At 61.5% G+C, this 56,613-nt stretch carries 52 protein-coding genes, 2 tRNA genes, 3 pseudogenes and 1 riboswitch (1 of these 58 cut by a window edge); of the genes and pseudogenes, 25 read left to right on the top strand and 32 right to left on the bottom strand.

Annotation, left to right across the window (positions count from 1 at the left end; all coding sequences use genetic code 11):
- Both iolG and ACYASU_RS02255 read right to left on the bottom strand, forming a co-directional pair.
- Positions 1–832, bottom strand: the 5' portion of a protein-coding gene (gene iolG / locus ACYASU_RS02260) for an inositol 2-dehydrogenase (protein WP_463581798.1). The gene continues 167 nt to the left of window position 1, outside the view; only the first 832 of its 999 coding nucleotides appear in the window; its start codon is at positions 830–832; its stop codon lies beyond the left edge, outside the window.
- Positions 833–890: 58 nt separating this feature from the next.
- The gene (locus tag ACYASU_RS02255) at positions 891–1,916 is read right to left on the bottom strand and encodes a LacI family DNA-binding transcriptional regulator (protein WP_463581797.1); all 1,026 of its coding nucleotides are present in this window, start codon (positions 1,914–1,916) and stop codon (positions 891–893) included.
- A 208-nt stretch (positions 1,917–2,124) separates the two neighbouring features.
- Here ACYASU_RS02255 and ACYASU_RS02250 point away from each other — a divergent pair, with 208 nt between their 5' ends.
- On the top strand, positions 2,125–2,976 hold the full coding sequence (locus ACYASU_RS02250) for an urea carboxylase-associated family protein (protein WP_463581796.1): 852 nt from the start codon (positions 2,125–2,127) through the stop codon (positions 2,974–2,976).
- A 54-nt stretch (positions 2,977–3,030) separates the two neighbouring features.
- On the opposite strand, the gene ACYASU_RS02245 is transcribed toward ACYASU_RS02250, so the two are convergent.
- Entirely contained in the window at positions 3,031–3,432 is a 402-nt protein-coding gene (locus ACYASU_RS02245; RefSeq protein ID WP_463581795.1) for a hypothetical protein, read from the bottom strand.
- 301 nt (positions 3,433–3,733) lie between these two features.
- Here ACYASU_RS02245 and ACYASU_RS02240 point away from each other — a divergent pair, with 301 nt between their 5' ends.
- From ACYASU_RS02240 to ACYASU_RS02230, 3 genes are all read left to right on the top strand, one after another.
- On the top strand, positions 3,734–4,744 hold the full coding sequence (locus tag ACYASU_RS02240; RefSeq protein WP_463581794.1) for a zinc-binding alcohol dehydrogenase family protein: 1,011 nt from the start codon (positions 3,734–3,736) through the stop codon (positions 4,742–4,744).
- Positions 4,745–4,755: 11 nt separating this feature from the next.
- Positions 4,756–5,886: a mannitol dehydrogenase family protein gene (locus tag ACYASU_RS02235; RefSeq protein ID WP_463581793.1), complete on the top strand. Its 1,131-nt coding sequence runs from the start codon at positions 4,756–4,758 to the stop codon at positions 5,884–5,886.
- A 351-nt stretch (positions 5,887–6,237) separates the two neighbouring features.
- On the top strand, positions 6,238–6,945 hold the full coding sequence (locus ACYASU_RS02230) for a FadR/GntR family transcriptional regulator (RefSeq protein WP_192173670.1): 708 nt from the start codon (positions 6,238–6,240) through the stop codon (positions 6,943–6,945).
- Between the two features lie 43 nt (positions 6,946–6,988).
- On the opposite strand, the gene uxuA is transcribed toward ACYASU_RS02230, so the two are convergent.
- Complete coding sequence (gene uxuA / locus ACYASU_RS02225; protein WP_192173671.1) at positions 6,989–8,032, bottom strand: mannonate dehydratase; 1,044 nt, start codon at positions 8,030–8,032, stop codon at positions 6,989–6,991.
- Positions 8,033–8,370: 338 nt separating this feature from the next.
- Between uxuA and ACYASU_RS02220 the strand changes: the two genes are divergently transcribed.
- Complete coding sequence (locus tag ACYASU_RS02220) at positions 8,371–9,660, top strand: MFS transporter (RefSeq protein WP_463581792.1); 1,290 nt, start codon at positions 8,371–8,373, stop codon at positions 9,658–9,660.
- Positions 9,661–10,001: 341 nt separating this feature from the next.
- On the opposite strand, the gene ACYASU_RS02215 is transcribed toward ACYASU_RS02220, so the two are convergent.
- The gene (locus ACYASU_RS02215; RefSeq protein WP_463581791.1) at positions 10,002–10,901 is read right to left on the bottom strand and encodes a LysR family transcriptional regulator; all 900 of its coding nucleotides are present in this window, start codon (positions 10,899–10,901) and stop codon (positions 10,002–10,004) included.
- Between the two features lie 238 nt (positions 10,902–11,139).
- Between ACYASU_RS02215 and ACYASU_RS02210 the strand changes: the two genes are divergently transcribed.
- Complete coding sequence (locus ACYASU_RS02210; RefSeq protein ID WP_463581833.1) at positions 11,140–12,426, top strand: MFS transporter; 1,287 nt, start codon at positions 11,140–11,142, stop codon at positions 12,424–12,426.
- Positions 12,427–12,457: 31 nt separating this feature from the next.
- A complete protein-coding gene (locus tag ACYASU_RS02205) occupies positions 12,458–13,732 on the top strand; it encodes a glucarate dehydratase family protein (RefSeq protein ID WP_463581790.1) in 1,275 nt (424 codons plus the stop codon).
- A 508-nt stretch (positions 13,733–14,240) separates the two neighbouring features.
- On the opposite strand, the gene ACYASU_RS02200 is transcribed toward ACYASU_RS02205, so the two are convergent.
- The 5 genes from ACYASU_RS02200 to ACYASU_RS02180 form a co-directional block, all read right to left on the bottom strand.
- Complete coding sequence (locus ACYASU_RS02200) at positions 14,241–15,035, bottom strand: ABC transporter ATP-binding protein (RefSeq protein ID WP_463581789.1); 795 nt, start codon at positions 15,033–15,035, stop codon at positions 14,241–14,243.
- Positions 15,032–16,039 carry a FecCD family ABC transporter permease gene (locus ACYASU_RS02195; RefSeq protein ID WP_463581788.1) on the bottom strand — a complete coding sequence of 336 codons (1,008 nt, stop codon included), beginning with the start codon at positions 16,037–16,039 and terminating at the stop codon, positions 15,032–15,034. Before ACYASU_RS02195 ends, ACYASU_RS02200 begins: the two co-directional genes overlap by 4 nt.
- Before the next feature lie 35 nt (positions 16,040–16,074).
- A complete protein-coding gene (locus ACYASU_RS02190) occupies positions 16,075–17,076 on the bottom strand; it encodes an ABC transporter substrate-binding protein (protein ID WP_463581787.1) in 1,002 nt (333 codons plus the stop codon).
- A gap of 142 nt (positions 17,077–17,218) precedes the next feature.
- A riboswitch (cobalamin riboswitch) is annotated at positions 17,219–17,414 on the bottom strand.
- A 294-nt stretch (positions 17,415–17,708) separates the two neighbouring features.
- The gene (locus tag ACYASU_RS02185; protein WP_463581786.1) at positions 17,709–18,437 is read right to left on the bottom strand and encodes an aspartate/glutamate racemase family protein; all 729 of its coding nucleotides are present in this window, start codon (positions 18,435–18,437) and stop codon (positions 17,709–17,711) included.
- Between the two features lie 60 nt (positions 18,438–18,497).
- Positions 18,498–19,493, bottom strand: a complete 996-nt coding sequence (locus ACYASU_RS02180) for an aldo/keto reductase (protein WP_463581785.1) — start codon at positions 19,491–19,493, stop codon at positions 18,498–18,500.
- A gap of 385 nt (positions 19,494–19,878) precedes the next feature.
- Here ACYASU_RS02180 and ACYASU_RS02175 point away from each other — a divergent pair, with 385 nt between their 5' ends.
- Entirely contained in the window at positions 19,879–20,436 is a 558-nt protein-coding gene (locus ACYASU_RS02175) for an ATP-dependent Clp protease proteolytic subunit (protein ID WP_237254443.1), read from the top strand.
- A 77-nt stretch (positions 20,437–20,513) separates the two neighbouring features.
- The gene (locus ACYASU_RS02170; protein ID WP_192173996.1) at positions 20,514–20,678 is read left to right on the top strand and encodes a hypothetical protein; all 165 of its coding nucleotides are present in this window, start codon (positions 20,514–20,516) and stop codon (positions 20,676–20,678) included.
- Between the two features lie 119 nt (positions 20,679–20,797).
- Here the strand turns inward: ACYASU_RS02170 and ACYASU_RS02165 are convergent, their stop codons facing one another.
- The 8 genes and pseudogenes from ACYASU_RS02165 to ACYASU_RS02130 form a co-directional block, all read right to left on the bottom strand.
- Complete coding sequence (locus ACYASU_RS02165; RefSeq protein ID WP_282373580.1) at positions 20,798–20,980, bottom strand: con-10 family general stress protein; 183 nt, start codon at positions 20,978–20,980, stop codon at positions 20,798–20,800.
- 129 nt (positions 20,981–21,109) lie between these two features.
- On the bottom strand, positions 21,110–21,859 hold the full coding sequence (locus ACYASU_RS02160; protein ID WP_197984053.1) for an endonuclease/exonuclease/phosphatase family protein: 750 nt from the start codon (positions 21,857–21,859) through the stop codon (positions 21,110–21,112).
- Between the two features lie 233 nt (positions 21,860–22,092).
- Positions 22,093–23,319 (bottom strand): MFS transporter, encoded by a 1,227-nt coding sequence (locus ACYASU_RS02155; RefSeq protein WP_463581784.1) that lies wholly within the window; start codon positions 23,317–23,319, stop codon positions 22,093–22,095.
- Positions 23,320–23,521: 202 nt separating this feature from the next.
- Positions 23,522–25,108 (bottom strand): ABC-F family ATPase, encoded by a 1,587-nt coding sequence (locus tag ACYASU_RS02150; protein WP_463581783.1) that lies wholly within the window; start codon positions 25,106–25,108, stop codon positions 23,522–23,524.
- Between the two features lie 333 nt (positions 25,109–25,441).
- Entirely contained in the window at positions 25,442–25,972 is a 531-nt protein-coding gene (locus tag ACYASU_RS02145; RefSeq protein WP_463581782.1) for a GAF domain-containing protein, read from the bottom strand.
- A 150-nt stretch (positions 25,973–26,122) separates the two neighbouring features.
- Positions 26,123–26,554, bottom strand: a pseudogene (locus tag ACYASU_RS02140) (methyl-accepting chemotaxis protein); the annotation flags it as partial.
- 102 nt (positions 26,555–26,656) lie between these two features.
- Positions 26,657–27,343: pseudogene (locus ACYASU_RS02135) on the bottom strand (PAS domain-containing protein); the annotation flags it as partial.
- A gap of 320 nt (positions 27,344–27,663) precedes the next feature.
- Positions 27,664–28,032, bottom strand: a complete 369-nt coding sequence (locus tag ACYASU_RS02130; protein ID WP_192173979.1) for an NUDIX hydrolase — start codon at positions 28,030–28,032, stop codon at positions 27,664–27,666.
- A gap of 583 nt (positions 28,033–28,615) precedes the next feature.
- Here ACYASU_RS02130 and ACYASU_RS02125 point away from each other — a divergent pair.
- From ACYASU_RS02125 to kdgK, 8 genes are all read left to right on the top strand, one after another.
- A complete protein-coding gene (locus ACYASU_RS02125) occupies positions 28,616–29,464 on the top strand; it encodes a transporter substrate-binding domain-containing protein (protein WP_463581781.1) in 849 nt (282 codons plus the stop codon).
- Positions 29,465–29,539: 75 nt separating this feature from the next.
- Complete coding sequence (locus ACYASU_RS02120; protein WP_282372237.1) at positions 29,540–30,202, top strand: amino acid ABC transporter permease; 663 nt, start codon at positions 29,540–29,542, stop codon at positions 30,200–30,202.
- 12 nt (positions 30,203–30,214) lie between these two features.
- Positions 30,215–30,877: an amino acid ABC transporter permease gene (locus ACYASU_RS02115; protein ID WP_192173976.1), complete on the top strand. Its 663-nt coding sequence runs from the start codon at positions 30,215–30,217 to the stop codon at positions 30,875–30,877.
- Positions 30,874–31,665 (top strand): amino acid ABC transporter ATP-binding protein, encoded by a 792-nt coding sequence (locus ACYASU_RS02110; RefSeq protein ID WP_192173975.1) that lies wholly within the window; start codon positions 30,874–30,876, stop codon positions 31,663–31,665. The genes ACYASU_RS02115 and ACYASU_RS02110 overlap by 4 nt, the downstream gene beginning before the upstream one ends.
- A gap of 24 nt (positions 31,666–31,689) precedes the next feature.
- Entirely contained in the window at positions 31,690–32,076 is a 387-nt protein-coding gene (locus tag ACYASU_RS02105) for a RidA family protein (protein WP_074883073.1), read from the top strand.
- A gap of 151 nt (positions 32,077–32,227) precedes the next feature.
- A complete protein-coding gene (locus tag ACYASU_RS02100; protein ID WP_192173974.1) occupies positions 32,228–32,989 on the top strand; it encodes an IclR family transcriptional regulator in 762 nt (253 codons plus the stop codon).
- 45 nt (positions 32,990–33,034) lie between these two features.
- Positions 33,035–34,240, top strand: coding sequence for an amino acid deaminase (locus ACYASU_RS02095; RefSeq protein WP_192173973.1), 1,206 nt, complete (start codon positions 33,035–33,037; stop codon positions 34,238–34,240).
- Between the two features lie 12 nt (positions 34,241–34,252).
- Positions 34,253–35,194 carry a 2-dehydro-3-deoxygluconokinase gene (kdgK, locus tag ACYASU_RS02090; protein ID WP_463581780.1) on the top strand — a complete coding sequence of 314 codons (942 nt, stop codon included), beginning with the start codon at positions 34,253–34,255 and terminating at the stop codon, positions 35,192–35,194.
- 181 nt (positions 35,195–35,375) lie between these two features.
- Here kdgK and ACYASU_RS02085 read toward each other — a convergent pair whose 3' ends face one another.
- Positions 35,376–35,651, bottom strand: coding sequence for a peptidylprolyl isomerase (locus ACYASU_RS02085; protein WP_463581779.1), 276 nt, complete (start codon positions 35,649–35,651; stop codon positions 35,376–35,378).
- A 211-nt stretch (positions 35,652–35,862) separates the two neighbouring features.
- Between ACYASU_RS02085 and ACYASU_RS02080 the strand changes: the two genes are divergently transcribed.
- Positions 35,863–37,029 carry a PilT/PilU family type 4a pilus ATPase gene (locus tag ACYASU_RS02080; RefSeq protein WP_346630450.1) on the top strand — a complete coding sequence of 389 codons (1,167 nt, stop codon included), beginning with the start codon at positions 35,863–35,865 and terminating at the stop codon, positions 37,027–37,029.
- 265 nt (positions 37,030–37,294) lie between these two features.
- Here ACYASU_RS02080 and ACYASU_RS02075 read toward each other — a convergent pair whose 3' ends face one another.
- The 12 genes from ACYASU_RS02075 to ACYASU_RS02020 all read right to left on the bottom strand — a co-directional run bounded on the left by ACYASU_RS02075 (position 37,295) and on the right by ACYASU_RS02020 (position 50,431).
- On the bottom strand, positions 37,295–38,065 hold the full coding sequence (locus ACYASU_RS02075) for a 3-hydroxybutyrate dehydrogenase (protein WP_463581778.1): 771 nt from the start codon (positions 38,063–38,065) through the stop codon (positions 37,295–37,297).
- 10 nt (positions 38,066–38,075) lie between these two features.
- On the bottom strand, positions 38,076–39,467 hold the full coding sequence (locus tag ACYASU_RS02070) for a GntP family permease (RefSeq protein WP_463581777.1): 1,392 nt from the start codon (positions 39,465–39,467) through the stop codon (positions 38,076–38,078).
- 257 nt (positions 39,468–39,724) lie between these two features.
- Positions 39,725–41,140 carry a sigma-54 interaction domain-containing protein gene (locus tag ACYASU_RS02065; RefSeq protein WP_463581776.1) on the bottom strand — a complete coding sequence of 472 codons (1,416 nt, stop codon included), beginning with the start codon at positions 41,138–41,140 and terminating at the stop codon, positions 39,725–39,727.
- A gap of 63 nt (positions 41,141–41,203) precedes the next feature.
- Positions 41,204–42,787, bottom strand: a complete 1,584-nt coding sequence (locus ACYASU_RS02060; protein ID WP_463581775.1) for an ABC transporter ATP-binding protein — start codon at positions 42,785–42,787, stop codon at positions 41,204–41,206.
- Between the two features lies 1 nt (position 42,788).
- Positions 42,789–43,811: an ABC transporter permease gene (locus ACYASU_RS02055; RefSeq protein WP_463581774.1), complete on the bottom strand. Its 1,023-nt coding sequence runs from the start codon at positions 43,809–43,811 to the stop codon at positions 42,789–42,791.
- Positions 43,811–44,875 carry a microcin C ABC transporter permease YejB gene (locus tag ACYASU_RS02050; RefSeq protein WP_192131888.1) on the bottom strand — a complete coding sequence of 355 codons (1,065 nt, stop codon included), beginning with the start codon at positions 44,873–44,875 and terminating at the stop codon, positions 43,811–43,813. The genes ACYASU_RS02055 and ACYASU_RS02050 overlap by 1 nt, the downstream gene beginning before the upstream one ends.
- Complete coding sequence (locus ACYASU_RS02045) at positions 44,875–46,743, bottom strand: extracellular solute-binding protein (protein WP_463581773.1); 1,869 nt, start codon at positions 46,741–46,743, stop codon at positions 44,875–44,877. Before ACYASU_RS02045 ends, ACYASU_RS02050 begins: the two co-directional genes overlap by 1 nt.
- A gap of 212 nt (positions 46,744–46,955) precedes the next feature.
- Positions 46,956–47,237, bottom strand: a complete 282-nt coding sequence (locus ACYASU_RS02040; protein ID WP_122624576.1) for a peptidylprolyl isomerase — start codon at positions 47,235–47,237, stop codon at positions 46,956–46,958.
- Positions 47,238–47,345: 108 nt separating this feature from the next.
- Positions 47,346–48,227 (bottom strand): esterase/lipase family protein, encoded by an 882-nt coding sequence (locus ACYASU_RS02035; RefSeq protein WP_463581772.1) that lies wholly within the window; start codon positions 48,225–48,227, stop codon positions 47,346–47,348.
- Between the two features lie 301 nt (positions 48,228–48,528).
- Positions 48,529–49,614, bottom strand: a complete 1,086-nt coding sequence (locus ACYASU_RS02030) for a 3-deoxy-7-phosphoheptulonate synthase (protein ID WP_463581771.1) — start codon at positions 49,612–49,614, stop codon at positions 48,529–48,531.
- Between the two features lie 38 nt (positions 49,615–49,652).
- Positions 49,653–49,805, bottom strand: a complete 153-nt coding sequence (locus ACYASU_RS02025) for a hypothetical protein (RefSeq protein WP_463581770.1) — start codon at positions 49,803–49,805, stop codon at positions 49,653–49,655.
- 395 nt (positions 49,806–50,200) lie between these two features.
- Positions 50,201–50,431 carry a DNA-binding protein gene (locus ACYASU_RS02020; protein WP_192173961.1) on the bottom strand — a complete coding sequence of 77 codons (231 nt, stop codon included), beginning with the start codon at positions 50,429–50,431 and terminating at the stop codon, positions 50,201–50,203.
- Positions 50,432–50,512: 81 nt separating this feature from the next.
- On the opposite strand from ACYASU_RS02020, the gene ACYASU_RS02015 reads away from it, so the two are divergent.
- The 6 genes from ACYASU_RS02015 to ACYASU_RS01990 all read left to right on the top strand — a co-directional run bounded on the left by ACYASU_RS02015 (position 50,513) and on the right by ACYASU_RS01990 (position 54,372).
- Positions 50,513–50,863, top strand: a complete 351-nt coding sequence (locus ACYASU_RS02015) for a helix-turn-helix domain-containing protein (protein WP_346630441.1) — start codon at positions 50,513–50,515, stop codon at positions 50,861–50,863.
- Positions 50,864–51,054: 191 nt separating this feature from the next.
- Positions 51,055–51,699 (top strand): response regulator transcription factor GacA, encoded by a 645-nt coding sequence (gacA, locus tag ACYASU_RS02010; protein ID WP_065990451.1) that lies wholly within the window; start codon positions 51,055–51,057, stop codon positions 51,697–51,699.
- Positions 51,700–53,523 (top strand): excinuclease ABC subunit UvrC, encoded by a 1,824-nt coding sequence (uvrC, locus tag ACYASU_RS02005; protein ID WP_133774984.1) that lies wholly within the window; start codon positions 51,700–51,702, stop codon positions 53,521–53,523. It begins immediately after the preceding gene.
- A 32-nt stretch (positions 53,524–53,555) separates the two neighbouring features.
- Positions 53,556–54,116, top strand: coding sequence for a CDP-diacylglycerol--glycerol-3-phosphate 3-phosphatidyltransferase (pgsA, locus tag ACYASU_RS02000; RefSeq protein ID WP_065990459.1), 561 nt, complete (start codon positions 53,556–53,558; stop codon positions 54,114–54,116).
- A gap of 61 nt (positions 54,117–54,177) precedes the next feature.
- Positions 54,178–54,253: transfer RNA gene (locus tag ACYASU_RS01995), tRNA-Gly, on the top strand.
- Between the two features lie 45 nt (positions 54,254–54,298).
- Positions 54,299–54,372, top strand: a tRNA-Cys gene (locus tag ACYASU_RS01990).
- Positions 54,373–54,680: 308 nt separating this feature from the next.
- On the opposite strand, the gene ACYASU_RS01985 is transcribed toward ACYASU_RS01990, so the two are convergent.
- The gene (locus ACYASU_RS01985) at positions 54,681–55,526 is read right to left on the bottom strand and encodes a hypothetical protein (protein WP_463581769.1); all 846 of its coding nucleotides are present in this window, start codon (positions 55,524–55,526) and stop codon (positions 54,681–54,683) included.
- A 195-nt stretch (positions 55,527–55,721) separates the two neighbouring features.
- Here ACYASU_RS01985 and ACYASU_RS01980 point away from each other — a divergent pair.
- Positions 55,722–56,303, top strand: a pseudogene (locus ACYASU_RS01980) (DNA adenine methylase); the annotation flags it as partial.
- Positions 56,304–56,613 lie beyond the last annotated feature (310 nt).

Genomic DNA, 56,613 nt, shown 5'->3' with positions numbered 1-56,613 from the left:
CGAGAAAGAAATTCTCCAGCGGCTCACGCACTTCGGTGTGCGTGGCGCTGTAGCTGCGCACGGTGCTCGGGCGATGGTTGTCGTTGAGGATCATCCCCTTGGAGCCGAACACTTCCAGGCGCTGGTCATAGCCGTACACGGCTTCGCGGCAGCAATTGATGTGGCACTGTTTGCCGGACGCGGTGCGCAGCAGCACCATCACGCTGTCGTAGTCGTCGATTTGCGCCAGTGCGGGCTCCACCAGTCGGCTGGCGATGGCGATGACTTCGGTGGGTTCTTCGCCTAGCAGCGTGCGCGCGGTGTCGAAATCATGGATGGTCATGTCGCGGAAGATGCCGCCGGAGTGGGTCAGGTATTCTACCGGCGCCAGACCCGGATCCCGGCTGGTGATGACCACCTGGCGCACCTCGCCGATGTCCCCGCGGGCAATGGACTTGCGCATCTGCAGGGTGTCGGGGTCGAAGCGGCGGTTGAAACCGAGCATCACTTTGCCGTTCAGGCGCTCGATCTCTTCCACCGCGCGGGCGGCTTTGGCGAAATCCAGATCAATGGGTTTCTCGCACAGTACGGGTTTGCCTAGCTTGACCGCCCGCAGCATCAGGTCGATGTGGGTGTCGGTGGGCGTGCCGATGACAATTGCGTCCACATCATCCCGGGCGATGGCTTCGGCACAATCATAGGCCGCTGCGCAACCCAGCTTTCCGGCGAGGGTGTCAACCCCTTCGCGCCAGGGGTCAGCGATCACCGTGAGTTGCACGTTGGGATTGGCGGCCACGTTGGCTGCGTGAATGTTGGCGATACGGCCTGCGCCGAGAACAGCAATGCGTAGCATGGGGGGATCTCCGGGATTGTTGTTATGGGGTGATCGGCGTAACGGGTGCGGCTGCACATCAGTGCGTCAGGTTGAACGGCGTGACCACCTGCACGTGGGAAACGGGAATCGGCAGCGCCTTCCACAAGCGATGAAACTGCAGGATGTGCAGAAACGCGTTGCGGGCGTCGACCTGCAGGTTGTGATCGATGATCGCGGCAATCTTTTCTTCCGCCAGCAGTTGGCGGTTTTCCTGATCGAGGTCGTGGCCGATGAACACCTCAAGGGGGCGATCCAGGGCGGCGAAGGCATCGACGATCGCGCGGTTGCCGCCGCCGACGCTGTAAATGGCCTTGATCGACGGATTGTCCTGCAGCGCTCGGGTCACTTTCTCGAAAGTCGGCTCATGCACCCCGAACCCTCCGGTGACGTCGACGACGCGCAGATGCGCCGCACGGCTGCGCAGCCAAGTGCGGAAACCCATTTCTCGCTCTTCCTCGCCACGAAACAGCTCACTGCTGATCACCACGGCCACGTCCTGGGCGGCATCGTCCAGCCAGCGCGACATCAGGTAAGCCGCGGTTTGCCCGGCAGTGCGATTGTCCATGCCGATGTAACCGATGCGCTCACTCTGGGGCAGATCGGAAACAAAGGTCACCACCGGCACACCCGCCGCCGTGGCCTGATTCACCGCTTCGTTGATCGGCAATTCATCCGCCGCCTTGATGATCAGGCCCTGACTGCCTTTCTCGACGCAACGCAGAATCAGGTCGTGCATCTGCTGCGTGCCGATGGACTGATACAGGTGAAAGCGCGGAAAGATCCGAAACGGCGCCAGACTGCCGAGCTGGGCGAGAATCGCCTCCTGCACCGCGTCGCTGAAGCGCTTGGGCGTGTGCAGGATGACGTCGATATGGAAGGTGCGGCCCACCGCAGGCCCGGATTTTTCCTGGGCTTCGAGTTCCTCGAGGGCTTGATGAATGCGGCGGTGGGTCTGGTAATGCACGCTGCCGCGCTGATGCAGGACGCGATCGACCGTCGCCTTGCTCACGCCGGCCTGGGTTGCGATCTGCTTGATGGAAAAACGTCTGGCGCGGTCGAGCATGTGAATCCCCTGAAGCCTCTCGATGAGGTCTTGTTGAGGTCGATTCGGGGCCTCGGTGAGGCTGTCGCAATGCTAATCGCAGTTCTATTGCTTGTACAGATGGAAATTAAATTCCAAATCAGCTGCGTTCTTTAATCTCTGAAAGCCCTTGGCACGGGCTGTGCTGTGCTCAAATCCTTTAGAAGTCAATCACTCGCCAGGAGCACCCATGTTCAAAGACTATCCCGCTGCTTATCAGGTCAGCAAAGGCTCGGCGCTGCAGGTCGACACGGCGTTTTATCAACGCATCCGTGAGGCGCAGGACAGCCGCACCCTGGTCGAGCAGTTCGAAGTGCCGATCCGCACCGGGCGGGCGTGGAAGGTCAAGGCCGGGCAGGTGTTCCGTGTGACCACACCGGTGGGCCCGCAAGTGGGCGACTTCAATGTCTGGAGCGCCGATGACCCGCGCGAACGCATGTGGGCCGCGCGCACCCGGCAATTGCAGGGCGCCCACGTCACTACACACGACCGTCTGTGGTCGAACCTGCCGTTCCTGCGGCCGATGGTCACCATCACCGACGATAGCCTCGCCAGCTATGGCATCGACGAACATGGCGGTCGGCTGCATGACCTGCTCGGCACCCGCTGCGATCCCTACGTCAACAAGATGCTCACCGGCGAAGACTTTCACCATCACTGCCATTCGAACCTGACCCGCGCCGTGTTGCCCCACGGCCTGACCGAATTCGACGTGCACGACGTGCTGAACATCTTCCAGTGCACCGGCTTGAATCACGACGATCTTTATTTCATGAAAGCCTGCCCGGCCAAACAGGGCGATTACCTTGAGTTCTTCGCCGAAATCGACCTGCTTTGCGCGTTGTCGACGTGCCCCGGCGGCGACCTTTCATTGCCAATGTGGGGCCCGGATGCCCAGGATCCGCTGACCGTGTGCCGGCCGTTGGGCGTAGAAATCTACGACATTGATGCGGCGTTGCTCCAGGGCTGGGAGCAGCCCAAACGCGCGGCCTACAACGGCTTGCACGGGTTGAAGATCGACAAGGCTGACTGGGACAAGTAAGGCGGTTGGGATGCTGGTTTTCCGGTGACTGACCCTGCGGGCCTGTCACCGCGTTCAGGCATCCCGCAACAAGTCGTGGGCGTTGAGCAGGCGCCAGGCGATTTCGGGGTTCTTTTCGAGGCCCCGGCGTATGGCCGCAGGGATCGCGGCGCGGGTCTTGCGGCACATGCCGGGCAATTCGGCAATGTCGATGACCATGCCGCGCATGCTGCGCACTTCATTGAAGCCGGGAGCGATATCCAGGCGGATGCCGAGTTGCTCGAACATCCGCTGTTGCAGGCGCTGCAGATCTTCCAGGCTGGCGATATTTTCCAGTCGGTCGAGCAGGCGTTTCTCTTCCTGCCGGGTCAGGCGAAGGATGCGCACGTCCGCACCCTCCAGCTCCAACAGGCGGTCGCGGTTGCATTGACAGGCGCCGGGCGGGCAGGGCGAGCGGATCGGCAATGGGGAATTCATGGGCTCCGATCATAACCATGGGTGGAGGGGATTTATAGCTGTGGCACGGGCAATCGCGCCGAAAACTTGAAGGGCTAATTTGGTAAGGCCAATAGCTTGATTATCTAATTGGTCTTGCCAATGGTCGGGCGGCTGTGTAGTTTTTTCCTGCAGCGCCGCACTTGTCACCGCCCAAGCCACTGCAACTGCGGCCCGCGCTTCCAGAATCCATTCACCACCTCACAACAACAAGATCACTGCCCGGTAACCTGCGGCTCTGGCCGTTTCAGCGACGCCGGCGTGCCTGGTCTGGAGAGAGAAGATGCTCACCGTCGTCTGCGAAAAACCCGGTTCCCTGCTGGCCCTCGACCGTCCGAAACCCGAACGCGCACCCGGCGAGACGCTGGTTCGCATCAAGCGGGTCGGGGTTTGCGGTACTGATTTGCACATCTTCAACGGCAATCAGCCGTTCCTTGAATACCCCCGGGTCATGGGCCACGAGTTCTCCGGCATCGTCGAGCAAAGCGAGGCGGGCAGTGGCCTTGAGCCCGGCGACGTGGTCTATGTGATGCCGTACCTGTCCTGTGGCGACTGCATCGCCTGTCGCCAGGGCAAGACCAATTGCTGCGTGCGCATTCAAGTGCTGGGCGTCCACCGCGACGGCGCGTTCACTGAATACCTGAGCCTGCCCCACGGCTTCGTACTCAAGGCTGACGGCGTGACGCTGGATCAGGCGGCCATGATCGAGTTTCTGTCCATTGGCGCCCATGCGGTGCGTCGCTCGGACGTGAAATCCGGCCAGCGAGCCCTGGTGGTCGGCACTGGCCCGATCGGCATGGCGGTGGCGATTTTCTCCCGCCTGCGTGGGGCGAAAGTCACTGTGCTCGACACCCGCGAGGACCGCCTGACGTTCTGCAAGCAGCACCTGCAGATCGATTCGGCCGTGCTGATCGGCGCAGACGACAAGCAGCAACTGGAGCAACTGACCCAGGGCGAGTTTTTCGATGTGGTGTACGACGCCACCGGCAACGCCAAGGCCATGGAGCGCGGTTTCGAGTTCATTGCCCACGGCGGCAAATACGTGCTGGTGTCCATCGTTCGCGACACCATCAGCTTCTCCGATCCCGAATTTCACAAGCGCGAAGCGACCCTGATGGGCAGCCGCAACGCCACCGTCGAAGACTTCCGCTACGTCGAGCAATGCCTGCGCGACGGCCTGATCCCCGACGCAGCGCTCAACACCCACCGCATGGCCCTGAGCGAAGTGACCGAACGCTTCACCACGCTGCTCGACCCTGCCCAGCGGGTCGTCAAAGCCATCGTCGAATGCTAGGAGGCGCGGCCATGCACGCGACCCCGTTCACCCCCATTCTGCAGTTCGGCACCAGCCGTTTTCTTCAGGCCCATGCTGACCTGTTCATTTCCCAGGCCCTGGAGAAGGGCGAAGCGCTGGGCAGAATCACCGTCGTGCAAACCACCGGCAGCGCCGACAGCGCCCAGCGGGTTGCGGCGCTGGCCGGTGGCACGGGTTATCCGGTGCGCATTCAGGGCGCGGAAAACGGTCGCACGGTGGATGAGGAGCATTGGTCGACATCGATTGCCGGCGCGCTGCAAGCCGGTCCCGACTGGGCGTTGATTCGTCAGGCGATACGGCACGACGTGCAGGTGGTCATCTCCAACACCGGCGACACAGGCTACGTGCTGGACGCGGCGGACACGGCGTCTTGCCTGGCCGCCGAGGCGCCGACACCCCGCAGTTTTCCGGCCAAATTGCTGGTGTTGCTCCATGACCGCTGGCAGGCGAATCCTGAGGCGCCGTTGTCGCTGTTCCCCTGTGAGTTGGTCTCGCGCAACGGCGATGTTCTGCGCGACCTGATCATTGCGCTGGCGGCGGAGTGGGGCATCGATAGCGGGTTTGCCCACTACCTGCGCGACACCTGTCGCTGGGCGAATTCGTTGGTTGATCGCATCGTCTCGCAGCCGATTCAGCCAGTGGGTGCCATCGCCGAGCCGTACGCGATCTGGGCCATTGAGCGTCAGCCGGGGCTGGTGCTGCCGTGTACGCACCCTTGCGTGGTAGTGACGGATCAGCTTGAGCAGTACGAGCAGTTCAAATTGTTCATGCTCAACCTCGGGCACACCTGGCTGGCCGAGCGTTGGTTGAAAGATGGCAGGCCGTCCGACGAAATCGTGTTTCAGGCGATGAACGACCCGCTGCTGCGCGGGAGCCTGGAGGATCTTTGGGAGCAGGAGGTGCTGCCGGTATTTGCGGCGAAGGGCCAAGGGGATCAGGCGCAGGATTATCTGGCCAGCGTTCGCGATCGTTTTTTGAACCCGTTTTTGCAGCACAGGATTGCCGACATCGCGCAGAATCACGATGAGAAGAAACGCCGCAGGTTCTTGCCGGTGGTGGAGATGGGGCGGGGGATTGCAGATTTGGAACAGCCGAAGCTCAAGGGTGCGCTGGCGGATTGATTCCCACCTGACACCCCGAGATTCCATAGTGGGACCGGCTTCAGCCGGGAAGGCGTCAATTGGCACAACGCAAAATTGAGGGTGAACGCACTGGCCTCTTCCCGGCTAAAGCCGGTCCCACTAAAGCTCGCCTCCGTGGCGGTGACGCAGAGCGTCATGGGGTGTGTTCCCACGCGGAGCGTGGGAACAATCAACTATCATGCCGCGCACTAAACAGTGGGACCGGCTTTAGCCGGGAAAGCGTCGGTAGCCACACCGCAAAATTGAAGTGGCTCACCGCCCGCAAGGCCACCTGACAAGGCGCCCCAACGCCTGTGATATCCTCCGGCGCATCCTGATGGAACGTGATTGATGACCGCGCCAAGCCCAGCCCCCGAACGCCGCCTTTACCAGATCACCGCCGACCGATTGCGCGAGCACATTCGCAAGCATGGCATCGCCCCCGGCGCGCGTCTGCCGCCGGAGCGCGATCTGGCGCAGTTGCTCGGGGTCTCTCGGCCGTCCTTGCGCGAAGCCCTGATTGCCCTGGAAATCGAAGGCAGCGTCGAGATTCGCATGGGTTCCGGCATCTACGTCTGTGAGCACCTGCTGGGCGTCAAAGGCAAAACCCGCACCCTGGGCGAGAGCCCGTCGGAGCTGATGCAGGCCCGGGCGTTGATCGAAGGCGAGAGCGTGATGCTGGCCTGTCTGCACGGCAGCAAGGCTGACTTTCGCTACCTGCAGGGGTGCATCGACAAGATGCGCGAGGGTGCGCTCAAAGGCGTGCCGGCGCTGGACGACGACCGCAAATTCCATCAGCGCCTGGCGAAAATGAGCGGCAACTCGACCTTGGTGCGCATCATCACGTCCCTGTTCGAAGAGCGGTACAGCCCGCTTACCGCCCACGTCAGCGAACACTCCGAAACCCGCGAAACCTGGGCCATGGCGGTGGCTGAGCACGAAGCCATCCTGCACGCCGTGCAGACCCGCGACCTGATCGGCGCCCAGACCGCCATGCGCGAACACCTGCGCCGGTCCGAAGCGCGCTGGCTGGACGGGATGGACGCGGAGTTGCGTTAACAGTCGCCCGCCGCAAGGCGGTGCTGTTCAAAGGTCCTCAGCCTCACGCCATGGTCTTGCGAATCCCTTCCCACAAGCCATTCAGGTACACCGCGCCCAGCGCCCGGTCGTACAGGCCGTAGCCCGGTTTGCCGGTTTCACCCCAGATCATCCGCCCGTGGTCGGGGCGGTAATAACCCTCGAAGCCGGTCTCGACGTAGGCCTTGACGATCTCCGCCATGTCCAGCGAGCCGTCTTCCGAGCGGTGGGCGGTCTCGTAGAAATCACCGGCTTCGTTGACCTTCACATTGCGCAGATGGGCGAAGTGAATGCGTCCCTGACCGCCGAATTCCCGGACCAGCGACGGGATGTCATTGCCCAGATCGGCGCCGAGGGAGCCTGAACACAGCGTCAGGCCATTGGCCGGGTCATCGACCATCGCCAGAATGTGCGCCAGGTCCTCGCGGTTCTTCACCACCCGTGGCATGCCGAACATTGAGCGCGGCGGGTCGTCCGGGTGCAGGGCCATCTTGATGCCCGCGTCTTTCGCCACCGGAATGATCCGCTCGAGAAAATACGCCAGTCGCTCGCGCAAAGTGGCCTCGTCGACCTGCGCGTATTCGTTGATCAGCGCGCGCAGGACTTCCGGCTCGTAGCTGACGTCCCAGCCGGGCAGGCTGATGCCGTTGTCGAGATTCGCCTGCTCGATCACCGCCACGTCGAACGCCAGGGTGGTCGAACCGTCCGGCAGCTCCATGGCCAGGGTCGAGCGGGTCCAGTCGAACACCGGCATGAAGTTGTAGCAGACCACCTTGATTCCGCAGGCGGCCAGGTTGCGCAGGGTCTGGCCGTAGTTGTCGATCAACTGATCGCGGGAAGGCAAGCCACGCTTGATGTCTTCGTGGACCGGCACGCTCTCGATGACCTCCAGCTCAAGGCCGTGGGCATTCACCGTGGCTTTCAGGGCGGCGATTTTCTCCAGCGGCCAGACCTCGCCCACCGGGATGTCGTAGATGGCGGAGACCACGCCGGTCATGCCGGGGATCTGACGAATATAGGGCAGGGTGACGGGATCGCTGTCGCCGTACCAACGGAAGGTCATCTTCATTGCGCAGTCCTTGTTGTTATGGGGAGCGGGCCGCTCAAGACCGCCTGTGCTTCATTGAAGCCGGCCGGAGCGTGGCGTGCGCAGCAGCATAGATTGGTCAGGCCAAATTATGCAAATCCCGACCGTCGAGCCATAAATCGGCAAATAAATCGCCTTTTCGATTTCCATAACCCGGATTGCGGGTCTAGTATCGGCTGCATTCGGATATTTGGTCAGGCCAATTCTGCGATTCCCGAAGGATGCTTTATCCCTCGGTAAACAGCGTGTGAATCAGGGCCCGGGCGCTAGACGAAGCTCTAACGACGTCTTACTCATAAAAATAATTAGGAGGACTCGCCATGCAGAAAGGGCGCTGGTTGGTAATTTTTCTGTGCTTCCTCGCGGTGGCCATCAACTACATCGACAGGGCCAACCTCGCGGTTGCCGCCCCCTACATCCAGAAAGAGCTCGATTTGGGCTCAGGGCAAATGGGCCTGCTGCTCAGCGGCTTCTTCTGGACCTACGCACTCATGCAAATGCCGTTTGGCTGGTTCGTCGACAAGATCGGCGCGCGCATCGCGCTGCCCCTCGCAGTGGCCTGGTGGTCGCTGTTCACGGCGGCCACGGCGGCGGCCGGGAGCCTGGCGGCGATGTTCGGTTGCCGGCTGATGCTCGGCGTGGGGGAGGCGGGGGCGTATCCGTCCTGCGCGAAAATCGTCAGCCAGTGGTTCGACGTCAAGGAACGCGGCTTTGCCACCAGCATCTTCGACAGCGGCTCGCGGGTCGGCTCGGCGCTGTCCATCCCGCTGGTGGCGCTGATCATCGAGCTGTGGGGCTGGCGCGCGTCGTTCATCATCACCGGCGCAGTGGGTTTGATCTGGGTCGTGGGCTGGTTCCTGATCTACAAGGAGCCCCAGGCCGTTGCGGCCATCGAGCAGCATGAGGCGGGCAAGGCGGCGACTCTCGCCGCACGGCCGAAAGTGAAATGGGCGTCGCTGTTTCGTCACCGCACCCTGTGGGGGATGATGCTGGGCTTCTTCTGCCTGAACTTCGTGATCTATTTCTTCATCACCTGGTTCCCCACCTACCTGGTCACCGAACGCGGTTTCTCGCTGAAATCCCTCGGAACGCTCGGCACCATTCCGGCAATCGCATCCATCGTCGGCGGCTGGATCGGCGGACTCACCTCCGACGCGCTGTACCGTCGTGGCTGGAGCCTGACCGCTGCGCGCAAGACCTGCATCGTCGGCGGCATGCTGATGTCGTCGAGCATTTCCCTGTCGGTGTTCGTCGATGGCACCTACGCGATGCTCGGCTTTTTCAGCCTGGCCTATGCGAGCCTGGCGTTTGCCGGCGCGAGCATCTGGTGCCTGCCGGCTGACGTCGCGCCGACCCCGGCCCATGTGGCGTCGATTGGCGGCATTCAGAACTTTGCGTCGAACACCGCCGGCATCTTCATCACCACCTTCACCGGCTTCATGCTGGTGATCGGCAACGGCTCGTTCACCGCGCCGCTGCTCACCGCCGGGGCGTTTGCGCTGCTGGGGGCGTTCAGCTACCTGTTCATCGTCGGCAAGATCGAGCCGTTTTCCACGACGCCGGAGGATGCCGCGCCGCTGGATGCATCTGCAGTCGCCCAGCGCACCTGAGTGTTAGGCCGGATGTGGGCATTACTATTGCGGTGTGACCACTAACGCATTCCCGGCTAAAGCCGGTCCCACAAGTCGGCGTTCCAGCCAGTCCCATTGAATGCACGCGGTGGTTTAGTGGGACCGGCTTTAGCCGGGAAGAGGCCAGTGCAGGCACCGCCACCTTTGCGGTGTAACCACCGACGCTTTCCCGGCTGAAGCCGGTCCCACAAGTCGTCGTTCCAGCAAGTCCCATTGAATGCACGCGGATGGTTTAGTGGGGCCGGCTTTAGCCGGGAAGAGGCCGGCGCAGGCACCCTCACGTTCGCGGTGTGATTGACGCGTTCCCGGCCGCATCCGCTTCACACCCCTTCGGCTTTCACCGCCGCGCGAATCGCCTCCAACAGCATCTGGCACGCCGGGTTGTCGTTGTCCGAGCGCCAGACCAGGTGCAGCTCGCTCTGCACCCCCTCGCCGAGATCGATGTCGCGGAACGTCACACCCTTGAACACCACATTGGCGGCGCAGCGGGGCACCAGCGCCAGGCCCATGCCGGCATTCACCAGCGCCAGAATGGTCAGCGACGAACCCAGCCACTGCACGTACTCCGGCGCCACTTGCGCCGAGCGAAACATGCCGGTGAGCAGTTCGTTGAACGGCGGGTACGCCGAGTGGGAGTACATCAGGAAGGGCTGGGCATCGAGGTCCTGCACGCTGATGCTCCGGGCGTTGGCCAGCGGATGACAGCTGGGCACCGCCAGCACGAATGGCTCGCGGACCAGGCATTCAGTCTCATAACCGGGCTGCAGCAGCGGCGCCCGCACGATGCCCAGATCGATGCGCCGGGCGCGCAGGGCTTCGTGTTGCTGGTAGGTGTTGAGCTCGGTCAGGGAGATTTTCACGTGGGGCTGGTTCTGCCGCGCTTCGGCGATCACCCGTGGCAGAAACTCGTACACCGCGCTGCCGACGAAGCTGATGGTCACCGAGCCGATGTCGCCCTCGGCAAAGCGCCGCGCCGCGATGGCCGCCTGATGCGCACGTTCCAGCAGCGTCTGGGCTTCGATGAAAAATGCCCGGCCCGCCGCGGTCAAGGCGACGCTGCGGGTGTTGCGGTTGAACAGCTGAACCCCCAGCGAATGCTCAAGCAGCTGGATCTGCCGGCTCAGCGGCGGCTGGGTCATGTTCAGCCGTTCGGCAGCCCGCCGGAAATTGAGTTCGGTGGCGACGGTGGTGAAGCAGCGTAGCTGGGCAAGCTCGAACATTGATCTATTCCGGGTATCAATCAACAGTCAATCTAGATTAGACGGGAACAATGCGGCGGTCCATGATCGGCTCATCACCTGCATTTCCCACGCTCATCCCAAAAAAAATACAAAGACCGGGAGTCGCACCTTGAACCGCACCGTTCCCATTAGTGAACCCACTCATAACGCCGATCCCACTGTTCTGGCCCGCGCGGCCGCGAAAGTGAAGCGTCATGTGTTGCCGTTGTTCGTGATCATGTTCATCGTCAACTACATCGACCGGGTCAACATCGGCTTCGTCCGCAGCCACATGGAAACCGACCTGGGCATCGGCGCCGCTGCCTACGGGCTCGGCGCCGGGCTGTTTTTCGTCGGCTACGCGCTGTTCGAAGTCCCGTCGAACATGCTTCTGCAACGCTTCGGCGCCCGCGCCTGGCTGACGCGCATCATGTTCACCTGGGGCGCAGCGGCGATGGCCATGGCCTTCGTGCGCGGCGAAACCAGTTTCTATGTGCTGCGCTTCATCCTCGGCGCGGCGGAAGCGGGGTTCTTCCCCGGCATTATTTATTACTTCACCCAGTGGCTGCCTTCCAGCGAACGCGGCAAGGCCATGGCCATCTTCCTCAGCGGCTCGGCCATTGCCTCGGTGATTTCCGGGCCGGTGTCCGGGGCGTTGCTCGGCGTCAGCGGCATGAACCTGCACGGCTGGCAGTGGATGTTCATCATCGAAGGCTTCGCCTCCATCGCCCTGTGCGGCTTTGTCTGGTTCTGGCTGCAGTCCCATCCCCGCGAGGCGAAATGGCTGAGCGAAGAAGAGAAGGGCGCACTGATCAGCGCCATCGACGCGGAACAGCGCGCCCGTGAAGCGGCGCAAGTGATCAAGCCGTCGATCTTCAAGCTGCTCGCCGACCGGCAGATCATGCTCTTTTGCTTCATCTACTTTTCCGTGGCCCTGACCATCTACGGCGCGACCTTCTGGCTGCCGAGCATGATCAAGAAGATGGGCAGCCTCAGCGATTTCGAAGTCGGCCTGTTCAACTCGATTCCGTGGATCATCTCGATCATCGCCATGTACGGCTTCGCCGCGCTGGCGGCCCGCTTCAAGCACCAACAGGCGTGGGTCGCGGTCACCCTCGTGATTGCCGCGTGCGGGATGTTCATGTCCACCGTCGGCGGGCCGATCTTCGCCTTCGTCGCCATCTGCTTCGCGGCCATCGGTTTCAAGGCGGCTTCGGCGCTGTTCTGGCCGATTCCCCAAGGCTATCTGGACGCGCGCATCGCAGCGGCGGTGATCGCGCTGATCAACTCGATCGGCAACCTCGGCGGCTTCGTGGCGCCCACCGCGTTCGGCTTTCTGGAGCAGAAAACCGGCTCCATTCAAGGCGGCATGTACGGCCTGGCACTCACCTCATTGGTGGCGGCCGTGGTGATCTTTTTCGCCCGTACCACACCGAAAGGCGACCCACACCGCCCAAAGCTTGAAGACGCTGCGCCACTGCAAGCAGCCGCGTCGCTCAGCTCACCGTCCAGCGTCAAACCCTAGCCTCACACCCTGATTGACCGGGAGAAGTCATTTGAAAATCACACGCGTCACCGTCACCCCGATTGCCTTCCGCGATCCGCCGTTGCTCAACGCCAGCGGCATCCACGAGCCCTTCGCCCTGCGCTCGATCATCGAAGTCGAAACCGACAACGGCTACCTCGGCCTGGGAGAAAGCTACGGCGATGCCCCGGCCCTGGCGATCCAGCAGCAGTTGCAGAGCCAGTTGATCGGCATGGACCCGTTCAACCTCAACCAGCTGCGGGCGGTGGTCAAAGCGACGGTGGCGGCGAACAAACCCACTTCGGTAGCGGGTGCCGAATTGGCGCCGGGTTCCCATGCCAGCAAAGCGGTGAGCAATGCCTATTCGGCGTTTGAAGTGGCGTTTCTGGATGTGCAGGCACGTTCCATGAATCTGCCATTGGTTGACCTGCTGGGCGGTGCCGTTCGCGACCGCGTGCCGTTCAGTGCGTACCTGTTCTTCAAATACGCCCAGCACGCCGATTCGCCCTACGCGCCCGACAGCTGGGGTGAAGCGCTGAGCGAAGAGCAGATCGTCGCCCAGGCGCGGCGGATGATCGAAGCCTACGGCTTCAAAAGCATCAAACTCAAAGCCGGCGCCCTGGACCCGGAACACGAAGTGTCCTGCATCAAAGCGTTGAAAAAGGCCTTCCCGGGCTACCCACTGCGCATCGACCCCAACGGCAACTGGTCGCTGGAAACCTCGATCCGCATGGCCGAACTGCTCGGCGATGACCTGCAATACTACGAAGACCCGACGCCGGGGCTGGAAGGCATGGCCGAACTGCATACACGCACCGGCATGCCGCTGGCGACCAACATGGTCGTCACCGACTTCGACGAATTCCGCCGCAGCGTCGCGCTGAACAGCGTGCAGATCGTCCTCGCCGACCACCATTACTGGGGTGGCCTGCGCGACACCCAGGCGCTGGCAAAAATGTGCGACACCTTCGGCCTCGGCGTCTCCATGCACTCCAACTCCCACCTGGGCATCAGCCTCATGGCCATGACCCACGTCGCCGCCGCCGTCCCCAACCTCGACTTCGCCTGCGACACCCACTACCCGTGGCAAGAACCGGACGAAGAAGTCATCAAAGGCGGCAAACTGCCCATCATCGACGGGTGCGTCCACCTCACCCGCGAACCTGGGTTGGGGCTTGAACTGGACTACGACCAGCTGGGCAAACTCAATGACCAATTCCTGACGTGCGGAATTCGCCAGCGGGATGATGTGCGGCAAATGCAGAAATACAAACCGGAGTGGAAGGCGGTGAAGCCGAGGTATTGAGGTTGGGGGGTGGGGCTGCACGAACGGCGCCGTTTGGGATACCGCATTCGCGAGCAAGCTCGCTCCCACAAATACCATTCAGTCCGAAGATCCTTCAGCGCCTGAACTGGCCTCTTCCCGGCTAAAGCCAGTCCTACGAGACCGCGTCCAGCCAGTGAGGGACGCGTGACCTCACTGTAGGACCGGCTTCAGCCGGGAAGCCTTTGATCTGCTCTTGATCTTCATACCCAAAAGGCTCAAACACCGCAAAACGCGACTTGGGTGCAGGCTGAACGGAGGTCTCGCGGAGTGGGCCGAGCCGCATGGATGCGGCAAGAGCGCCGTCAGGACATGGATGTCCGTTCGGCGCGGGCCCACGGAGCGAGACCGGAGTGAAGGAACCCTGAGGAACGAAGGGCCCAACCAGGAGCAGGCACCCTTGGTTACTTGGGGTGCTTTTCCAAGTAACTCGCCGAAGGCGAAACAGTCCGCCCCAGGCGGACGCCCTTGATCTCAAGTATCTTGATCTTTAAGGGGAACCCGCCCGCAACCGCAATAGACGAGCCCCGTCAAACGGATCAACCAACCAATGCCCCCGCACCCCGAAAACCTCACCCAATAACTCCGGCGACAACACATCAAAGGGCGAACCCAACGCCACCAACCGCCCGCCGTCCATCACCGCCAGACGATCACACCCCAGCGCCTGATTCAAATCATGCAACGCCACCACCGTCGTCACCGGCAAATCCTGCACCAACCGCAAAATCGACAACTGCTGCTGAATATCCAGATGATTCGTTGGCTCATCCAGCAACAACACCTGCGGCCGCTGCGCCAAAGCCCGCGCAATATGACCCCGCTGCTGCTCCCCACCCGACAACGTATGCCACGCCCGATGCCCCAAGTGCTGCAAACTCACATCCGCCAGCGCCTGCGCCACAATCCGGTCATCGTCCGCGCCCCACGGCGCCAGCGCCGACAGCCACGGCGTACGGCCCAACTCAACCGCCTGCAACAGACTGATCGAATCCCCCGTCTGCGCGTGCTGCTCCACCACCGCCACCTGCCGCGCAATGTCCCGCCGGCTCAGCGACGACAAGCGCCTCCCGCCCAAGTGAACGTCGCCCCGAGACGGCTTTTGAATCCCCGCCAGCAGCTTCAGCAGCGTCGACTTCCCCGAGCCATTCGGCCCGACGATCCCCAGGTTTTCCCCCGGCCGAATCGCCAGGCTCACCCCACTGAGCAGTTGCGCGCCCTTGACCGAATAACTCAGGTCACTCCCTTCCAGCATGGTGCCGGGCACCTCCTCACGGGCGTTCATCGAGGACGATTCCCGCGGACCAGAATCATGGCAAAAACCGGCGCGCCCACCAGCGCCGTGATGACCCCGATCGGCAACACCTGACCCTTGATCAAGGTGCGCGACAGCACATCGGCGGCAATCATGAACAGCGCGCCAATCAGGGCGCTCAAGGGCAACAAGCGGGCATGACGTACCCCGGCCATCAGGCGCACCGCGTGGGGAATCACCAGACCGACGAAGCCGATGGACCCGACGATCGACACCATCACCGCCGTCATCAGCGCGGCGGTGAGAATCAGCACGGCCTGCACCCGGCGCACCGGAATGCCCAGGGACGCCGCTGAATCGCTGCCGAACGTGAACGCATCCAGCGCGCGCCGATGCCACAGGCACACCAGCAAGCCGAGCACCACGACCGGCACCGACAGCGCCACCGACGACCAGCGCACGCCGCTGAGATTGCCCAGCAACCAGAACATAATCCCGCGGGCCTGCTCGGCATTGGCCGACTTGGTGATCAGGAAGGAGGTCAGGGCGTTGAACAGCTGGGACCCGGCAATGCCCGCCAGGATGATCTGGCCGGCAGCGGTCTGGCCCCGAGAGGAGCGGGCGAGCAGGGCGACCAGCGCGAAGGCGGCGATTGCGCCGGCAAACGCGCCGGTGGACAGGGAAATCGTCCCGGCACCGATGCCGATGATCGCCACCAGCACTGCGCCGGTCGAAGCCCCGGCGGAAATGCCCAGCAAGTAGGGATCGGCCAGCGGGTTGCGCAGTAGCGATTGCAAGACCAAGCCCGACACCGCCAGCCCTGCGCCGCAAGTGGCGGCCACGATGGCCCGGGTCAGGCGGTAATTCCAGACGATGCCCTCGTCGATGGGGTCGAGGGGATAGCCCGCGGCCCACAGCTTGTTCGCCAGCACCTGAACGATCACCGGCAGGCCGATCGACGTCTCGCCGATCGCCACGCCCGCCAGCACCGCCAGCGCCAGCAACGCGGTCGCCCAAGCGCCGTGGCCGAACATTCGGACGATGCTTGAGCGAGGAATACGGAGCGGCATCATTGCGGATGAGTGGCCTGAGCCAGTTGTTCGATGCCGTCAAACAGCCGCACGCTGGACTCCATGGCGCTGGCGTCCATGACTACGATGCGATTGTTTTTCACCGCATCCATATTCCGTGTGACCGGGTCCGAGCGGAGGAAGGCCAGCTTCTTCTCGTGATCGTCGGCCGGGAAGCGGCGGCGGTCCATCCGCGCGATGACCAGCACCGTCGGGTTGGCCTTGGCGATGGTTTCCCAGCCCACGGTCGGCCATTCCTCGTCGGAGTCGATGACGTTACGCATGCCGAGGGTGTCGAGCATGAAGTTGGGAATGCCCTTGCGTCCGGCGACGTAGGGGTCGACGTTGATGTCCGGGCTGGAAAACCAGAACACCGCCGAGACGGGCGGGTTGGCATGGGCGTTCGCCTGTGCAACGGCCCGGGCCAGCCGCGCCTGGTAATCCGCGATCAGCCGTTCGCCACGGTCCTGCACGTCGAAAATCTGCGCCAGCTGCCGCAGGCTTTTGTACAGCGTGTCGATGCGGAAGGCTTCGAGGCGCGTGCCGTCGGCGCCGACCCGGTTGTTCTTGCCCTCGCAATCGGACGGCAGGATGTAGGTCGGGATGCCCAGGTCGCGAAACTGCTCGCGGGTGCCAACGGCGCCCTGTGGCCCGACCATCCACTCGAACTGCACCGGAACGAAATCCGGGCGTTTGCCGATCACCGATTCAAAACTCGGCGCGTTATCCGCGAGCCGAGCGATGCCGTTGTTGAGGGTTTGGTACTGGGCCAGGACGGGGTTGAACCACAGCGACGTGCCGACGACGTTCGGGCCCAGTCCGAGGGCATAGAGCATCTCGGTGGCCGCCTGGCCGATGGTCACGGTTTTCTGCGGGGCGTGGGTGAAGGTCAGCGCTTGGCCGCAGTTGTCCACGGTCAAGGGGTAAACCGTCGACGCCGCGAGGGCGGCAGTGGGCAAGGTCAGGGTGACGAGCAGGGCGGCGAGGCGGCGCAGCGGCATGAAAGCGATCTCCAGATAGCCTGAATGCTTGGCGAAGCAGGCACTGGAAAGTCCATCCCGACAGGCGCTCCTACGATGAGGGCGAGCACAGCGCGCGCGAACGACGCACGAACGGGAGTCCTTCCCCGGACACCCCGCCGGTGAATGAATATGCTGGCCGGCAGGTCTCCTGACTGGCGCTTCATCGCCGTGCTTCGGCCTTCCCGGGGTCACCCAGTGGCAAACAGGAAGCAGGGCTCAGCGCCTACAGTTGCGGGGACAGTTCCCTTTCAGCGCGCAGCACGCGCCTGGGGATTCCCTATTAATTCCGAGCGGAAACCGGCGGCGGGGATACTAAACGATTCGGCGGGTGGAGGCTAATGCGGAGGCCGTGCGCCGGAGCGCGGCTAAACACCTTGCAGTAGCGGCAGCAGCACTAAACCTGCGGGAGATGCAAAAGCTGAAGGAGATGCAGCGCCTGAAGCAGATGCAAAACCTGTGGGAGTGAGCTTGCTCACGAAGATGCCCGAACTTTCGCTAAATCTTCGGCGGCTGGAATTCAGTCTTCGCGAGCAAGCTCACTCCTACAGGGGTTTTGCGTTGGCCGCACGGGCGTCGTTGGTCCAGCGGCTTGAACGGCCAACCAACGATCTTCAGACCAGCGGCTTAAACGGCCAACCCACGATCTTCTTCGGCCGTGGCGTCGCATAGGTCCGCACTTTCGAGGTCTTCAACCCCAGACGCACCAGTGATTCCGCCAGTGCCACCGCAGCGGTCACGCCATCCACCACGGGCACGCCGGCGCGGTCACGGATGAGTTGATCCAGGCCGGCCATGCCGCCGCAGCCCAGGCAAATCACCTCGGCCTTGTCCCGACTCACCGCTTCCATGGCCTGCTCGACGATGGCCTCGACCGCACGCTCCGGCGATTCCTCCAGCTCCAGTACGCTCATGCCGCTGGCCCGCACCGAGGCGCAGCGTTCGTACACGCCGGCCAGCTTTAGACGGTCTTCAATCAGCGGCACGGTGCGGTCCAGCGTGGTGACCACCGCGTATTTATGCCCCAGCAGCATCGCCAGGCTGGCCGCCGCTTCGGTGATGTCCACCACCGGCACCTCGAGCAACTCCTGCAAACCCTCGCGGCCGTGTTCGCCGTAACCCGCTTGAATCACGGCGTCATAGGGCCCTTCGTAGGACATCACCCGGTCCATCACCGCGATGGCCGCGAGGTAACTTTCGAAATTGCCTTCCACCGACTCGGCGCCGAAGCGCGGGGTCAGGCCGATGATCTCGGTGCCAGGCGAGGCCACGCTGCGGGCCTGCTCGGCAATGGTCTCGGTCATGGATTCGGTGGTGTTGACGTTGACGATCAGAATTCGCATGGACAGATCTCGCGCAGAAAACAAGGCCGGGCGTCTGGCCCGGCGTCGTTGCCCACGATATCAGTCTTTCATCGGCACGGGCGCCTGCAGGGCGATGAAGCCCTGATCGCGCATGGCCTGCCAGAAACCATCCGGCACCTGTGCGTTAAGCGCGGTGACGTCCTCGATGATCCGCGACGGGCGGCTGGCACCCGGAATCACCGCCGCCACCAGGGGGTTGGCAAGGACAAATTGCAGCGCTGCGGACTTGATGTCCACTTGGTACTGACGGGCGATCTCCTGGATGTGCGCCACCTTGTCCAGCATCGCTGGCGACGCCTCCTGATACTCGAAATGCTTGCCGCCCACCAACACGCCGGAGCTGTAAGGCCCGCCGACGACGAACTCGGCGTTGTGCTGACGGGCCTTGTCGAACAGCCGTTGCAGCGGTTGGTCGTGATCGAGCAGCGAATAGCGGCCGGCGAGCAGGAAACCATCGGGCTGGGCTTCTTCCAGATCCAGCGTCAGTTCGCACGGCTCGACGCGGTTGACGCCCAGGCCCCAGGCCTTGATCACGCCTTCTTCGCGCAGGCGGGTGAGGGCACGGAAAGCGCCGGTGCGGGCGATGTTGAAATGCTCGGTCCAGGCATCGCCGTGGGCGTCCTGCGCGACGTCGTGGACAAACACGATATCCAGACGATCAGTGTTCAACCGCTCCAGGCTCGCTTCAATGGAACGCAGCGTGGCGTCGGCGGAATAGTCGGTGACGATCTTGTTTTTCAGGCCCTCGGCGAACGGGCCGCTGCGGGTCTCGGTGTCGATCTCGTCGGAAATCAGCCGGCCGACTTTGGTGCTCAGGGTGTACTGGTCGCGGGGGACGCCGGCGAGGGCCCTGCCCAGGCGCTGCTCGGACAAGCCGGCGCCGTAGATGGGCGCGGTGTCGAAATAGCGAATGCCCTGGTCCCAGGCGGATTGAACGGTGGCCGCTGCTTCCTCTTCGTCGATGGTGCGGAACATGTTGCCCAGCGGCGCGGAGCCGAAGCCGAGGCGGCCGATGATCTTGTCGTGCAGACTCATTGGGGGGGTGTCCTGTGCGGTGGGGCGTGTTGGATGGCGCGCGGTTCATGGCCCGGATCGAGCACGATGAAACCGGCGAAGCTTCTTTACTGACTGTTGATTGCCGCAGGGGTTCTTCGGAATGGGCGAGCGTGTGCTTTCACATGCTCGGCGAGCGGCTATCCTCATCCCATGCGACTTTAGCCACGCGTGCGAATTTCAACATTTCAGATAGATCCGTCGACGGCACAGATTTGAGGATTGCCCATAGCCTGTATTTGCGGAGTGGCGTCCGACGCCTTCCCGGCTGAAGCCGGTCCTACGAAGGCGCCGGGATTCTTGGTAGGACCGGCTTTAGCCGGGAAGAGGCCCGTGAGTACGCCATCCATGACCAGCGAGGCCGCCGATGAGCGAGCACATCATTCATTTCCACTGCGGTGTCGATCAGGCCAGCACCGAGCATTTTCGCGATCGCTGCCTCGAAGCCCTCGGCAAGGGCGCGACCGGATTGCTGCTGAATCTGTCGACCGCCGGCGGCAGCACCGCACTGGGATTCACGCTGTACAACTTCCTGAAATCCCTGAAAGTGCCGATCCGTGCGTTGAACAGCGGCAACATCGAATCCATGGGCATCGTCATCTACCTGGCGGCTCAGGAGCGGATCGTCTGCCCCCACTCGCGGTTTCTGATCCACCCCATGAGCTGGTACTTCAACCAGAGCTCGGTGGACCACTCACGCATGCGCGAATACCTGCGCAGCCTGGACAACGACCTGCAGCGCTACGTAAATATCTATCAGAGCGAGACCGTGAGCGCCGTGCACCCGCTGGACATCGGGCGCTGCCTGTCAGCGGAGGAGAAGGTGATCCGCGCCGAAGATTCGCTGGCGTGCGGCATTGCCCATCGTGTCGAGCAATTGCAGTTTGCCGAAGACGCCGTGCACTGGACCGTCAGCGCCAGCTAAGCTCGATCCATTGAACCCGGTCGTTGTCGAGCCCTCTGACTCTATTATTGGCCACATTGAAATGAGAGGTGACTGCCATGCAATCCCATACACCTGACGCTGCACCCGTTCCGCCGCGCCCCGCTCCCCAGCCGGGTGACGAAGAGACAGGATTTGACGCCGACATGGATCCGGGCAACGAAGACCCGGGTTCACAGTTTGATCGGGACGCGACGGTGCCGCTGATCGATCCGGATAAATGAGGGAGGAGGGTGCCGCTGACACGTGTGCTTGCTATGAGGCGTACATTGCTTTTTTGACTGATGCTCAAACAAAAGAGCGAGAGCCTTGGCCCTCGCTCGCTTCACTCACCCGCACGTCGTTACGACTTGCCGCCTGAGCCGCCTTTCTTGCCGGTGCCGCTCGCGCCTGCACCCGATTCTTTCTTCATATCGCTTCCGGCATTGCCGCTGCCTGAAGCCTGTCCGCCTTTCTTGCCGGCTTCGGACGCTTTCTCTTTATCGTTCGCAAAATTGCCAGGGTTCGACTTTCCGGTGTTAGCCATGATCGCAGACCTCTTGTTATTGAGAAGGCGAGACAAGTACCTCGCCTTAGCTGTGAGGGGGCGTTCACGCAATGGTTTAACCCGTCGCTTGACTGGCAGACCAACGGCGGTGACGAGTAATGCCCGCTGTTACATGTGCACTTCGACGGTCAGCGGCAGGTGATCGGACAGATGGGTCCACGGCCGCGTGCCGAGGATTTTCGGCTGGTGGCTGGTGGCGTTGCGCAGGTAGATGCGGTCCAGACGCAGCATCGGGAAGCGAGCCGGGTAGGTCTTCGCCAGCCGCCCCTGACTGCGCTCGAAGGCCTCATGCAGGTAGCCGCAGCGCTGCAGGCGCTTGTTGCCCTGCAGCTGCCAGTCGTTGAAGTCGCCGGCGATCACCACCGGTGCATCCTCGGGCAGGGAGTCGAGCAGGTCGCAGAGCAGGTTCAGCTGCAACTGGCGATGGCTTTCCAGCAGGCTGAGGTGCACGCAAATCGCGTGTACCTCGGCATGCCCTGGCACTTGCAGCACGCAATGCAGCAAGCCGCGGCGTTCCGGCCCGGTGATCGAGATGTCCAGATTGCGGTAATGCAGGATCGGGTATTTGGACAGCAGCGCGTTGCCGTGATGGCCGTCCGGGTAGACCGCGTTGCGGCCGTAGGCGAAGTCCGTCCACATACTGTCGGCGAGGAATTCGTAGTGCGGCGTGTCGGGCCAGTCTTCGTACTTGGCGGCGTGGCGGTCATGGCCGCCGAGGACTTCCTGGAGAAACACCAGGTCGGCACCGGTGCTGCGCACGGCTTCACGCAACTCCGGCAGTATGAAACGCCGGTTCAGGGCGGTGAAGCCCTTGTGGGTGTTCACGGTCAGCACGCGCAGTTTGTGGACTTCGCGCAACGTGGCCGGGTCCGGAGGGGTAGCGTTCGAGCCAGCGGGATCGGGGGTCACGCCCTCACTCCTGTTCGGGGGATGTGCTATTCGGACCGGGACGCGAGGCGGCAGTTCAGCTTTTAGGTGGGACGGGCTGTGGCCGGGGGATTTCAACAGCGAGTGAGCGCTGTTGCAGAGTCGCCGGCCTCTTCCCTCTGTAGGACCGGCTTCAGCCGGGAAGCTTTGAGACGCTGCGCTCGCTACACCCGCGTGTCGACCGGCGCCCTGCGCGACAGCACCACTGCCAGCGTCAACGCCGCCACCGACAACAACGCCGCGAAGAAGAAAATCCAGCCGTAGCCCATGCCCAGCGCCACCGCGCCCATCAGCGGTCCGGCAATGGCCAGGGCCAGGTCGAAGAACACCGCATAGGCGCTGAGCCCCGCGCCGCGACTGCTGTTGGGCACCTGCTTGATGGCTTCCACGCCCAGTGCCGGGTACACCAGCGACAAACCAAAACCGGTCAGCCCCGCGCCGATCAGGGCGAAAGTGGTATCGGGTGCCAGCCACAGCAGCAACAGCCCCAGGGTTTCCACCGAGATGCAGACGATCGCCGAGCGAAAGCCGCCGAAGCGGTTGATCGCATTGATGAACAGCAACCGCGCCAAGATGAAGCAGACGCCGAACACGGTCAGGCACCAGGCCGCGCCTTCCCAGCCACGGGCCAGGTAAAACAGGGTGATGAACGTGGTCAGTGTGCCGTAGCCGATAGAGGACAGGGTCAGGCTCAGGCCGAACGGCGCCACCCGGCCGAACACCGAGAAGAACGGCAGGCGCTCGCCGCGCACCACAGGGATCGCCGGCTTGTTGCGGATCAACAACAGTGCCCCGGCGGCCAGCACGAACAGCACCACGCCCAGGCTGGCAAAGCCCAGCGCGCCGACCATCACCACCCCCAGCGGCGCGCCGATCGCAATGGCGCCGTAGGACGCGATGCCGTTCCACGAGATAGAGCGGGCGGTGTGCTCCGAACCGACCTGGCCGATGCACCAGCTGATGGTGCCGACGCCGATCAAGCCCTGGGACGCACCGAGGAACAAGCGAGCGATGATCAGGATGGTCAGACTGACTCCGGCGAAACGCTCCAGAAGGATTGCTGCCAACGTCAGCACGCCGCTCAACGCGATGCCCGACAGCCCGTAAACGATGGCGCGCTTGGTGCCGATGGTGTCGCAGATGCGTCCGGCCACTGGACGACTCAACAGCGTCGCCAGGTACTGGGCGCCGATCACCAGCCCCGCGACCACCGCGCTGAAGCCCAGCTGGTTGTGCACGTAGCCAGGCATCACCGCGATGGGCAAACCAATGCACAGGAAGGCGATGAAGGTGTAGACGACGATGGAGACGATTTGCAGCGTGATCGCCATCGAACTGGCGTCATGGGTGGGGGAATGGGCAGGCGCATCGGGCGGCAGGGCGGCAGGCATGGGGACTCTTCGCTGGAGCGGTGGGAGTGCCGCATCATCGCCCGTGGTGTCAGGAAATGAAAGCTGGCTAACGGTTTTTCTCCGGAATCAGAGGACACCCGGACTCGCCCTTTCCCGGCCGGTCCTGCTGTCACAAAAAAGCCCCGTCACGATGGACGGGGCTTCTTGTTTTCAGCATGGCTCTGTCAGTGCATGACCCTGATCAGAACGCGACGCCCTGGCTGCGCAGGTAATCGTCGTAGGTGCCGCTGAAGTCGGTCACGCCACTTGGGCTCAGCTCGATGATGCGGGTGGCCAGGGACGAGACGAACTCGCGGTCGTGGCTGACGAAGATCAGCGTGCCCGGGTAGTTCTCCAGCGCCAGGTTCAGCGCCTCGATCGACTCCATGTCCAGGTGGTTGGTCGGTTCGTCCATGATCAGCACGTTCGGCTTCTGCAGGATCAGCTTGCCGAACAGCATGCGGCCTTGCTCACCACCTGAAATCACCTTGACCGACTTGAGGATCTCGTCGTTGGAGAACAGCATCCGGCCCAGGGTGCCACGAATGACTTGCTCACCTTGAGTCCATTGCCCCATCCAGTCGAACAGGGTGACATCGTCTTCGAAGTCGTGGGCGTGGTCCTGGGCGTAGTAACCCAGCTCCGCCGCATCGGTCCACTTGATCGTGCCGGCATCCGGGGTCAGCTCATTGACCAGGGTGCGCAGCAGAGTGGTTTTACCGATACCGTTCGGGCCGATGATCGCAACGCGCTCGCCGGCTTCAACCTGGAAGCTGAAGTTCTTGAACAGCGTCTTGCCGTCGAAGCCTTTGGCCATTTGGTCAATGATGACCGCCTGACGGTGCAGCTTCTTGTTCTGATCGAAGCGGATGAACGGGCTGACGCGGCTCGACGGCTTGACCTCGGCCAGCTGGATCTTGTCGATCGCCTTGGCGCGGGACGTGGCCTGCTTGGCTTTCGAGGCGTTGGCCGAGAAGCGGCTGACGAACGACTGCAACTCGGAGATCTGGGCTTTCTTCTTGGCGTTGTCCGACAGCAACTGCTCGCGGGACTGGGTCGCCACGGTCATGTACTCGTCGTAGTTGCCCGGGAACAGGCGCAGCTCGCCGTAATCCAGGTCAGCCATGTGGGTGCACACGCTGTTGAGGAAGTGACGGTCGTGAGAAATGATGATCATCAGGCTGGAACGCTGGGTCAGGATGTTTTCCAGCCAGCGAATGGTGTTGATGTCCAGGTGGTTGGTCGGTTCGTCGAGCAACAGCACTTCAGGATCGGAGAACAGCGCCTGGGCCAGCAACACGCGCAGCTTCCAGCCCGGCGACACTTCGCTCATCGGCCCGTTGTGCTGCTCGATGCCAATGCCCAGACCGAGCAACAGCTCACCGGCACGGGATTCGGCGGTGTAGCCGTCCATTTCAGCGAATTCGGTTTCCAGCTCGGCGACAGCCATGCCGTCTTCTTCGGTCATTTCCGGCAGGGAGTAGATGCGATCGCGCTCGGCCTTGACCTTCCACAGCTCTTCGTGGCCCATGATCACGGTGTCGATAACGGTGAAGTCTTCGTAGGCGAACTGGTCCTGGCGCAATTTACCCAGACGCACGTTCGGCTCAAGCATCACCTGGCCGCCAGACGGCTCCAGATCGCCGCCGAGGATCTTCATGAAGGTGGACTTGCCACAGCCATTGGCGCCGATGAGGCCATAGCGATTGCCACCGCCGAATTTGACCGAAACGTTCTCGAACAGCGGCTTGGCGCCAAACTGCATGGTGATGTTAGCTGTGGAAATCAATTGCTTATCCTGGATTGTTTACAAGGGGGCTGATTGGCGATGGCCTTCGACGCCTGGTGGCGATTGCTCGTGATCCAACCAGCAGCCTGCACGTCACCCGTGTCGGGGACATGACCTGATGAAGATGGGTGAACGGGAGCAGCGTCCGATACGGGTTCAGCGGGGGACCGACATGCATCGGCCACGCTTGCTGTACGGCAGCAGACGCACAGGTTCGGGCAGTGCGCTGAGACCCCGCGATAGGCTCAGGCGGCGCATGCGAATTCAAGGCGCGGCAGTGTAACACCGTCTTGGTTATCCACCTACCGCCGCTCGCCGGTGAGGATCACCTGATCAAGCGTGCTCGACCTGCGTTCTGACTTTGTTCACCGTGGAGTAATGGGAAAACACGATGCAGCCGATCAGACGGGAGAAGAGGCCCAGGGTTTCGACGAGGTCGGGGTTCTCGAAGGTGCTGGCCTTGGAGTCGAGCAGGCAAAGCGCGCCGAAGAGTTGGCCGTCGGGCAGGGAGATCGGTACGCCGATGTAGCTTTCGATGGCGTAACGCTTGACCACCGGGCGACCGGCATAGCGCTCGCTTTTGCTGATGCTGGGGATGATCAGCGCCTTCGGGTTTTCGATCAGCTCGTTACACAGGGTCGTTTCCAGCTCCAGGACTTCGCCTTCCTGGATACCGATGTGAATCTCGTCATAGACCGCGCAGGCGACCCACTCGGCGTCGGTGAACTTGGCGATGCCCGCAAAACGCATGCCGGTCAGCCGGGTCACGAGTCTGAGGATGTTCGTCGTGGCCTCAACCTCGGCGATCGCCGAACGCTCGGCAATGGTCAGCAAATCCGGGCAGAGCAGGGAATCCAAAGCCATTGTAGGCTCCATATCGATGTGTAGTGGCGTACCGGCCGGGGCATGTACGTCGCGCAGATTAGCATCTTGTGCTGCACCCGTATCCTCCCCCTCGGCTCTCTGCGACCATTTGCCATGGGGCCGATCGTCGAAAAGATGCAGCCGAGTCCGTCAGAGCTGGTGGGTAAATCGCTGCACCGCCCCCACGACCTGCCGCGCGCCCTCCTGAATTTCCACGATCACGCTGCCCGCCTGGTTGGCCAGCGACAGGCCCTGTTCGGCCTGAACCCGCGTGCTGCCCATGTCCTTGACCACGTCATCCACCAGTTTCTGGTTCTGTTGCACCACCGCGACAATTTCCTCGGTGGCCGTGCTGGTGCGCCCGGCCAACTGACGCACTTCATCCGCCACGACGGCAAAGCCACGCCCTTGTTCACCGGCGCGGGCCGCTTCGATGGCGGCATTGAGGGCCAGCAAGTTGGTCTGCTGGGCGATGCCACCGATGGTTTGCACGATGGTGCTGATCAGCAGCGATTGCTTGCCCAGCGCTTCCATGCCATGGGAGGCGGAAAGCATCTGGTCGGCAATGCCGTTCATGGTTTCCACAGTGTTGTTGATCACCGCTGCTCCACGCTGGGCCGAGACATCGGTGCGCTGGGAGATTTCGAAGGCAGTGCCCGCCGCGACGCTGATTTCCGCTTCGCGATGTACCTGATCAGTAATGACAGTGGCGAATTTCACCACTTTGTAAAGTTTGCCCTGGGTGTCGTGGACCGGGTTGTACGTCGCTTCCAGCCAGACTTCATCGCCACGGCTGTTCAAGCGTTTGAACCGGTCTGCCACGAACTCACCGTTGTTCAGGCGTTTCCAGAAGGTTTTGTAATCTTCGGTGGCGGCGAATTTCGGGTCACAGAACAGGCTGTGGTGCTTGCCGAGAATCTGATCCTGGCTGTAGCCCATTTCCTGGAGGAAGGACTGGTTAGCCTTCAGCACGTGGCCGCCGAGGTCGAATTCGATGACCGCTGTCGACCGCAGCAGGGCATTGATGAACGACTCGTTTTCCCGGGCCTTGTTGACTTCGGCGGTGACGTTGGTGGCCAGACATTTGAAGGCGACGAGGCGACCTTGCTCATCTTTCAATGGCGACCAGGTGGCGTGAAGCCAGATCAGCGAACCGCCTTTGCTGACGAAGCGGTAGTCGTCGGTCACTGCCGTGCCGCTGGTGGCTGCGGCCTTGAAGTTGCGAAAGCATGGCATGGTCGCCACGTAGGAAGGGATAAATGCCGCCATGGGGTTGCCGACCAGTTCATCGTGGGAGTAACCGATTGCTGCGCAGAACTTGCTGTTGGCGTCCGTGATGCGCAGGTCGGAATCCACCGTCAGCGACAGCATCTCCTGCATGAGGGCGTCATGAAAATTTTTGAGCGTGACCAGCTCCGAGCTTAGTGTGGCCACCTGCTTTTTGACTTTGGAATTAAACATCTGCCGCTCCTTGGATATCCTCTGCTTGATGTCGGCGTTCGTATGCCGAAATTAAGCCCGGTCGTCAGAATGTGTATAGATCATGCGTGGATAAAAGGAGGGCGCTGACAAGGAATTCCGGACAAGAAAAAGCCCGCGATGGGGGGTGCGGGCTTAAAGTCAGTCTTGGAGGAGCAATTGAAGACTACCGCCCTCGATGTGAAAAACCTGTGAACAGCTCTCAACAACAGTTAATAAATAGCGTTGGTCAGAAAAGCTTTCACGATGGACTTCGCAGAAGGCCTGACTTTCTGGCTGCCCAGCTCTTCAGTGGTAAACCACTTGCAGTCGGCAATTTCATTATGGGGGGCAGGGGTGGCGATCATCGTCACCGACACTTCGAACACGTGGTGCAACACAGTGCCACCTTCAAACCGGGTGATGTACGCCAGGTCTTCCAGGATCAGTCCGGTCTCTTCACGTAGTTCTCGCGCAGCCGCCTGCGCGGGCGATTCATCGGCTTCGACCTTGCCGCCCGGCAGGTTCCAGCGAGCTTTGGATTTGCGCACGTAGAGGATCTGATTGTCCCTGCGGCAAATGACTGTGGCTCGTTCTTTCATTGGCGTTCCTCCACCGTACAACCCGTAAAAGCGCCTGCCGTCCGTGCATGTTCACGCGGTTGTCATAAAAGCTTCATAAAGACGTTTGAAGCAGTAACGGTGCCAATGTTCCCTTGACCTCCACATAAATCGGCCGGTCACAGCAAAACCATAGCTAGAGTGGGGGGAGTTTTTCGTCAACCCGCCCGGCGGCGTGTTGTAGCGGCCTGGGCTGGACCCAGCACAGCCCAAAGTGCCACTACTGAAGTGGCGCGATGTTTAGGGGTCACACCAAGGCGATCGTGCCCTTGGCGCGATGAACGGTCGGCGGAGGTAAGAGGTGATGCCCGTTTCTGGCGCGGGGCGCACACCGATGGGGCCCAATGCTCACTGCGTGGGGTAATCCGTAGCGCTGAATTCTCTCGGCCCGCGCCAGGTTTCGATCTGCACGCGCCTGCCTCTGCACCCATGTGATTGAAAACACCGATGATTCTTGCGCCTTCTTCTAGCGCCCAGGTCTGTGGCACAATTTCTGCTGTCTATTCCGTTGTGGCAAACAGTGTTCCGCTATAGCGGAATAAATACAACCGGCGGAGTTTCTCTCATGTGGCGCGGATCCCTTTCTTTGAAAGCTTGTGCACTGGCCCTGATAACAGCAGCGACGTTTGCGACGACGGCATACGCCGCTGACAGCAAGCTCGACAGCGTTCTGCAACGTGGCCATCTGATCGTGGGTACGGGGAGCACCAATGCCCCTTGGCACTTCCAGGGTGCAGACGGCAAGTTGCAGGGTTTTGATATCGACATCGCGCGGATCGTCGCCAAGGGCCTGTTCAATGACCCGAGCAAAGTCGAGTTCGTCGTGCAGTCTTCCGACGCGCGCATCCCGAACCTGCTGACCGACAAAGTCGACATGAGCTGCCAGTTCATCACCGTCACCGCCAGCCGCGCCCAGCAGGTGGCCTTCACCCTGCCTTACTACCGCGAAGGCGTCGCGCTGTTGCTGCCGACCAACAGCAAGTACAAGGAAATCGATGACCTGAAAGGCGCCGGCGATGGCGTCACCGTTGCCGTGCTGCAAAACGTCTATGCCGAAGAGCTGGTGCATCAGGCGCTGCCCAAGGCGAAGGTTGATCAGTACGACAGCGTCGACCTGATGTACCAGGCCATCAACTCCGGTCGTGCCGATGCGGCGGCCACCGATCAGTCGTCGGTGAAATACCTGATGGTGCAGAACCCCGGTCGCTATCGCTCGCCCGCGTTCGCCTGGAGCCCGCAGACCTACGCCTGCGCCGTGAAGCGTGGTGATCAGGACTGGCTGAACTTCGTCAACACCGCCCTGCATGAAGCCATGACCGGGGTCGAGTTCCCGACGTATGCCGAGTCGTTCAAGAAGTGGTTCGGCGTGGACCTGCCGACCCCTGCGATCGGTTTCCCGATGGAATACAAATAACCCGCGCCGCTTGCGTCGCCCACTGAAGCGGGCGAGGACGGCCGTGGTGCCGTCCCGCCCCAGGTACTGCTGACCATGAATTATCAGCTGAATTTTGCAGCGGTCTGGCGGGATTTCCCCAGTCTGCTGGCGGGGCTGGGGCTCGGCCTGGAACTGGCCCTGATCTCCATCGCCATCGGGTGCGTGATCGGCATGATGGCCGCGTTTGCGATGCTGTCGCGCTATCGGGCCCTGCGCATCGTGGCGTCGGTTTACGTCACCGTGGTGCGCAACACGCCGATTCTGGTGCTGATCCTGTTGATCTACTTCGCCTTGCCCGGGCTCGGTATTCGTCTGGACAAGATCCCGTCGTTCATCATCACCCTGTCGCTGTATGCCGGGGCGTACCTGACCGAAGTGTTCCGCGCAGGGCTGCTGAGCATTCACAAGGGCCAGCGTGAAGCGGGGCTGGCGATCGGCCTCGGCGAATGGCAGGTGCGCGCTTACATCGTCGTCCCGGTGATGCTGCGCAATGTGCTGCCGGCACTGTCGAACAACTTCATTTCGCTGTTCAAGGACACGTCCCTGGCCGCCGCCATCGCGGTGCCGGAACTGACCTATTACGCGCGCAAGATCAACGTCGAGAGCTACCGGGTGATTGAAACCTGGCTGGTGACCACGGCGCTGTACGTCGCGGCCTGTTACCTCATTGCCATGCTGCTGCGTTACCTCGAGCAGCGTCTGGCGATTCGCCGCTAGGAGGCCCGGACCATGTACGAACAACCCAGTTGGTTGCATGAATTGTGGATTGCCCGGGAGGCGTTGTGGGCAGGGTTTCTCACCAGCGTGCAGTGCGCGGGACTGGCGATCGTGTTCGGCACGGTGATCGGCGTGTTCGCCGGGCTGATCCTGACCTACGGGAAATGGTGGGCGCGCCTGCCGTTTCGCGCCTACGTCGATCTGATTCGCGGCACGCCCGTGTTTGTCCTGGTGCTGGCCTGCTTCTACATGGCACCGGCGCTGGGCTGGCAGATCGGCGCGTTCCAGGCCGGTGCGCTGGGCCTGACGCTGTTTTGCGGCTCCCATGTCGCCGAGATCGCGCGCGGTGCCTTGCAGGCCATCCCGCGCGGGCAACTGGAAGCGGGCAAGGCCATCGGCCTGACGTTCGGTCAGTCCCTCAGTTATGTGCTGTTGCCTCAAGCGCTGCGGCAGATATTGCCGACCTGGGTCAATTCGTCTACCGAGATCGTCAAGGCCTCGACCCTGCTCTCGGTGATCGGCGTGGCCGAGCTGCTTCTCAGCACCCAGCAGGTCATCGCGCGCAACTTCATGACCCTCGAGTTTTACCTGTTCGCCGGCTTTCTCTTCTTCGTCATCAACTACGCCATCGAGCTTCTTGGGCGGCAAATCGAAAAACGGGTGGCCTTGCCATGACACAGACTCAAACCGCACCTGCCGCTCCGGCTCTATTGAGCATCGAAGGGCTGCACAAATCCTATGGCCCGGTTGAAGTGCTCAAGGGCGTCGACCTGAAGATGAACAAAGGCAACGTGGTGACGCTGATCGGCTCCAGCGGCTCGGGCAAAACCACGCTGTTGCGTTGCGTCAATCTGCTGGAAGAATTTCAGGGCGGGCACATTCGTCTCGAAGGTCAGGACATCGGCTACAGCGACGTCAGTGGCAAGCGCGTGCGTCATCCGGAAAAACTCATCGCGCAGCACCGGGCGATGACCGGCATGGCGTTTCAGCAGTTCAACCTGTTCCCGCACTTGACCGCGCTGCAGAACGTTACCCTCGGCCTGCTCAAAGTAAAAAAGCTGCCCAAGGACCAGGCCGTTGCGCTGGCCGAAAAGTGGCTGGAGCGCGTGGGCCTGCTGGAGCGGCGCAATCACTTTCCCGGTCAGTTGTCCGGCGGTCAGCAGCAGCGCGTGGCGATTGCCCGCGCCATTGCCATGAACCCGAGCCTGATGTTGTTCGACGAGGTCACGTCGGCGCTGGACCCGGAGCTGGTGGGCGAGGTGCTCAGCGTGATCAAGGGCCTGGCGGAAGAGGGCATGACCATGTTGCTGGTGACCCACGAGATGCGCTTCGCCTACGAGGTGTCCGATCAGATCGTGTTCATGAACCAGGGCCGTATCGAAGAGCAGGGCCCGCCCAAGGCATTATTCGAACAACCCAAGTCAGCGCGTCTGGCTGAATTCCTCAAGAACATTCGTTTTTAAGACGCTCAATCAAAGGAGATTTTCATGAGCATTACTCGTTACGGTGCCGGCAGTACCGCAGGTGGCGGCCAGCCACGTCCATTCGCCCGCGCCGTCGAAGCCGATGGCTGGCTGCATGTGTCGGGGCAGGTGCCGGCCGAAAACGGTGAGATCATCAACGGCGGGATCGTCGAGCAGACCCATAAAACCATGCAGAACCTGGTGGCCATCCTGACCGAGGCCGGTTACGGCCTGGAAGACGTGGTGCGCGTTGGCGTGTGGCTGGAAGACCCCCGTGATTTCTGGAGCTTTAACAAGGTTTTCGGCGAGTATTTTTCCCCGGAACATGCCCCGGCCCGCGCCTGCGTGCAGGCCAACATGATGGTCGACTGCAAGGTCGAGATCGATTGCATTGCCTACAAGAAAAAGTAAGGAGCAGCGGCAAGCTTTAAGCTGCAAGCTGCAAGTCGGTAGAGCGCTGATGCAACACGTGCCGCTTGAAGCTTGCAGCCCAATTGCCTACCCCATTTTTAAAGGCTAAAGGCGTTTTTGCATCCGCGCCCTTTAGCCTGGAGCTGCTCTTATGACCGAAGACATCAAACGCCGGGCCCGTGGTTTAGACCGAGCGTTCGATATTCTCGATTTTCTCAAGGAAACCGGCACGCCGATGCGGCCCAACGAGATCGCCAGTGGCATCGGCAGCCCGAAATCGACGGTGTATGAGCTGGTCAGTTCGCTGCTGGAGCGGCGCGTCCTCGAGACCGTCGGCAAGGATGGCCATGTGTACCTGGGCCGGCAGTTGTACTTCCTTGGGCAGGCGCATCTGCGTCACTTCGACTTCACTCGCGAGGCCGAAGTCAGCTTGGGTGAAATCGTCGAGCAGACCCGGGAAACCGCGCAGATGTGCCTGCTCAACGGCCGCAAATACACCGTCGCGCTGATGAAAGAAGGCGCGCGGCATTTTCGTATTTCGTCGGACATCGGCGAGGACGCGCCGATCCCGTGGACCGCCTCGGGGCGGCTGCTGCTCGGGCACCTCACCGATCAGGCGATCATCGACCTGATCGACGACGAGGACTTCATCCTGCCGGACGGCCAGCGCCTGCCGATCGAGACGTTTCTCGCCGAGATCCGCAAGGCCCACGACGACGGCTTCTTTTCCTTCGACAGCATCGCCGACACCTTCACCCATTGCTTCGCCGCGCCGGTGCGGGACAAACAGGGCATCTGCATCGCGACCCTGTGCATCGTCGCCCCGCGCGCAGACGCCACCGCCCATTACGATCATTACCGGCGCGTGCTGATTGACACCGCCAACGGTCTGGCCCGGCGCGTCATCGAATAGCGTCGGCCTTACGTACACTCGAACAAAAAATTCAGGAGAACAGAGATGAGCATTGCCGCGATTGAAAAAGGCGCCACGCAACCCGGCGACCACCTGGTGCGCGACGTCAGCCTGCCCGCGCTGGTGATCCACGACACGGCGCTGGAGCACAACCTGCGCTGGATGCAGAAGTTCGTGAGTGACAGCGGCGCCGAGCTCGCGCCCCACGGCAAGACCAGCATGGTCCCGGCGCTGTTTCTGCGGCAGTTGCAGCACGGCGCGTGGGGCATGACCCTCGCCACGGCGGTGCAGACCCGCGCGGCCTACGCTCATGGCGTGCGTCGCGTGCTGATGGCCAATCAACTGGTCGGCGCGCCGAACATGGCGATCATCGCCGAGATGCTCACCGACGGGATGTTCGACTTTCACTGCATGGTCGATCACCCGGACAACGTCAAGGCGCTGGGCGAGTTCTTCGCCGCCAAGGGCCTGAACTTGAATGTGATGATCGAGTACGGCGTGGTCGGTGGACGTTGCGGTTGCCGCAGTGAAGCCGAGGTCATGGCCCTGGCCGACGCCATCGCCGCGCAACCGGCGCTGAAGCTGACCGGCATCGAAGGCTACGAGGGCGTGATCCATGGCGACCAAGCCGTGAGCGGCATTCGCGCGTTCGCCACGTCGCTGGTGCGGCTGGCCGTGACGCTGCAGGACAAGGGCGCGTTTGCGCTGGATCGCCCGATCGTCACGGCGTCGGGGTCGGCCTGGTACGACTTGATCGCCGAAGAATTCGACAAACAGCAGGTGCGCGAGCGTTTCCTGAGCGTGTTGCGCCCCGGCAGTTACGTGGTCCACGACCACGGCATTTACAAAGACGCGCAGTGCTGCGTGCTCGATCGACGTCACGACCTGAGCGAGGGTTTGCAGCCAGCGATGGAGGTCTGGGCCCACGTGCAGTCGATGCCGGAGCCGGGTTTTGCGGTGATCGCCATGGGCAAACGCGACGTGGCGTTCGATGCCGGCATGCCCAACCCGATCAAGCGCTATGCGCCGGGGGCGGTGCCGGCGATTGGCGAGGACGTCAGCGCGTGCAAAGTCACTGCTGTGATGGACCAGCACGCGTTCATGACCGTCGCGCCCGGTTGCGAATTGAAAGTGGGCGATATCATTTCGTTCGGCACCTCGCACCCGTGCCTGACCTTCGACAAATGGCGCACGGGTTGCCTGGTGGGTGATGATCTGTGCGTCATCGAATCCTTCGATACCTGCTTCTGACAGGAGTTTGCGATGAGTGAAATGGTCAGTCACAGCTATCCGCGCGTCGCGCTGATCGGCGAATGCATGATCGAGTTGCAACAGCACGCCAACGGCACGCTCAAGCAGAGCTTCGGCGGCGACACGCTGAACACCGCGGTGTACCTGTCGCGCCTGCTGGGTTCGGCGGCGCAGGTGGATTACGTCACGGCGCTGGGCGACGACAGTTTCAGCGACGCCATGTGCCAGGTCTGGACAGATGAGGGCATTGGTCTGAGTCGGGTGCAGCGTCTGCCGGGGAGGCTGCCGGGGCTGTATTGCATTCAGACCGACGCCAACGGGGAGCGACGTTTTCTCTACTGGCGCAACGAGGCGGCGGTGCGTGAATGCTTCACCACCCCGGCGGCCGAGCCGGTGCTGGCCGCGCTGCCGGATTACGACGTGCTGTATTTCAGCGGCATCACCCTGGCGGTGCTGGGTGAAACGGGCAGGGCGCGGCTGCTCTCGACCCTTGGCGATGCCCGGGACCGAGGGGCGAGGGTGGTGTTCGACAACAATTACCGCCCGCGCTTGTGGCGCAGCGTCGAACAGGCGCGGCAGGCGTATCGCGCAGTCATGCACGAAGTCGATCTGGCGCTGCTGACCGAGGAGGATGAGCAGGCGCTGTTCGACTACAGCGACGGCGAGGAGATTCTGCAGACCTATCGGGCCATGGGTGTCAGCGAGGTGGTGGTGAAACGCGGGGCCCAGAGCTGTCTCGTCAGTGTCGACGACCGGCGTTATGAAGTGCCGGCGCACACCGTGCAGAAGGTCATCGACACCACGGCGGCGGGGGATTCGTTCAGCGCTGCCTATCTGGCTCGGCGTTTGCGGGGTGGCGGTCCAAAAGATGCGGCCAACGCCGGGCATCAGTTGGCGAGCCTGGTGATTCAGCACCCGGGGGCATTGATACCGCGCAGCGTGATGCCGGTCTGAATGGGAAATAGATGGTGTGGCCACCGGTCTCTTCCCGGCTAAAGCCGGTCCCACTAAAGAGTCGCGCGCGTGCAGCTGGTCCTCACCACCCATCCCGCTGAATGCACGCCATGCTTTAGTGGGACCGGCTTCAGCCGGGAAGGGGCCAGTCTGATCACCACAAAATTGCAGAGACAGCCCCTCAATCCCGATAAAACACCTGCACCAGGTGATACCCGAATTTGCTTTTGACCGGACCATGCACGGTCCGCAACGGCTTTTTGAAGATCACCTGGTCAATCGCGCCGACCATCTGGCCTGGCCGCACCTCACCCAGATCGCCGCCGCGCTTGCCGCTCGGGCACGTCGAACACTTCTTCGCCAGCACGTCGAACGCCTCGCCCTTGGCAATGCGCTGCTTCAGTTGCTCGGCTTCTTCAGCGGTCTTGACCAGAATGTGGCGGGCTTGGGCTTTCATGATGGTCCGGACGTCTCGATAAAAAAGCCGCGCATTATGCCTTTGCTGCGCGATTTCGGGTAATTTCCCACACCTTGACCGGACGAACGTGTAAATCGGACCTGAGACACGCCCGACCCGGCCAGTCAAACAGCCCGAACGTTGAAACCGGCCGAAGGTCGACACACTGTAGGCCTGCAGTCTCCTCAAACCTCTAGTGCGGTGTTGCCTTATGGATTTTCCGGCGTTGTTGAAGGTGCTTGCCACCCAGGATGGATCGGACCTTTACCTGTCCACCGGCGCGCCCCCTTGCGCCAAGTTCAACGGCGTGCTCAAGCCGCTGGGCACGGAAGCGTTCAAACCCGGCGACGTCGGCCTGATCGCCAACGGCATCATGGACGCCGAGCAGCGCGTGGATTTCGAACGGGATCTGGAAATGAACCTGGCGTTTTCCCTGTCCGGCGTCGGGCGTTTCCGGATCAACATCTTCAAGCAGCGCAATGAAGTGTCGATCGTGGCGCGCAACATCAAGCTCGACATCCCCAAATTCGAAGACCTGCACCTGCCGCCGATCCTGCTCGATGTGATCATGGAAAAGCACGGCCTGGTGCTCTTTGTCGGCGCCACCGGTTCGGGTAAATCGACCTCCCTGGCGGCACTGATCGATCACCGCAACCGCCACGCCAGCGGCCACATCATCACCATCGAAGACCCGGTGGAGTTCATTCACAAACACAAGCGCTCGATCATCAATCAGCGCGAAGTGGGCGTCGATACGCGTAGCTTCCACGCGGCGCTGAAGAACACCCTGCGTCAGGCGCCGGACGTGATCCTGATCGGCGAAATCCGCGACCGCGAGACCATGGAGCATGCCCTGGCGTTTGCCGACACCGGCCACCTAGCGATCTCGACGTTGCACGCCAACAACGCCAACCAGGCGCTGGACCGCATTATCAATTTCTTCCCCGAAGAGCGCCGCCCTCAGCTGCTCCATGATCTGGGCAATAACCTCAAGGCGTTCGTCTCCCAGCGGCTGGTCAAGACCACCGACGGTAAACGCCGTGCGGCAGTGGAGGTGATGCTGGGCACGCCGACCATTCGAGACCTGATCCACCGCAACGAGCTGACCGAGCTCAAGGGCATCATGGAGAAATCCACCAACCTCGGCATGCAAACCTTCGACAACGCGCTGTATGACTTGGCGGTGGAGGGTGCGATCACGGAAGACGAGGCCCTGAAGAATGCGGATTCCGCCAACAACGTGCGCCTGCGGTTGAAATTGCACAGTGAGGACGGGCCATCCACCATCGCCACCGCGCCCCGTGCGCCCCAGCCCGCTGCGCAGGTGAATGTGAAGGATTGGGGGCTGGTGGATGAGCGGGATGAGCCGGGGAGTTGAGGTTTCCTCGTCTATGATTTTGCGGTGTCATCACCGACGCGTACCCTTGTAGGACCGGCTTCAGCCGGGAAGAGGCCGGTTTGAGCACTACACATTTCGAGGTGTAGCGACCGACGCTTTCCCGGCTAAAGCCAGTCCCACTGATGTCCGCGTACCCTTGTGGGACCGGCTTCAGCCGGGAATGGGCCGGTTTGAGCAACACACATTTCGAGGTGTAGCGACCGACGCTTTCCCGGCTAAAGCAGTCCTACTGGTCTTGCCCCGGCTATCGCGCCAGCCACCCGCCATCGATATTCCACGCCGCGCCACGCACCTGCGCGCCCGCTTCGCTGCACAGAAACAACGTCAACTCCCCCAGCTGCGAAGGGGTCACGAATTCCAGCGACGGCTGCTTCTCCGCCAGCAGGTCATGCTTCGCCTGTTCCAGGTCACCGGTCTGCGCAGCGCGATCATCGATCTGCTTCTGCACCAGTGGCGTCAGCACCCACCCGGGGCAGATGGCGTTGCAGGTGACATTGCTTGCAGCGGTTTCCAGCCCGACCACCTTGGTCAACCCGATGACGCCGTGCTTGGCTGCCACGTACGCCGCCTTGCCCGTCGAACCCACCAGGCCATGCACCGACGCAATGTTCACGATTCGCCCCCAGCCCTTGGCACGCATGCCCGGCAGGCACAGCCGCGTGCTGTGAAACACCGACGACAGGTTGATGGCAATGATCTTGTCCCAGCTCTCCACCGGGAAATCCTCCACCGCGTCGACGTGCTGAATCCCTGCGTTGTTGACCAGAATGTCGACGCCGCCAAACTCCCGCTCGGCGTAGGCAATCATGTCGGCGATCTGCGCGACATCGCTGACGTCCGCCGGGTGGTGGCCGACTTTCCCGCCGTACTGCTTGACCTGGTCGATCACCGCCGACGCATCGCCGAAGCCATTGAGCACCAGATTTGCGCCAGCCTTGGCCAGCGTCAGCGCGATGCCCAGGCCGATGCCGCTGGTGGAGCCGGTGACCAGTGCGGTTTTGCCTTGCAGACTCATGTTCAATTCCTCATACGATGCCGGTTGCATAGAAAACGCCGATCACCACGAACACCGCCAGTGTCTTGATGAGGGTGATGCCGAAGATGTCCTTGTATGCCTCGCGGTGGGTCAGGCCGGTGACCGCCAGCAGGGTGATGACCGCGCCGTTGTGCGGCAGCGTGTCCATCCCGCCGCTGGCCATGGCCGCGACGCGGTGCAACACCTCCAGCGGAATGTTCGCCGCGTGGGCCGCCGCGATAAAGCTATCGGACATCGCCGCCAGCGCAATGCTCATGCCCCCGGACGCCGAACCGGTGATCCCCGCCAGCAAGGTCACGGTAATCGCTTCGTTGACCAGCGGATTGGGAATGCTCTTCAGTCCATCGGCCAGCACCAGGAATCCGGGCAACGAAGCAATCACAGCGCCAAAACCGTATTCCGACGCCGTGTTCATGGCCGCCAGCAGTGCACCGCTGACCGCACCCTTGCTGCCTTCGGCCAGCTTCGATTTCACTGTCCTAAAAGCGAACAGCAGCACAAAGACAATCCCCACCAGCAACGCTGCTTCCACGGCCCAGATCGCGGTGATCTTGGCGATGTCGGTCTGCACCGGCGTCGCCATACCCGGGAGCGCGAGGGTGTGAGTCTTGCCGTACCACCGGGGAATCCACTGGGTGAACAGCAGGTTCATGATCCCCACCAGCAACAGCGGCGCCAGTGCGATCCACGGGTTGGGCAGGGCGATGTCGTCCGGGGTGTCCGGCTCGTTGCGCAACTCAGTGCCGTAGCCTTCGCCGGCACGCTGGGCCTTGTTGCGCTGGCGCTGCAGAAACAGCATGCCGGCGCTGAACACGAACGCCGTGCCAATCAGGCCCAGCCACGGCGCCGCCCACGCCGTGGTGTTGAAGAAGGTCGAGGGGATGATGTTCTGGATCTGCGGGGTGCCGGGCAGGGCGTCCATGGTGAACGAAAACGCACCGAGGGCGATGGTCGCCGGAATCAGCCGTTTGGGAATGTTGCTCTGGCGGAACATCTCGGCGGCGAACGGGTAGACCGCAAACACCACCACAAACAGCGACACACCGCCATAGGTCAGCAGCGCGCAGACCAGCACGATCACCAGCATCGCCTGGCGGGTGCCGAGCAGGCGTATGGCTGCCGCCACGATAGAGCGCGAAAAACCCGACAGCTCGATCAGCTTGCCGAACACGGCACCAAGCAAAAACACCGGGAAGTAGAGTTTGACGAAGCCGACCATCTTGTCCATGAACACGCCGGTGAAGGCGGGCGCCACGGCAGAGGGGTCGGTGAGCAGCACGGCACCGAGGGCCGCGATGGGGGCAAAGAGGATGACGCTGTAACCCCGGTAGGCAGCCAGCATCAGCAGCGTAAGGGCCGCTAAAGCGATGATCACACTCATCGAGTGTCTCCTGTTGTTTTTGTTTTGGGTGCGGCGAGGCCGCGCAACAGGAGGTATAGCTACTTTCATGCCAGTGCGCTAACTGGCTGATTCCTAAGAGATTTGCTCGGTGGCGTCAGGGCAGGGGGTCGGATTCGTCCAGGAAATGAGACCAGGATTGTGGAATTCGGCATGTGACCCACCCGTTGCCCTGGGTGGCGAAAGCTCTGTATCAAGGCTTCCATCGATCAGTCCAGCATCATGGACAGCCAGTCTCTCTATTGAGACTCGGCGATCCCCAGCGCTGCCATTTTCTTGTACAGCGTCGAACGCCCCAGTCCCAGCTGCCGGGCCGCGAGAATCACGTTCCCCGCACACTGCGCCAGCTTCGCCTGAATCAGCTCCCGGTCGAAATGCTGCCGCGCCTCGCTGTACGTCTGATCATTGGACGCCAACGAGGCCGTTGCCAGCGGACTGGTCACGGGAACCAGCGTGCCGATGGCCGCGCGGATGTCGCCGGGATTGAGCTGCAGATCGTCGCTGAGCAATGCCGCACGTTCGAGCACGTTGCGCAGCTCGCGAATGTTGCCCGGCCAGGCATGCTGTGCGAGGGCGGTCATGGCTGCAGGCGCCAGTTCGTGCTGGCTGCGCAGGTCCTCGAGAATCGCTTCGGTCAACGCCGGAATATCATCCAGACGCTCGCGCAACGGCGGCACCTGGATGGGCAACACGCTCAACCGGTAATACAGGTCAGCACGAAACTCCCCACGCTTGATCGCCGCTTCGAGATCCGTAGAGGTCGCCGCGATCAGGCGCACATCGCTTTTGATCATTTCGTTGGAGCCCACCGGTTCGTACTCTTTTTCCTGCAGTACGCGCAGCAGCTTGCTCTGCAGCGGCAGGGGCATGTCGCCGATCTCATCAAGAAATAGCGTGCCGCCCTCGGCCAGGTGCAATTTGCCCTGGCGCCCCTTGCGGTCGGCGCCGGTGAATGCGCCGGGGGCGGTGCCGAAGAACTCCGCCTCAAGCAACGCTTCGGGGATGGCCGCGCTGTTGATGCTGATGAAGGGTTTGTGCGCCCGTGGCGAGCTATTGTGCACGGCGTGGGCCAGCAACTCCTTGCCGGTTCCGGTTTCACCCAGCAGCAACACCGGCGAATCGGTGCTGGCGCTGCGCCGGGCGCGGCGTTTGACTTCCAGGCTGGCGGCACTGGTGCCGATGAAGTGGGCAAAACTGTATTTGGCCTGACGGGCGCGCAGGAGGGAGCGGGTCGAGGCCAGCTCCTGCTGCATGCTCGAATAGCGCTTGAGCAGCGGCGACAGCGCGTGCAGCTCATCGAACAGCGCAAAACCGATGGCGCCGATCACCGCGCCGCCGTCGTCATGAATCGGCAGGCGCATGACCACCAGCGGATCCTTCGCCGTGTCCATCATGTCCAGCAGAATCGGCTGACCGTTGCTCGCCACCTGACGCAGCAGGCTGCCGGGAATCACCTGTTCGCAGGGCTGACCCACCGCGCGGCTGGGGTCTTCGAGGCCAAAGCGGCGTGCGTAGCGCTCATTGATCCAGACGATGCGCGCGTCGCGGTCGACGATGACCGTGCCTTCGCTGGACTGCTCGATGATCTCGAAGAGCGAACGAATCGCCAGTCGCCGAACGCGTCGGTAATCCTTCAGGCTCTCACTGTCTTTCATGTGCGGTTCCGTCCTTACTGTTCCTCGGCATCTGGCCGCACAGACTACAGATTCAAAATGGCTTCAGTTGAAACCGGGGTGTGCTGCCGCCAGCAATTCCCGGGTGTAGGGGTGCTGTGGCGCATCGAACACATCATGGCTCGCGCCGCGCTCGACCACCTTGCCGTCCTTGACCACGATCAGGTCATGGGCCAGCGCCTTGACCACCGCCAGGTCGTGACTGATGAACAGGTAAGTCAGGCCATGCCGTTCCTGCAACTGACGCAACAACGCGACGACCTGCTTCTGCACGGTGCGATCCAGCGCAGAGGTCGGTTCGTCGAGCAATATCAAGGCAGGTTTGAGCACAAGGGCGCGTGCAATCGCGATACGTTGCCGCTGCCCACCGGAAAACTCGTGGGGGTAGCGGTGCCGGCTCGACGGGTCGATGCCGACTTCCTCCAGCGCGCGAATCACTTCGGCCTCACAGCTGACCTTGTCCAGGTCGCTGTGAACTTCCAGGCCCTCGCTGATGATCTGTGCCACCGACATGCGCGGGCTGAGGCTGCCGTAAGGGTCCTGAAACACCACCTGCATCTGCTTGCGCCATGGGCGCATCTGCTTCTGATTCAGGCTGTCCAGCCCATGACCCTTGAAGCGGATACTGCCACGGGATTCCAGCAAGCGCAGGATGGCCTGACCAAGTGTCGACTTGCCCGAGCCGGATTCGCCGACGATGCCCAGGGTTTTGCCGCGCTCGATGCTCAGGCTGATGTCATCGACGGCTTTCAGGTACTCGTGGTGCCGGTTGAAAATCCCGCCGCCGAGGGAGAACCAGACGCGCAGGTTGTCGACCTCCAGCACCTTCTCGCGGGTGTCCCGGGGCAACGGCTCGCCCGCCGGTTCCGCGTCCAGCAGCAAGCGGCTGTAAGGGTGTTGCGGGTTCTTGAACAACAGCTGGCAATTGGACTCCTCGACGATTTCCCCGGCGCGCATGACGCACACCCGCTGGGCGATGCTGTGCACCAGATTCAGGTCGTGGCTGATCAGCAACAGCGACATGTTCAGCCGTTGCTGCAGCTGTTTGAGCAGCAGCAGGATCTTGCGCTGCACCGTCACGTCCAGCGCCGTGGTCGGCTCATCGGCAATCAGCAGTTCCGGCTCGCAGGCCAGCGCCATGGCGATCATCACTCGCTGGCGTTGACCGCCGGACAACTCATGGGGGTAGGCCTTCAGGCGCTTCTTCGGGTGCTGAATGCCGACCAGCTCCAGCAGCTCGATAATCCGCGCCTGGGCTGCCTTGCCCGCCATCCCCTTATGCAGCAACAAGGTTTCGCCGATCTGGCGGGACACGGTGTGCAAGGGGTTCAGCGATGTCATCGGCTCCTGAAAGATCATCGCGATCTGATTGCCCCGCAGCTCGCGCATGACGTTGCCATCGGCGCCGAGCAGCTCCTTGCCGCGATAACGAATGCTGCCGGTGCTCAGCGTGCCGGCCTGGGGCAGCAGTTGCAGGATCGAGTGGGCCGTCACCGATTTGCCCGAGCCCGACTCTCCGACCAATGCCAGGCACTCGCCGGCCGGGATGTCCAGGCTGAGGTGCTTGACCACCGTGTGGCCGTTGAACGACACCGAGAGGTCGCGGATTTCGATCAGGTTTTCGGACATCTCAGGACCTCGGGTCGAAGGCATCCCGCAGGGCCTCGCCAATGAACACCAGCAGCGACAGTATCAGCGCCAGTGTGAAAAATGCCGTGAAGCCCAGCCATGGCGCCTGCAGGTTCTGTTTGCCCTGGGCGATCAGCTCGCCCAGGGACGCGCTGCCGGCGGGCATACCGAAGCCGAGGAAATCCAGCGCGGTCAGCGTGGAGATCGCCCCGGTCAGAATGAACGGCAGATAGCTCAGGGTCGCGTTCATCGCGTTGGGCAGGATGTGCCGCAGGATCACCTTGCGATCACTCAATCCCAGCGCGCGCGCCGCTTTGACGTATTCCAGATTGCGCCCGCGCAGGAACTCGGCGCGCACCACGTCCACCAGCGCCAGCCACGAAAAGAGCGCCATGATCCCCAGCAGCCACCAGAAATTCGGCTCGACGAAGCCCGACAGAATGATCAGCAGGTACAGCACCGGCAGGCCGGACCAGACTTCCAGCAGGCGCTGGCCGAGCAAATCCACCCAGCCGCCGTAATAGCCCTGCAATGCGCCGGCAGTGATGCCAATCAGCGCACTGATGAAGGTCAGCGCCAAGGCAAACAGAATCGAGACCCGCGCGCCGAAAATCACCCGGGCCAGCACGTCCCGGGCCTGATCGTCGGTGCCCAGCCAGTTGATCGAGGAAGGCGGGCTCGGCGCGGGCTTGTTCAGGTCATAGTTGGGGGTGTCATCGCTGAACGGGATCGGCGGAAACAGCATCCAGCCGTCGCCCTTGCTGATCAGCTGGCGCACGTAATCGCTGCGGTAGTCCGGCTGAAACGGCAGCTGGCCGCCGAACTCCTGCTCGGTGTGGCGCTTGAAGGCGGGGAAGTACAGTTCGTGCTGATAACTCAGCACCAGGGGTTTATCGTTGGCGATGAGTTCGCCGCACAGGCTGAGCACAAACAGCCCGCAGAACAGCCACAGCGACCACCAGCCGCGGCGGTTATTGCGAAAACGCTCGAAGCGACGGCGAGCCACCGGAGACAGTATGCGCATCACGCATTCCTCGCGCTGAAGTCGATTCGGGGGTCGACCAGGGTGTAGCAGATGTCCCCGACCAGCTTTATCAGCAACCCGAACAGCGTGAAGATGAACAGCGAACCGAACACCACCGGGTAGTCCCGCGACACCGCGGCTTCGTAACTCATGCGGCCGAGGCCGTCGAGGGAAAAGATCACTTCGATCATCAACGAACCGGCAAAGAACACGCTGATGAACGCCTGGGGAATGCCGGCCACGATCAGCAACATGGCGTTGCGGAACACATGGCCGTAAAGCACCCGCCGCTCGCTCAGGCCTTTGGCCCGGGCGGTCACCACATACTGGCGGGTGACTTCGTTGAGGAAGGAGTTCTTGGTCAGGATGGTCAGCGTCGCGAAGCCGCCAATCACCAGTGACGTCACAGGCAATACCAAGTGCCAGAAGTAGTCGGCGATCTTGCCGAGGGTGCTCAATTGATCGAAGTTTTCGGACACCAGGCCGCGCACCGGGAACCAGCTCAGCGACGTGCCGCCGGCAAACAGCACCACCAGCAGCATGGCGAACAGAAAGGCCGGCATCGCGTAGCCGATGATGATGGCCGTGCTGCTCCAGATGTCGAAGTGGCTGCCGTGCTTGACCGCCTTGCGGATGCCCAGGGGGATCGACACCAGGTAGGTAATCAATGTTGCCCACAGCCCCAGTGAGATAGAGACGGGCATTTTCTGCAGGATCAGGTCCGTCACCTTGGCGCCGCGAAAGAAGCTGTTGCCGAAATCCAGCTGCGCGTAGTTCTTCAGCATCAGCCACAAGCGCTCATGCAAGGGTTTGTCGAAGCCGTATTGATGCTCGATTTCCTTGATCAGCTTGGGGTCAAGCCCGCGACTGGCCCGGGATTGGCCGGCGTTCATGGTTTCGGTGTGGCCTGCGCCAATGGTGCCGCCCGCGACGCCTTGCAGCTTGGCGATGGCTTGCTCGACCGGTCCGCCGGGCGCGGCCTGCACGATGAAGAAGTTGACCAGCAGGATGCACAGCAGCGTCGGAATGATCAGCAGCAGGCGCCTCATCAGGTAGCCGAGCATTACTTGACCTCCGAGGGAATGGCCGAAGCGCCCCGTTGTCGGGCGAACTCTTCGTTGGTCAGTGCCTGGGGGCTGACTTCCCACCAGGTGTCGATGGCCTCACTGTTGCTGGCCTGCACCTTGGGAATGCCGAATCGGTTCCACCACACCGTGGACGAGCCGGGCGGGTAATAGTTGGGAATCCAGTAGAAGCCCCACTGCAGCACCCGGTCCAGGGCATGGGCGTAATCGATCATCGCGGGCTTGCTGTCGGCCTTGGCCAGGCCCTCGATCAGTGTGTCGACGGCCGGGTCGCGCAGGACCATGTAGTTGCTGGAGCCGGAATCGGTGGCGACTTTCGAGCCGAAGTTGTTGTACAGCTCCATTCCGGGGGAGGTCGAGACGCCGTAGCCGGTGACGATCATGTCGTAATCCCGGGCCATGACCCGGTTCAGGTACTGTGCCGAGTCGATGCGGCGGATTTCGAAATCGATGCCGATCTGCGCCAGATTGCGCTTGTAGGGCAGCAGGATTTTCTCGAAGCCGCTCTGGCCGTTGAGAAAAGTAAAACTCAACGGTTCGCCCTGGGCGTTGACCAGCTTGTCACCCTGGGGCATCCAGCCTGCTTCTTCGAGCAACGCCAAGGCTTGCAGCTGTTTGTCGCGAATGAAGCCGCTGCCATCGGTTTTCGGCGTCTGGAACACCGTGGTGAAGACTTCCGGAGGCACCTGACCGCGCAGCGGCTCAAGAATCTTCAGCTCGGACTCGGTGGGCAGCGCTGTCGCCGCCAGATCACTGTTGGAGAAGTAACTGTTCTGGCGCACATAGACGTTGCGCATCATCTGTTTGTTGGTCCACTCGAAATCCCACAGCATCGCCAGCGCCTGGCGCACGCGACGGTCCTGAAACTTCGGACGGTCCAGATTGAAGATAAAACCCTGGGAGCTCTGCACCGCACCCTTGGCCAGGTGCGCCCGCTGCAGACGGCCCTCGGTCAAGGCCGGGCTGTCATAACCGATCGAATAACCGGTGGCGGAATATTCGCGGTTGTAGTCGTAACCGCCACCGCGCAACACCTGACGGGCGACGTCGGTGTCGCCGAAATACTCGACGCTGAAATGATCGAAGTTGTACTGGCCGCGATTGACCGGCAGGTCCTTGCCCCACCAGTCGGGGTTGCGTTCGAAGGTGACGCTGCGACCCGGGTCGACCTTGCCGATGCGATACGGGCCGCTGCCCACCGGGATCTCGAAGCCGCCGCCGTTGGCAAAATCGCGGTCCTTCCACCAATGTTCGGGAAACACTGGCAGCGAGGCCAGATCCAGCGGCAGGGTGCGGCTTTCGCTGCTTTTGAAATCAAACCTAATTTGCGTCGGCGACTCGACTTCCACGCCTTTGACGTCCTGAAACTCGGTGCGGTACGACAGGCTGCCCTGGGTCATCAGCAGGTTGTAGGTGTAGCGCACGTCTTCGGCGGTGATGGGCGAGCCGTCGGAGAATTTCGCTTTAGGGCTCAGGTAGAAACGCAATGACATGCCGTCGGGAGCGCGCTCCATTTTCTCTGCGATCAGGCCATACACGGTGTAGGGCTCGTCCAGCGACTTGACTGCCAGGGGCGAGTAAAGCAAGCCGTTGACCTGGGAGACGCCGGTGCCTTTGTCGAGGTACGGCATGATGTGATCGAACTGGCCGATTTCCTGCGCCGAGCGGCGCATGCTCCCGCCTTTCGGAGCGGCGGCATTCACGTAATCGAAGTGTTCGAAATTCGCCGGATAGCGTGGCGCCTCGCCGTAAACGGTCAACGCGTGTTGAGGGGCGGCGGACAGAACCTGAAAACCTGAAACGAGGACGAGTGTTGCAACCATCAGCGATGACAAAACAAAACGCATTGCACGAATCCTGACTGACATTGGTGACCAATATCAGGGTTGAAGGTCATGACGGCGCGGCTGGCCGTTCCGGTTTTTTTATTGGTTACCCCGGTGGCAAGGTACCGCAAAGCCGAAGCCTTTGTAACCGGACAATACAGCGTTGGAGCAGGGATCCGATAAACAAACGGCCCGCTTTCAAGGGCGGGCCGTTCGTGCAGCAGCGCGGCGGATCAGTCCTGGCGGCTGGTCACTTCCAGCAGGTGATAACCGAACTGGGTTTTCACCGGGCCCTGGACGACGTTCACCGGTGCGCTGAACACCACGGTGTCGAATTCCTTGACCATTTGACCCGGCCCGAAGGAGCCGAGGTCGCCGCCTTGACGGCTGGACGGGCAGCTGGAGTTCTCTTTGGCGACTTCGGCGAAATCAGCGCCGCCTTCGATCTGAGCTTTGAGTTCGTTGCACTTCTCTTCGCTGGATACGAGGATGTGGCGGGCAGTGGCTTTGGCCATTTTGATGACTCCTGTGAAAAAAAAAGAAACGAGCGTACCGGAATAAGGGCCGCGTTTCCCGAGAAAGTTCAGGCGCCTTTGTCTTGCCGTGACAGACGACATCGTCGCTCAAAGACCTCTGCTGAACAGCAGACCGGCATGGTCCACGTACAGCTTTACCGGATCGACCTGCTTGCGGACCAGACCGGCGCTCTGATTGATCGAGTCCACATGGTCCATCGGGTAGTCGGAGCGGATCACCTTGCCCAGGTGGGAGCTGAAGCGGCCAACCAAGCCGTCATTGGACGCGGCTTCCTTCTCGAACAGCAGCGCGTAACTGCGCAATGCCAGGTGCAGCGGGTCCATGGCATTGCGGCCTTCGGAAAACAGTGAGCCGTCGATGCAGCCGCTCCACGAGTAATAGTGAACGCCGTTGACCCGTTCGGCGCCTTCACCGCCCCACGTCGATGGCAGCGCTTGGGAATACTTGCTGTTGAACGCTGCTACGCCCTCGGTGGTCAGCGCATCCAGCGCCTGAATCGGGTCCTGGGGCAAGTCCGCGTTGCCGCTCAACAGCGCAAGAAAATGCGCGAAACCTGCGGTCATCCGTGATGCGACCGCTTCAGGCATTTGCCCGCGTGTCAGCGCCCGACGTACTCGATCGGCTACTTCCGAGCCGTGATTGGGCCCGCTCACCGAGGTGACCGACGCCACGATATCCGGACGCAACGCAGCGGCATAGCGGGAGGTCAGCGCGCCCTGGCTGTGCCCGATCAGGTTGACTTTCAGGTAGCCGGTGCGGCGCAGGAAGCGTTCGATCTGGTCAATCAACTGCTCGCCGCGGGTTTCGTTGTCGTGGACGCCGGACAGCGCCGGCACATGAACCCTGCAGCCGGCTTTCTCCAGCGCCTCGGGGATGCCATGGAACATGTCCACCTTGCCTATCCGGTCGAAACCGAACAAGCCGTGGACCAGCAAAAGTGGGTACTTGGTGGTGACTTCCCTGTACATGTCGATCATTCCTTGTATGGCGGAGAGGGATCGAGCGTAACCAGCGGAAGTGATAGGGGAAGGGCGCGGCGGTGCATGGCAATGCGCCGGCTGATGCAGGTTGTGGCGAGCCTTTGATCGCTACAGGCCTTGGTTGCCGGGGAGGCTGGAAAAGGCGCAGGCGTTGCGGCCCAAATCCGCCGGGTGGGTGGGGCGCTTTCCCACGATCGGCGCCTTAGCTGTGACGGGCGGTGGCTGACAACGACGACGCCGCGGAGGGAAGCCGGACGCATGGCTGGCACCGGCTTCCCGTTTGCAAATGTTACCTGTAGCGCAGTCTGTTCACGCCATCGCGCAGCAGGCGCTCGGTGGACTCCCAGCCCAGGCACGCGTCCGTCACTGACACGCCGTATTTGAGTGAAGCACTCAAGGGCTGGCAGCCTTCGAACAAGTGACTTTCCAGCATCATGCCGATCAGTGTTCGGTCGCCGGCCAGTCGTTGCTGCAGCACATCGTTGAATACGGCCGGCTGACGCAGCGGATCCTTGCCGCTGTTGGCGTGACTGCAATCGACCATGATGCGCGCGGCCATGCGGTGCTTCGCCAGGCTGGCATTCACCGCGGCGACACTGGCCGCGTCATAGTTGGGACCGCCGTGACCGCCGCGCAGCACGATGTGAGTGTCGGGATTGCCCGACGTCTCGATAATCGCCGGGTGGCCCTGGGAATCCATGCCGAAATGCCGGTGCGCGTGGGCCGCCGAGCGAATGGCGTCGCAGGCCACGGAAATGCCGCCGTCGGTGCCGTTCTTGAAGCCCGTGGGCACGCCGAGGCCGCTGGCCATTTCCCGGTGGATCTGCGATTCGGTCGTTCTTGCGCCAATCGCCACCCAACTCAGGAGGTCATCGAAGTAACCCGCCGCCATCGGCTGCAGCAGCTCTGTGGCGATAGGCAGGCCGAGGCGGACCATTTCACACATCAACTGCCGTGACAGGACCAGGCCCTCGGCCATGTCGTCACTGCCATCCAGCGAGGGATCGTACGCCAGGCCTTTCCAGCCCACCGTGGTGCGGGGCTTCTCGACGTAGGCGCGCATCACCAGCAGCATCTGGTCGCTGACTTCGGCAGCCAGACGGGCCAGGCGCTCGGCGTATTCAAGGGCGGCATGGGGATCGTGGATCGAGCACGGGCCGACCACGACCAGCAGGCGCGAATCTTCACCATTGAGAATGGCGCGAATCGACTGACGGTGAGCGGCGACCTGTGCGGTCATGGCAGCGTCCAGCGGCAGCTGATGTTTCAGCGCGAACGGCGTGGGCAGGCGTTTCGGGGCAGGGCAGCTGTCATTCAGGGTGACGGCGCTGGACGGCAGATCGATGAGGGTGTTGCGGACTACGGGCGAATTCATGTGCTGGCTTCCTGGTCGGCGGGCGTTCCCGCGCGGACCTACTGGGGTGTTCGACAATTGGCCGGATTGGCTGTGAGCAGGGCGATGCCACCTGTCAGTGACCGATCGGAGGCGGCAGGCTGTCCCGAGCGGAGGTTGCTAAATCGCCAGGCGAAGTCGGTGTCGTAGCGGTAATAGTGGGTGTGGTTCATGTGCAGTTCCTCAAATCAATCGGTCAAAAATGGGTGGCCCAGAAAAACAAAACCCCCGGTCGGGAAGCCGACCGGGGGTGAGAGTTATCTCTGGTGGGCGTCCCGAAGTTCAGGGCGCCGTGTGGGTATCAGGCGCGCCAGTGGCTAAACCAATACCCATAAAAATAAGATGCAGGAGCGATAGATGCTGTCGCATTCCAGGCAGCCGCACGCTCGGCCAGACGTGAACCGTCGGCGGCGAACAACTGGGTGAAAGGGGAAGGCAACATGGTCTGTCTCCGTGGAATGCCGCCGAGCTTACTTCAGACCCGTCGGATTCTTCAATTGGAAATTGCAATCGGGGTGATTGAGGCCGGCTGCTTACCAAGAAGCAGTTAAAACGGCAAAATGCCGATTCAGTCCTCAGGCACTTTCGCAGGGCCGCCTTCAAGCGGTATCACGCCGATCTTCATTCCCAGCAGCACCGCGACTTTGTGCGACTCGCCCCGCCGTCCCTTCTTTCGCCCGGACAGCACTTGATAGGTCGTCGCCGGGTCCACGTTGTGCTCCCTGGCAAACTCTTGAACCGATTTGCCTTGCTGTTCCAGCCAAGCCTTGGCTTGTGCGGCAGTACGGATTCCGGGCATAGTTCAAAACCGTTCAAGTTCGTTCAAATTATTTCGATTCTATCACTCAAAAGAGTGATGTCAACAAGGCTATACATTCAAATGAGTGGAATAAGTGCCCGAATTAGGGAAGAGCGTGAGCGCTTGGGGCTTTCACAGCGCGCATTCGGTGAAATCGGCGGCGTGGAAGCCAATGCACAGGGCAAGTATGAAAACGGCGAGCGCACGCCCAAGGCCGATTACCTGGCCCGGGTCGCCCTTCGCGGTGTTGATGTGTTGTACGTGCTGACGGGGTCGCGCACCCCCGTGCCCATCGTCAGCCTGAGTGAAAACGAGGAGTGGATGGTGGGCAGTTACCGCACCCTCGGCAAGGAAGAGCAGGATGCCATCTGCCGGCTGACGACTACCCTGGCTGAATACCAGAGCAGCTATGCCCCGGACAAGAAGCCCTAGGACTTTGCGAGGGATGCAGCGGTCGTATGTTTGAAGATTTTTATCAAGTTTTGCGGTCGATGATGATAGCTTGTCGGCATCGTTGTAGATCATCTGGCACACATGCACGAGCAGTGCTCCAGAGCAGGTCGCGTACTTTCTTTTGTTAACGTGGCGGGTAGCCGCCATGAATCGTTCGGTGAGGTGTCTGCTTGATTAGGGTGCTGGTTGTCGATGACCACGATCTGGTTCGGACAGGTATCACGCGCATGTTGGCCGACATCGAAGGCTTGCAGGTGGTGGGGCAGGCCGAGTCCGGTGAAGAGTCGTTGCAGAAGGCCCGTGAGCTGAAACCCGACGTCGTGCTGATGGACGTGAAGATGCCTGGCATCGGCGGACTGGAAGCCACGCGCAAGCTCATCCGCAGCCACCCCGACATGAAGGTGGTGGCGGTGACGGTGTGCGAAGAAGATCCGTTTCCCACACGGCTGCTGCAGGCCGGCGCGGCGGGATACATGACCAAGGGCGCCGGTCTGACCGAGATGGTTCAGGCCATTCGCCTGGTGTTCGCGGGGCAGCGCTACATCAGCCCGCAGATCGCCCAGCAACTGGCACTCAAATCGTTCCAGCCGCAGACCAGCAATTCGCCGTTCGATCTCTTGTCCGAGCGGGAAATCCAGATTGCCCTTATGATTGTCGGCTGCCAGAAAGTGCAGACGATTTCCGACAAGCTTTGCCTGTCCCCCAAAACCGTGAATACCTACCGGTACCGCATATTCGAGAAGCTGTCGATTAGCAGTGACGTTGAGCTGGCCCTGCTGGCCGTTCGTCATGGCATGGTCGACGCCAGCGCATAAATGACCCAACCGTTTGATCCCAGCGCTTTTCTGTCCACCTGCAGTGGCCGCCCCGGCGTATATCGGATGTTCGATATCGACGGCAAGCTGCTGTACGTCGGCAAGGCCAAGAATTTAAAGAAACGCCTCGCCAGCTATTTCCGCAAGACCGGCCACGCCCCGAAAACAGGCGCATTGGTCGCGCGGATCGCTCAGGTTGAAACCACCATCACCGCCAACGAAACCGAGGCGCTGCTGCTGGAACAAACCCTGATCAAGGAGTCGCGCCCGCCGTACAACATCCTGCTGCGCGACGACAAATCCTACCCCTACGTGCACCTGTCCGACGGCGAATTTCCCCGGCTCAGCATCCATCGCGGCGCGAAAAAGGCCAAGGGCCGCTACTTCGGGCCTTACCCCAGCGCCGGCGCCATTCGCGAAAGCCTGAGCATTCTGCAGAAGACCTTTCACGTTCGTCAGTGCGAAGACAGCTTCTACAAGAACCGCACGCGGCCTTGCCTGCAGTACCAGATCAAGCGCTGCAAGGCGCCGTGCGTGAACCTGGTGGAGCCGCAGATCTACAACGAGGACGTGCGTCACTCGGTGATGTTTCTGGAAGGCCGCAGTAATGCCCTCACCGACGAACTCAATGCGCTGATGGAAAAGTCGGCAATGAACCTCGATTTCGAGCACGCGGCCGAGCTGCGTGACCAGATCGGCCTGCTGCGCCGCGTCCAGGATCAGCAGAGCATGGACGGCGGTACCGGCGACGTCGATGTCGTGGCGGCGTTCGTCAATCCGGGCGGCGCCTGCGTCCATCTGATCAGCGTGCGTGGCGGGCGGGTGTTGGGCAGCAAGAATTTCTTCCCCCAGGTCGGGATCGAGGAGGAGGTGGGCGAGGTCATGTCCGCCTTCCTTGCCCAGTATTTCCTGGGCGGTGGCGAGCGCGAATTGCCCGGCGAAGTCATCGTCAACGTGGTCAGCGAGGATTTCCCTGCGCTGATCGACGCCATCGATGCGTCACGCGGCCGCGAAATCATCATCAGCCATCGGGTGCGTGGCACCCGTGCGCGCTGGCAGCAACTCGCCGTGACCAATGCCGAGCAGGCACTGATGGCGCGCCTCGCCAACCGGCAGCACGTCACTGCGCGTTTTGAAGCGTTGGCCCAAGTGCTCAAACTCGAGGAGCCGCCGCAGCGTCTGGAATGCTATGACATCAGCCATTCCAGTGGTGAAGCGACGGTGGCGTCGTGCGTCGTGTTCGGTCCCGAGGGCCCGATCAAGTCGGACTACCGCCGCTACAACATTGAAGGCATCACGGCGGGGGACGACTACGCCGCCATGCACCAGGCCCTTACCCGTCGCTTCAGCAGAATCAAGGACGGCGAGGGCAAATTGCCGGACATCCTGCTGGTGGACGGCGGTAAGGGCCAGTTGAGCATGGCCCGCGACGTGATGAACGAGTTGGCGATCCCCGACCTGATTTTGCTGGGCGTCGCCAAGGGCGCTACACGCAAGGCCGGTTTCGAAACGCTTTACTTGAATGACGCGGCCCATGAGTTCACCCTCAAGGGCGATTCCCCCGCGTTGCATTTGATCCAGCAAATCCGCGACGAAGCTCACCGGTTTGCCATCACCGGGCACCGTGCGCGACGCGGTAAAACCCGTCGTACTTCAACCCTGGAAGGCGTTGCGGGGGTGGGCCCGACCCGCCGTCGCGATCTGCTCAAGCATTTCGGCGGTCTTCAGGAATTGTCCCGGGCCAGCATCGAAGAAATCGCCAAGGCGCCGGGAATCAGCAAAAAGCTCGCAGAGTCGATTTATGCAAACCTGCACAGCGAGTAGAATGCTCGCTCACCTCGTAGCCAGTTGTGCCGATGAATATCCCTAATCTGATCACCGTATTACGTGTCCTGCTGATTCCGATCTTCATTCTGTTGTTCTATCTGCCGTACCACTGGAGCTACATGGCCGCCAGTTCGGTATTTGCCCTGGCAGCCGCGACCGACTGGCTGGACGGATACCTGGCACGACGCCTGGAGCAGAGCACACCGTTCGGAGCGTTTCTCGATCCGGTGGCTGACAAGTTGATGGTGGCCGTTGCGCTGGTGTTGCTGGTACAAGCCCACGCCAACCTTTGGCTCACGCTGCCCGCCGCTGTGATCATCGGCCGCGAGATTGTCATCTCGGCGCTTCGCGAGTGGATGGCCGAGCTGGGGGCACGGGCACAGGTAGCCGTGTCGAACCTGGGCAAATGGAAAACCGCTGCGCAAATGCTTGCGCTGGTCATCCTGCTTGCCAACCCGCCTGCGTTTACCTTCTGGGTGGTGTTGGGTTACGTACTGCTGATGATCGCGGCGGGCCTTACGCTCTGGTCGATGGTGCAATACCTGCGCGCGGCATGGCCGCATCTGCGCACGACCACAGATGAAAAATAAGTATTTTTAAATCAAGGGGTTGACGGGGTCATTTGAGTGTATAGAATGGCGCCCACACAAAGCGGGAATAGCTCAGTTGGTAGAGCACGACCTTGCCAAGGTCGGGGTCGCGAGTTCGAGTCTCGTTTCCCGCTCCAGTTTGTATGCGTTTAGCGGTAGTGGTTGGATCGTTGAGCGTTTGAGGCCGAGTAGCAAAATGGTTATGCCGCGGATTGCAAATCCGCTTACGCCGGTTCGATTCCGACCTCGGCCTCCACATTTAAAGCCCGTAAGACCAACGTCTTACGGGCTTTTTTGTGGGCGGTGATTTGGTCAGAGTTGGCGCAACCCTCCTATTTAGTAGGGCTGACAAACTCCCCGATGCGCCTTTAAACGTCGGTCGTTATCTTTTCCTTCTAGTGTCCCAGCAGATGGCTCGGATGACTGCTGACATGCGGCTGTTAGTCCTACTCGCTGTGTACGATTCCGGTGGCGGCTCAGTGCTAACCATCACAGGCGGCAGCGTGGTTCATGAAGCCCGTCGAGCCGAACTTGCCCCAGCGCATGTTCAGCGAACTGTCGGCATCATAGATGATTGGGATCGGGGATTGATTGGGTTGAGAGCGTGTCAGACGTTTGCGAGGACTGTTTCGGCGCTGCGTCAGGATTAGCAGGCGCTTCAGCCTTCGCCGCTTGGTCAACGTCAGGGTGAATAGTCGTGACACTTACAACGTGATTGTCACGATTCGCAATCTTGAATAGTTCGGCACCCTGAAGAACGTACGTGTAGAGCGTAGAAGCAAATACCGTATGCCCGCTGATTTTGGCTCCTTCCTTTGTCAGGATGGTTGACTTCGTTCCCAGCCTCAAGATTTTGCTACTTTCCTCAGTGGGATTCTCTTTTTTAAACGTGGAATACGCTGAATCAATGCCTCGTTTCAAACCAATTGTTGGAATGATCGAAACGATTACGAGACCCATCGTCAGCATCATGCAAAACAGCCAGTTATCGATCGGACTCCGGGACTTAAACAGTTTTGATACCGGAAAGTAGAGCACCAGGGAGGGAATCAAGGCCAGGCCCAATACGCCTAGTAGAAAGTGGGATGCTACGTATGTGTAGCCATCCAGAACGATCGCAAGATAACCCTGAAACAAAAGGGTGGGCAGCCCCAGATCGATCTCATTAGTACTGATCCCCAACGTCTCCAGCTGACCGGTGAAGTCTACATAACCGATGATCGCCAGCAGGCTGTTCAAAATAAGTGCTACAAGTGCCGCCAGCTTCAGCCCGAGCTCATAGTTCAGCGGTTTGGTTTCCGCTTGTATCGGACGCTCGGGTGCTGCAGCAGCAGGGGAATTTAACGTCAGAGTCTCGTTTGTAATCCGGACCTGAACCACTCTTTCCTTGTTCCAACCAAAAAGCTTCATGCGCAAAGTTCCAAGACATGATGCCTGACTCCGTCAGGCACGTTAGAAAGAAGCGGGCAGATCGGATGATCCACCATCCGACTGGCCGCCGAACCCGCAGAATACCCCTGCAATCCCAGCCAAGGCTCCCGCTTCGTGCACAAAGCGAATCGAGTCTAGCGCCCGTCACCCTTCTCCATAAGGCTTGCTTACACAATGGATCACTCTCCCATCATTCCTTGGATGGGCGGCAAACGTCGTCTTGCTGACCGCCTCATCCCGCTTTTCCCTCCGCACGAATGCTACGTCGGAGTCTTCGCCGGCGGCGCCGCGCTCTTCTTCTGGGTCCCCAGCCGGCACCCGTCGAGGTACTCAACGACATCAACGGTGAGCTCGTGAATCTGTACCGCATTGTTCAGAACCACCTTGAGGAACTTGTCCGTCAGTTTCAGTGGGCGCTCAGTTCGCGCCAGATATTCGACTGGCACAAACACACCCGACTGGAAACACTCACCGATATCTAGCGCGCTGCGCGGTTCTTCTTTCTGCAGCACCACGCATTCGGCGGACGGGTTTCAGGCCAGACGTTAGGAACTGCTACCGATGGATCTGCGAATTGAAGAAAAGCTCTCAGCGGCTTGGCAGCGACTTTCTGGAACTCACATCGAAAATCTCCCCTGGCTTGAGTGCGCCGAGCGGTACGACCGCGCCCATACTTTCCATTACATGGACTCGCCGTATTGGCAAACGAACGGATACGGCGTGGAGTCCGAGTTTAGTAACTACGAGCAAATGTCGGGCATTTCTGAGGGGCACGAAAGAGTCCCCTAAAATGCGTGGTTACGGCTTTCAACAATTCTGTGAGCCAGTTGGCTGCTTTTCAGTCCGAATGGTGTCTATCTGATCGTTCCGATGCGTAATGACTTGCCCTGAATATCGATTTTTCTCACCTACTAACTCAAATTTTGCCTCGTTTAATCCGCGGTGGGCGACAGCATCAGTTCGCGACATCCTTGGCGCGTTCGCGCGGATCGACACGTTGTTGGGCCATTTCAGCGGTAAGGATCTCCTCCGAACGTGTATTCAAGTGCCCCGAGGGTCTTACTGC

The sequence above is a fragment of the Pseudomonas sp. HP_12 genome (assembly GCF_055283955.1).
Note: the sequence above shows the minus strand (reverse complement) of the source record. Positions and strands in the feature narration are given on the sequence as shown.

Bases quoted from the DNA above. Each gene is read 5' to 3' on its own strand.
- ACYASU_RS02170 (WP_192173996.1), top strand. From the start codon at position 20,514: ATGCAATCCCATACACCTGACGCTGCACCCGTTCCGCCGCGCCCCGCT.
- uvrC (WP_133774984.1), top strand. From the start codon at position 51,700: ATGACCCAACCGTTTGATCCCAGCGCTTTTCTGTCCACCTGCAGTGGC.
- ACYASU_RS02240 (WP_463581794.1), top strand. From the start codon at position 3,734: ATGCTCACCGTCGTCTGCGAAAAACCCGGTTCCCTGCTGGCCCTCGAC.
- uxuA (WP_192173671.1), bottom strand. From the start codon at position 8,032: ATGAAGATGACCTTCCGTTGGTACGGCGACAGCGATCCCGTCACCCTG.
- ACYASU_RS02155 (WP_463581784.1), bottom strand. From the start codon at position 23,319: ATGCCTGCCGCCCTGCCGCCCGATGCGCCTGCCCATTCCCCCACCCAT.
- ACYASU_RS02175 (WP_237254443.1), top strand. From the start codon at position 19,879: ATGAGCGAGCACATCATTCATTTCCACTGCGGTGTCGATCAGGCCAGC.
- ACYASU_RS02055 (WP_463581774.1), bottom strand. From the start codon at position 43,811: ATGCGCATACTGTCTCCGGTGGCTCGCCGTCGCTTCGAGCGTTTTCGC.
- ACYASU_RS02180 (WP_463581785.1), bottom strand. From the start codon at position 19,493: ATGAGTCTGCACGACAAGATCATCGGCCGCCTCGGCTTCGGCTCCGCG.
- ACYASU_RS02220 (WP_463581792.1), top strand. From the start codon at position 8,371: ATGCAGAAAGGGCGCTGGTTGGTAATTTTTCTGTGCTTCCTCGCGGTG.
- ACYASU_RS02050 (WP_192131888.1), bottom strand. From the start codon at position 44,875: ATGCTCGGCTACCTGATGAGGCGCCTGCTGCTGATCATTCCGACGCTG.
- ACYASU_RS02035 (WP_463581772.1), bottom strand. From the start codon at position 48,227: ATGTACAGGGAAGTCACCACCAAGTACCCACTTTTGCTGGTCCACGGC.
- ACYASU_RS02030 (WP_463581771.1), bottom strand. From the start codon at position 49,614: ATGAATTCGCCCGTAGTCCGCAACACCCTCATCGATCTGCCGTCCAGC.
- ACYASU_RS02250 (WP_463581796.1), top strand. From the start codon at position 2,125: ATGTTCAAAGACTATCCCGCTGCTTATCAGGTCAGCAAAGGCTCGGCG.
- ACYASU_RS01985 (WP_463581769.1), bottom strand. From the start codon at position 55,526: ATGAAGCTTTTTGGTTGGAACAAGGAAAGAGTGGTTCAGGTCCGGATT.
- ACYASU_RS02255 (WP_463581797.1), bottom strand. From the start codon at position 1,916: ATGCTCGACCGCGCCAGACGTTTTTCCATCAAGCAGATCGCAACCCAG.
- ACYASU_RS02060 (WP_463581775.1), bottom strand. From the start codon at position 42,787: ATGTCCGAAAACCTGATCGAAATCCGCGACCTCTCGGTGTCGTTCAAC.
- ACYASU_RS02245 (WP_463581795.1), bottom strand. From the start codon at position 3,432: ATGAATTCCCCATTGCCGATCCGCTCGCCCTGCCCGCCCGGCGCCTGT.
- pgsA (WP_065990459.1), top strand. From the start codon at position 53,556: ATGAATATCCCTAATCTGATCACCGTATTACGTGTCCTGCTGATTCCG.
- ACYASU_RS02100 (WP_192173974.1), top strand. From the start codon at position 32,228: ATGACCGAAGACATCAAACGCCGGGCCCGTGGTTTAGACCGAGCGTTC.
- ACYASU_RS02085 (WP_463581779.1), bottom strand. From the start codon at position 35,651: ATGAAAGCCCAAGCCCGCCACATTCTGGTCAAGACCGCTGAAGAAGCC.
- ACYASU_RS02020 (WP_192173961.1), bottom strand. From the start codon at position 50,431: ATGCCCGGAATCCGTACTGCCGCACAAGCCAAGGCTTGGCTGGAACAG.
- ACYASU_RS02130 (WP_192173979.1), bottom strand. From the start codon at position 28,032: ATGAAAGAACGAGCCACAGTCATTTGCCGCAGGGACAATCAGATCCTC.
- ACYASU_RS02105 (WP_074883073.1), top strand. From the start codon at position 31,690: ATGAGCATTACTCGTTACGGTGCCGGCAGTACCGCAGGTGGCGGCCAG.
- ACYASU_RS02040 (WP_122624576.1), bottom strand. From the start codon at position 47,237: ATGGCCAAAGCCACTGCCCGCCACATCCTCGTATCCAGCGAAGAGAAG.
- ACYASU_RS02125 (WP_463581781.1), top strand. From the start codon at position 28,616: ATGTGGCGCGGATCCCTTTCTTTGAAAGCTTGTGCACTGGCCCTGATA.
- ACYASU_RS02015 (WP_346630441.1), top strand. From the start codon at position 50,513: ATGAGTGGAATAAGTGCCCGAATTAGGGAAGAGCGTGAGCGCTTGGGG.
- ACYASU_RS02195 (WP_463581788.1), bottom strand. From the start codon at position 16,039: ATGTTCGGCCACGGCGCTTGGGCGACCGCGTTGCTGGCGCTGGCGGTG.
- ACYASU_RS02110 (WP_192173975.1), top strand. From the start codon at position 30,874: ATGACACAGACTCAAACCGCACCTGCCGCTCCGGCTCTATTGAGCATC.
- ACYASU_RS02210 (WP_463581833.1), top strand. From the start codon at position 11,140: ATGTTCATCGTCAACTACATCGACCGGGTCAACATCGGCTTCGTCCGC.
- kdgK (WP_463581780.1), top strand. From the start codon at position 34,253: ATGAGTGAAATGGTCAGTCACAGCTATCCGCGCGTCGCGCTGATCGGC.
- ACYASU_RS02120 (WP_282372237.1), top strand. From the start codon at position 29,540: ATGAATTATCAGCTGAATTTTGCAGCGGTCTGGCGGGATTTCCCCAGT.
- ACYASU_RS02070 (WP_463581777.1), bottom strand. From the start codon at position 39,467: ATGAGTGTGATCATCGCTTTAGCGGCCCTTACGCTGCTGATGCTGGCT.
- ACYASU_RS02215 (WP_463581791.1), bottom strand. From the start codon at position 10,901: ATGTTCGAGCTTGCCCAGCTACGCTGCTTCACCACCGTCGCCACCGAA.
- ACYASU_RS02095 (WP_192173973.1), top strand. From the start codon at position 33,035: ATGAGCATTGCCGCGATTGAAAAAGGCGCCACGCAACCCGGCGACCAC.
- ACYASU_RS02200 (WP_463581789.1), bottom strand. From the start codon at position 15,035: ATGAACGCCCGTGAGGAGGTGCCCGGCACCATGCTGGAAGGGAGTGAC.
- ACYASU_RS02065 (WP_463581776.1), bottom strand. From the start codon at position 41,140: ATGAAAGACAGTGAGAGCCTGAAGGATTACCGACGCGTTCGGCGACTG.
- ACYASU_RS02025 (WP_463581770.1), bottom strand. From the start codon at position 49,805: ATGAACCACACCCACTATTACCGCTACGACACCGACTTCGCCTGGCGA.
- ACYASU_RS02045 (WP_463581773.1), bottom strand. From the start codon at position 46,743: ATGCGTTTTGTTTTGTCATCGCTGATGGTTGCAACACTCGTCCTCGTT.
- ACYASU_RS02185 (WP_463581786.1), bottom strand. From the start codon at position 18,437: ATGCGAATTCTGATCGTCAACGTCAACACCACCGAATCCATGACCGAG.
- ACYASU_RS02235 (WP_463581793.1), top strand. From the start codon at position 4,756: ATGCACGCGACCCCGTTCACCCCCATTCTGCAGTTCGGCACCAGCCGT.
- ACYASU_RS02190 (WP_463581787.1), bottom strand. From the start codon at position 17,076: ATGCCGCTGCGCCGCCTCGCCGCCCTGCTCGTCACCCTGACCTTGCCC.
- ACYASU_RS02165 (WP_282373580.1), bottom strand. From the start codon at position 20,980: ATGGCTAACACCGGAAAGTCGAACCCTGGCAATTTTGCGAACGATAAA.
- ACYASU_RS02115 (WP_192173976.1), top strand. From the start codon at position 30,215: ATGTACGAACAACCCAGTTGGTTGCATGAATTGTGGATTGCCCGGGAG.
- ACYASU_RS02075 (WP_463581778.1), bottom strand. From the start codon at position 38,065: ATGAGTCTGCAAGGCAAAACCGCACTGGTCACCGGCTCCACCAGCGGC.
- ACYASU_RS02230 (WP_192173670.1), top strand. From the start codon at position 6,238: ATGACCGCGCCAAGCCCAGCCCCCGAACGCCGCCTTTACCAGATCACC.
- ACYASU_RS02145 (WP_463581782.1), bottom strand. From the start codon at position 25,972: ATGGCTTTGGATTCCCTGCTCTGCCCGGATTTGCTGACCATTGCCGAG.
- ACYASU_RS02080 (WP_346630450.1), top strand. From the start codon at position 35,863: ATGGATTTTCCGGCGTTGTTGAAGGTGCTTGCCACCCAGGATGGATCG.